Genomic DNA, 52173 nt, shown 5'->3' with positions numbered 1-52173 from the left:
GTGCTGGGCAGCGCCTGCACAGCCGTTGCACTTAGCGACACACAACAGCTCGTGGTGGACAGCTGGCGGCTTGTGAACCAGGGTTTTTGGAACCCAGAGCAACTCGATGCGGTGCGTTGGAGGCGTCAACGGCAGAAGGCCATGGAACGCAGCATCGAGAGCAGTGACGATGCCTATTCAGCCATCGAATCGATGCTGGCTCAGTTGGGCGACCCCTACACCCGGCTGCTTCGTCCAGAGGACTACACGGCGCTGAAGGACAGCACCAACGGAAGCCTCAGCGGTGTGGGCTTGCAACTGGGGCCGGATGAAAGCAGCAATGGAGTTGTAGTGATTTCGGCCCTCGAGGGCTCACCCGCCGGCGAGGCGGAGATCACCAGTGGGACTCAACTGCTGTCTGTTGATGGCCGGGCCGTTGTGGATCTTGGACTTGAGGGAACCGTGGCAGCGCTGCGGGGAGACGTGGGATCGCAGGTGGTGCTGACGCTGGACAACGGCAGCGGAGAAACAAACGAGCTGACCCTGGAACGCCGCAGCGTGGATCTGAGACCGGTGCGCACACGGCGCTTACGCAGCGGCAGTCACACCCTTGGCTATCTGCGGATCACCCAGTTCAGCGAAGGAGTCCCCGAACAGGTGAAAGAGGCACTCACAGAACTCCAGAACAAGGACATCGAAGGATTGGTGCTCGACCTTCGCAATAACTCAGGCGGTTTGGTGAGCGCTGGATTGGCGGTCGCCGACAACTTCCTTTCCGGTGGCCCCATCGTTGAAACCCGCAACCGCGAGGGGATCAATGACACCATCCAGGCCAGTCTCCAGACGGTCTACGACGGACCGATGGTCACCCTCGTGAATGGAGGAACGGCCAGTGCGAGTGAAATCCTTGCTGGAGCTCTTCAGGACAACGAACGCGCCACCCTGCTCGGAGGCCAAACGTTTGGGAAAGGGCTGATTCAAACGCTGACCAACCTCAGTGACGGCAGCGGCCTCGCCGTGACCGTTGCCGGGTATGTGACACCGAGTGGACGGGACATCCAAGGGGAAGGCATCGCACCCGATCGTGGCTTGTCAGATCCGGAACCCCTGAATCCCGGCGGTGATGGTGATCGCTGGCTCTCGGAAGCCGAACAATGGATGGAGGCCCTGCTGGAACAACCCGCTGACGACACCGAGGCATGAGCCAGCGGACTTATCACGACCCTCTGCACCGAGGCATTGGTCTTGACCGCCAAGCCCCAGCCGAGGGGATGGTGATGGACTTGGTGGACACGGCGCCGTTCCAACGCCTGCGTCGCATCCGCCAGCTGGGCCCGGCCTACCTCACCTTTCACAGCGCTGAATCCAGTCGATTCACCCACTCACTTGGTGTCTTTCATCTGGCGCGTCGTGCATTTGAGCGGATGCTGCCTTTGGCACCAGAGCTGGAGACGTACCGGGGGCTGCTCTACGGGGCCGCTTTGCTCCATGACATCGGCCATGGCCCCCTCAGTCACACCGGCGAAGAGATGTTTGGCCTGCGCCATGAAGCGTGGTCAGCACGGGTGATTCGGCATCACCCACAGATCCGTGACTGTCTGGAGAGCCATGGATCCGGCACGGCTGAGGCGGTGGCGGACCTGCTGGAGCATGGACGCAGCCCTCACCCGCTGATCAAACACCTGGTCAGCAGTCAGCTGGATTGCGACCGACTGGATTACCTCCTCCGCGACAGCTACAGCACCGGAACGCGCTACGGGCAGCTGGATCTCGACCGCATCCTGGGAGCACTGACCCTGGCCCCTGACGGGGACATGGCCATTCATCCCAAGGGTCTGATGGCTGTGGAGCACTACCTGGTGGTGAGGAACCTCATGTACAGGAGCGTCTACAACCACCGGCTGAATGTGGTGTGCAACTGGCTGCTGGAAAAACTGATCTTGACGGCACGACAACTGGGCCCTGAGCAGGTGTGGGCTGATGAGGTGATGGCCAACTGGCTCTGGCAACCGGACCAGATCCGATTGGAGGACTTCCTCGCCAACGACGACCAACGCACCGGCTACCACCTCCAGCGCTGGCAAGCCGAAGCGCCAGCGGCCCTGGCTGAACTGAGTGAGCGTTTTCTGGATCGACGCCTGCTTAAAGCAACGGCCGTCGAGCATCTTTCTCCGGCTGATCAACTTCAATTGCTCGCGACAGCCAGGCGGTTGGCCGATCGTCATGGCCACGACCCTGAACTCTGCTGCGGATTGCGTCATCAACAGCTGCGCGGATACCACCCCTATCGAGGCGGCTTACGCCTCTGGGACGGGCAGCAGCTCCAAGCCCTGGAGAAAGCCTCTCCTTTGGTCGCCAGTCTCGCGACCCCAGCGGCAACCTCCTGGTTGATTCACCCCCGTGACATCAGTATCGAGCTCAGGCAGGAGATGGACGTTGAATGGCCCCGAGCAGCAGCAGCGTGAAGCAGCCATGACATTGAGGCTTCCCGACCAGCGCCTTGATCACTGGAGGGATCGTTTGCCTGATCTGCTGAGCAGGTGGTCCCAACCGATCGTTGATCTCGATTGCGGGGACTGGAACCTGAATTGCAACGACCTCGCGGATTTGTGCTCCGCCGTCACCGAGGCAGGCCATCAACTCGGACGAATCACCGGCCGGATTCCCGAGACCGTTGTAAGTGCTTCAGCCTTGGGACTGGATGCGAGCCGTTCCAACACGCCTTCCAACCGTGAACTCCAGCCCAATCCTGTGAGGACGGCCCCTTCCGACCTGTTGTTTCACCACGGCACCCTGCGCTCCGGCGACCATCTCCAAAGCGAGCGCACCATCCTTCTCTACGGCGATGTGAATCCCGGAGCACGGATCAGTTCAACTGCTGATGTCTTGGTGTGGGGTCGCCTGCGGGGCGTTGCCCACGCCGGATGCGAGGGGTCAACGACCGCGAAAATCGTTGCTCTGCAGCTGCGGCCACTGCAACTGAGGATTGCTGACGCTGTAGCCCGAGGCCCAGAGGATCTGCCCCAGGCAGGTTTGGCCGAACAAGCCGAACTCAAAGATGGCGTGATCGCCATTGAACCCGCCGTCATCCAGAGCTTTCAAAAACGCTGAACTCGTTGTCAGAGCTAAAAGCCAGATTATTCTGGCCGCACCAAAGCAGAACCCTGGTGTCGACGACCCGAACCATTCTCATCTGTTCTGGCAAGGGCGGTGTCGGAAAAACAACGACCACGGCAAACCTTGGTATCGCCCTTGCCCGCCAGGGCGCCAAGACTGTGGTTCTTGACGCGGACTTCGGTCTTAGGAACCTCGATCTGCTGCTGGGCCTGGAGAACCGCATCGTCTACACCGCCCAGGAGGTGCTTGCGGAGACCTGCCGGCTTGAGCAAGCCCTGGTGAAACACAAGCAAGAGCCCAATCTGGCCCTGCTCCCTGCAGGCAACCCTCGGATGCTCGAGTGGCTCAAGCCCAAGGACATGCAGGCCATCGTTGCTCTGCTGGAACGCCAGTTCGATTACGTGTTGATCGACTGCCCTGCAGGCATCGAAGACGGATTCAAAAATGCCGCGGCCGCAGCCCGAGAAGCTGTGGTGATCACCACCCCGGAAGTGGCCGCCGTGCGGGACGCTGATCGGGTGATCGGGCTTCTGAACACCCAGGGCGTGCAGCCGGTGCAGCTTGTGCTCAACAGGGTGCGCCCAAAGATGATGTCGAACCAGGAAATGCTTTCGGTGGACGATGTCACCGACATTCTGGCGTTACCTCTTCTGGGGCTTGTTTTTGAAGACGAACAGGTAATCGTGAGCACCAACCGCGGTGAACCCTTGACCCTGAGTGATTCGTCTTCCCCAGCGGCCCAGGCCTACGGCAACATCGCTCAACGGCTTCAGGGCGAAGACATTCCTCTGATGGACCCCTCCCAGGCCCGCCGCGGCCTCCGCGCCAGGATGCGCAAGCTGATGCAAACCCGGATTTTCTGAGGCGATGACAGTCAAGGAATTCATCGACAAACTCCTGCGCCGTCAGCCCGCCAGTGCAGAAACAGCCAAAGAGCGGCTCCAGTTGGTGCTGGCCCACGACCGCAGCGACCTCAATCCGGAGCTGCTCGAACAAATGCGCCGCGAGATCCTCGAAGTGGTGGCCCGCTACGTGGAAATCGACCTCGCGGAAGGTGATGTGAGCCTCGAGACGGAAGACCGCGTCACCGCCCTGGTGGCCAACCTGCCGATCCGTCGCCCGATCGCCCAACCAGCGAAGGTGGAACCCTCTGAGCAGCAACCTGCTCAAGCTTGAAACCTCGGATCCTGAATCTCTTCACCCCCGCTGAACAGCGGGTGGTGCTGTTGTTGCTCGAAGGCCTCAACAACCGAGCCATTGCCAAGCGATTGGTGATCAGTCATCGCACCGTTGAGTGTCATATCAGCAGGGCACTCCGGAAGAGCGGTTGTCGCAATCGACTCGAGCTGGTGCTTGGGCTGATCAGGGATGGAGACCCTGCATTGAATCGCCAGGCAGCCGGTACGATGCAGCCCATGCCGGCTTAGCTCAGCGGTAGAGCAGCGCTTTTGTAAAGCGAAGGTCATCGGTTCAAATCCGTTAGCCGGCTTGATCTGGATCAGGGCGACGGGCTGCGGTCCGATTCACCCGCCAGCAGCCAGATGAAGAACAACCCCAACAGCCAGGGGAGAAGATTCAGTTGAAGGGTCCAGGTGAAGACAGCTTCCAGGGGCTCCAGCACCCAATGAAGCAAGGCCATCACCAGCAGGCAAAGCCCAACAAGCGAGATCACTCGAGCACCTCAACCCCTGCCGGAATCACAGCACCACGTCGCACCATGCGCCAGCGTCCGTCCTCGACCCAGACCAACACCGTGCTGGCCTGGCCCGAGGGTTGAGGCCAGGGCTGCGGACCCAGCTGAGCGACATCAGGGAAAACCAACGACGCCTCTGCTGCGGTCATGCTCGCAGGTTCTCCGGAACGATTGGCACTGGTCGTGGCCAATGGCCCGCTGATCTGAAGCAGAGCACGGGTCTGCTCACAGGCCGGAATGCGGCAGCCCAACGTTGTGCCACCTGGATTGAGATACCGGCCAGCTCCGCCATCACGGGCAGGCACCACCAGGGTGAGCGCTCCAGGCCAATTGCGATCAGCCAAGGCTTCAACCTCCCGATGGCACGGAACCGCAACCTCGTGGAGCAAGTCGTTCACTGATGCCCCCATCAAGATGAGGGGCTTGTCCGCCGGTCGGCGTTTCAGGCGCCAGAGAGTCTGGGCGTGATCGGGAAGCACCGCCAGTCCCGGCAGGGTGTCGGTGGGAATGACTGCCGCTTCGCCGGCACGAAGCCGCATGGCCAGATCAGTGGCGGCCAGAACCGGAACGGGCATGAATCCTTCCTTCATCGCAAGGGTTGCATCAGCTTGATGCGGCAGGTTTGCGAGCAAGCGCAAAGCGAAGGGTCCCCTCAAGATCAGCGGCCGCGCTGACCTCCACCAAGCCGGCATCCCGCAGCAGCTGGGTCACCTGAGCGCTCTGGTCGTGATGGTGTTCGAGCAGAAGCCAGCCACCAGGCGACAGCCCTGTTGGTGCTCCATTCACCACGGCCCGGATGGCATCCAAGCCATCCGGGCCACCACGCAACGCCATATGCGGTTCATGGTCACGAACCACAGACTCAAGACCGTCAACCACAGCACTGGGGATGTACGGAGGATTGCTGACCACAAGATCCAGGCTCCCCCACCAAACCTTTAGAGGAGTCCACCACGAACCGAGGTGCAACGAACAGTTGTGATGCGGGGCGCAACGTTCAAGGTTGCGTTCTGCCAGACGCAAGGCATCTGGACTGAGGTCGACGCCATGCCCCGGTGACGTCGGCCAGGCGCGGGCTAAACCCACAGCGATGGCCCCTGAGCCGGTGCCGAGGTCAGCCCAACAGGCAGGGGGAGTGGCGTTGAACTGGCCCAGGGCCAGATCCACCAGCAGTTCCGTTTCCTGCCGGGGAATCAATGCGGCAGGCGACGACTCAAGCAGCAAATCCCGCCAGGGACAGAGCCCCACCAAGTGCTGCAGGGGAACATCCCTGTGAAGGTGGCACTCCCACAGATCAGAAAGCGCCTCAAGGGACTGCTCCAGGGCGACGGTGCGCGTGGGATCCAACAACAGTCTTTGCAGGCTGGCCCAACGAACGCCACCGGCCAGATCAAGCAACCAATCGAGATCAGCCGCGGTGCCACCCCGGGCGAGTTGTTGACGCCGCCACTGCAACACATCAGTGCCGGCCACGGTTTTGCAGTCTGTCAAGGCCGAGGCTTGCGCCAATGCAATCCAGACTCACACAGCAGTTCGCCCTGACACTCAAGGGCCAAAAGCTGCGGGGCCAGCTCAGCAGGGGAGCACTGCAAACGCAGCAACAGCTGATCAAAGGTCGCCCCCGAGCCGATGGCCTCCATCACGCGTTGATGCTTACCGCGTGAATCCTCTGGCTTCAACGGGCCATCACCAAGAGAGGCAAACAACTCCTCGGGGTGGATCAAGGCAGTCGCACCATCCCGAAGCAGGGCATTGCTGCCCCGACAAGACCAACGGCGGGCATCACCAGGAACCACCCACACCGGGCACTGCATCCGGCTCGCCCAGCGGGCCGAAATCAGTGCTCCGCTGCGTTGCGGACACTCCACCACTACAAGCGCTTGGGCAAAGGCCACCAACCAACGATTCCGCGCCGCGAAGTGCCCTGGATGCACGCGACAGCCGGACCGGTTTGGGCTCACCAACAGTCCTTGCCTGCCGACCTGCTGTTGCAACGATCGGTGGTGGGCTGGATAGACACGATCCAAGGGTGTCCCCAACACCGCGATGGGTGCACCGTTTCTGGCCAAACAGCCGCGATGGGCTGCAGCATCAATCCCTTCCGCAAGACCACTAAGAACGGGCCAACCCGCCTCGGCCAAAGCGCGGCCCAGTTCTTCAGCCATCGCAAGGCCATGGTCCGAGGCGGAGCGGGTGCCCACCACCGCGATGGCGGTTCGGGCATTCAAATAACGAAGCAGCGATCGATCCCCTTCGACGTACAACCCGGAAGGGGGTGAGTTCACACCGTCCAAGCTGCATGGCCAGGCAGAGTCACCCGGCAGAAGAGCACAGGCAGGAACATCAAAGACGGGCTCAGTTCCCCGCTCCCGCCGGTAACGATCCACGGCGTCCAGACAGTGCGCCGGCCAAGCCAGCGCCTGGCCAAGGCGTTCGATCGGCCAACCCCAAAGCTGATCAGGGCCGATGGCTTGATCGCGGCAAAGCCCGCGCAGATCGGCCATGCGTGCGTTGCCCAAGCCAGGGCAACAGGTCCAGAGCCACCACCATCCGCGCACCAGCACCAAGTAAGTACGCTTGTACTAACACAGCGTCGACGCCTCGGAGGTTGATTCAAAGCGCTTGGCGCACCAGCTGATCCATCACCTCCTTCAGCTGCGCCGGCACGCGCCTGAGCACACGCCCCCCACGCACCATCACCAGATTCACCGACGCCTCCGCAACCACCGCGTCTCCGCAGACAAAGCGAGAGATCCATGGCCAGCGCACCCCCTGCTGACCAGGGCATCGGCTTTCAACACACACCTGGTCGCCGTGCCGAAGCGGCTGGCGGTAATCCAAGTGAAGGGACACCACTGGCATATCGACACCCATCGCAGTCATGGCGGCATAGCCCAGGCCAGCAGCCTGGAGGGCCTCCACCCTGGCTTCCTCCAGCCACTGCACATAGGCCCCATGCCACATCACACCGGCGTAATCGGTGTGCTGCGGGAGCACACGCTTGGTCAGGGTGTACATGATCCGCGTAACGCTGTGACATCAGCTTGTCTCCACGGAGGAAACCACCCATAGGCTTTCGCAAAGGCTGCTTCATCTCCCTGTGTTCAGGAACCTTCTGATTGCCGACTCGGGCAAGGGTCACGTCGAAGAAATGATCCGGATGCTCCAGGACATTCCCAGCCTGAAAGCAGCAAAGATCAATTTGCTGCACGTGGTCTCGGAACAGAGCAAGTCGCAATCCGACGGCCATCGCGACGAAGCAGAGAACCTCTTGAACAGTGCGATCACCCGCATGGGGATCAGCCCCTCAAGCGTGAGCACCTTGATTCGCGAGGGCGACACCAAGCAGACCGTTCTCAAGGTTGCCGATGAGGTTCAGGCTGACCTGATTGTGATGGGATCCCGCGGACTGGGACGCCTTCAGTCGATTCTTGCCAACAGCACCAGCCAGTACGTTTTTCAACTGTCCACGCGGCCGATGCTGCTGGTGCGGGACGACCTCTACGTCAAACACGTCAACCGCGTGATGGTGACGATCGACGGAACAGGCGTGGGGGACGACGCCTTGCGCACGGCTTGCGAACTGGTGCGTGAAATCCCCGGCGGAACCCTCACCGGCGTTCATGTCGTTCGCCAGGAATCAGCACCCTCTCGGGGAGGCCGGACAAAAGCGGACGAGGTTCTCGACGCCGCTGTTCAGCGAGCCAGGAGCTTCGGCGTTGAGATGAAAGCCATTCACACCGAAGGTAAAGACATCGGTCGCAGCGTTTGCCTGGCTGCATCTGAGTGCAACGCCGACCTTGTGGTCATCGCCTCCCAAGACCGACGGCCTCTTGTCGCCAGAGGGCTGGTGGATTTGGACAAGCTGCTTGGCGGATCAGTCAGCGACTACATCCGTGTACACGCACCAGCCCCTGTGCTGCTGGTGCGTGAGCCTGAACAAGGCTGAATCAAGCCTCGCTGTTCTGCGTGCCGATGTAGAGCACGATCAGGAAGATCGCCGGAACCAGAATGAACAGGAGACTGGCGACGAATCCGAGATCGTTGGTTTCCATGGCCGTTAGAGGGATCCAGGCGAAGGTATCACCGACAAGAGGTCTGAGGAGCGACTCCCCTAGGCCTCGTCACCGGCGGTAGCAGCCTTGGCACCCGGGGCATCCCCATCGGCCACATCCTGATCCTCCTCATCGAGCTCACTCACCGGGGGCGCTGGCCATGCCGTGGGCCCAGCCGGTAGCGGCGCCTGCCTGGCCGCAGCCAATCTCGAATCAGAATTAGCGAGCCTCACCTGAGGCCGGGTCAGCACCATGACGGACTTCTCCACAAGGGCCTGGCATGCCAAACGCCACTCCTGGGGTCGGCGGCGCAGCTTGTTGTCTTCGACAGCGGTACGTGCCGTCAGCGCATCCGTGTTGTCTTCATCGACCACGGAGACAAAACACGTGATGCATTGGCCACAGCCACCGCAGTTGCCCAACTGCCCCTTCAAGCCGTAGAGCTCGATGCCCTCGCGCCGGGCCACCTCACGCAAATTTTCGCCGGGATAACACTCCACATCACGCCCTTCGCGAACAAACCGGATAACGGGCATGAGCTCACAAGCAACCAATCCCCATCATGGGCCGAAGCGTTGCGTTTTGTGAACAGCACAGCCCTGACTTTCCTGTCACTGACCGTTGCGGGCAGGTCACTTTTTTCCCGCCGCATGGTCTGAAGCCCTTACGATCGCCCATGTCTGACTGCATATGCAGTCTTGTCCCCCGAACCTGACCCATGGGATTGCCCTGGTATCGGGTGCACACCGTCGTCATTAATGACCCGGGCCGCCTTTTGGCTGTGCACCTCATGCATACAGCCCTCGTAGCCGGCTGGGCCGGCTCCATGGCTCTCTACGAGCTGGCCATTTTCGATCCGTCCGACCCTGTCCTGAATCCCATGTGGCGTCAGGGCATGTTTGTGATGCCTTTCATGTCGCGCCTTGGCGTGACCGGCAGCTGGGGTGGATGGAGCATCACCGGCGAAACGGGTGTTGATCCCGGTTTCTGGAGTTTCGAGGGCGTCGCTGCCGCTCACATTGTTTTCTCCGGCCTGATGATGCTGGCCGCCATCTGGCATTGGACTTATTGGGACCTTGAGATCTGGCAGGACCCCCGCACGGGCGAGCCCGCCCTCGACCTGCCGAAGATCTTCGGCATTCACCTGCTGCTTGCTGGCCTCGGCTGTTTCGGCTTCGGCGCTTTCCATCTGACTGGCGTCTTCGGGCCTGGCATGTGGATCTCTGACCCCTATGCGCTGACTGGTCACCTAGAGGCCGTTCAACCGTCTTGGGGACCTGAAGGCTTCAACCCTTTCAACCCCGGTGGCATCGTTGCCCACCACATTGCTGCAGGCATCGTCGGCATCATTGCCGGCATTTTCCACATCACCACGCGTCCGCCCGAGCGTCTCTACAAAGCCCTTCGGATGGGCAACATCGAGACCGTTCTGGCAAGCGCAATCGCAGCCGTGTTCTTCGCCGCCTTCATCGTGGCCGGAACCATGTGGTATGGCTCTGCAGCAACCCCCGTGGAGCTGTTTGGCCCCACCCGTTATCAGTGGGATCAGAGCTACTTCAAAACTGAAATCAACCGTCGCGTGCAAACCGCGATGGACGATGGAGCAACCCAGGAAGAAGCCTTCGAGGCCATCCCTGAGAAGCTGGCCTTCTATGACTACGTCGGCAATAGCCCTGCCAAGGGCGGCCTGTTCCGCGTGGGTCCGATGGTGAATGGCGATGGTTTGGCAACCGCTTGGGTTGGCCACATCGCATTCAGCGATAAAGAAGGTCGCAATCTTGAAGTTCGTCGCCTGCCTAACTTCTTCGAGAACTTCCCCGTGGTTCTGCAAGATGAGCAGGGCATTGTTCGTGCCGACATTCCCTACCGTCGTGCGGAGGCCAAGTTCTCCTTCGAACAACAGGGCGTGACCGCCAAGGTGTTCGGTGGTGCACTCGATGGCCAGACCTTCACCGACCCTGCCGACGTGAAGCGTCTTGCACGCAAAGCTCAGCTTGGTGAAGCCTTCGACTTCGACCGTGAGACCTACAACTCTGACGGTACGTTCCGCAGCTCGCCGCGCGGCTGGTTCACCTTCGGCCATGCCACCTTCGCGCTGCTGTTCTTCTTCGGCCACATCTGGCACGGTGCCCGCACCCTGTATCGCGATGTGTTCGCTGGTATTGATCCCGACCTCGGAGATCAGGTGGAGTTTGGCCTCTTCGCCAAGCTCGGTGACAAATCCACCCGTCGCCTGCCCGAGGGCTACGTTCCCCCCGCTGGAACCCCCCTCAACTGATCGCCCTACAGGAACAACACGATGGAAAGCTTCGCTTACGTCCTCATCCTTACCCTCGCGATTGCCACTCTCTTCTTCGCAATCGCCTTCCGCGATCCGCCGAAAATCGGTAAGTGATTTGATCCCCCAAAACCCCGCCGAGGCGGGGTTTTTTCATGCTTTCCATCACCCACCGTCGCAAGCCGGTCTCGCCCGCACGAGCAGATCACAGCAGTCTCAAGTCAGCATCAGCCGTCGGCGGATTCCTCAAATGAGACTGATGTCCACGAGGCCCTTCTCAAGTCTCAAATCACTGTCTACAGTTGGTGCAACTTATTGATGCCCTCGGGGATGCAGTGCCCCTCCTGCCAAAACACAGATAGTCGCGTTCTCGAATCCAGGGCAGCGGACGGTGGACGCAGCGTGAGACGACGGCGTGAATGCCTCAACTGTGAATTCCGCTTCACCACCTACGAGCGGGTGGAAACCGTTCCGATCACGGTGATCAAACGCAACGGCAACCGAGAAATCTTCAGTCGCAGCAAGTTGCTGCATGGCTTGAATCGAGCTTGCGAAAAAACGGGATTGGACACCTCTCGGCTCGAATCCCTCGTGGAAGACCTCGAACTGCAACTCCAGCAACGCGCCGGCAAGGAAGTGAGCAGCACTGAGATCGGTGAATTCGTGCTGCGTGATCTCAAGCAGATCAGCGAAGTGGCCTACATCCGATTCGCATCCGTCTATCGACAGTTCCGTGGCATTGATGACTTCGTGTCGACCCTGGAAACACTGAACGCCGATCAGGAACAGAACCATTTGGCCACTGTGCGCTGAATCTGTGAGGTGAATCAGTGCTTTGAACCATTGCGCTGAATCGCTGCGCTGAAGCCGTCGGTCCGGTCTGTAAAGTCAGTAATTCTCCGTGAAACGTCGGCGGGCGTTCCATGCGATTTTCTCGAACTACCCACCTGAGGTAGACCGCCAGCCCCCCATGTCTGCGACTCCGACAGAAGAACAGATCCAGGATCAAGTTCAGGACGCGAACGCCACAGAAGCCTCTGTAGAAACCGCCGCCGCTGAACAGGCGTTTGAGGGTGAGGACCTGAGCATTCCTGAAGACGTCCCCACCGCGGATGATCCAAGCAGCCGCGCTGCCAGCCGCAACCTGGACGACGCCGGATTCACCCTGGATGAGTTCGCGGCTCTCCTCAGCAAGTACGACTACAACTTCAAGCCTGGCGACATCGTTAACGGCACGGTCTTCGCCCTGGAATCGAAGGGCGCCATGATCGACATCGGCGCCAAGACGGCTGCCTTCATGCCTCTGCAAGAGGTGTCGATCAACCGGGTCGAGGGTCTGAGCGACGTGCTTGCCCCCGGCGAGATCCGTGAGTTCTTCATCATGAGTGAGGAGAACGAGGATGGTCAGCTGGCGCTGTCGATCCGTCGGATCGAATACCAGCGGGCATGGGAGCGGGTCCGCCAGCTCCAGAAGGAAGACGCCACCATCTACTCCGAGGTGTTCGCCACCAACCGTGGTGGTGCCCTGGTGCGCGTGGAAGGTCTGCGGGGCTTCATCCCCGGATCCCACATCAGCACCCGCAAGCCGAAGGAAGAACTGGTTGCCGACTTCCTGCCTCTGAAATTCCTCGAGGTGGACGAAGAGCGCAACCGCCTGGTTCTCAGCCATCGCCGCGCCCTGGTGGAGCGGAAGATGAATCGCCTGGAAGTGGGCGAAGTTGTGGTGGGTACCGTCCGCGGCATCAAGCCCTACGGCGCCTTCATCGACATCGGTGGTGTCAGCGGTCTGCTGCACATTTCCGAGATCAGTCACGAGCACATCGAGACCCCCCACTCGGTGCTGAACGTGAATGATCAGATGAAAGTGATGATCATCGATCTAGATGCCGAGCGCGGCCGGATTTCCCTGTCCACGAAGGCTCTTGAGCCCGAACCCGGCGACATGCTCACCGACCCCCAGAAGGTGTTCGAGAAGGCCGAGGAAATGGCAGCTCGCTACAAGCAGATGCTGATGGAGCAGGCCGAAGAGGGCGAAGATCCGATCAACTCCATGATGATCTGAGCCTGATGGCCCAACTGCTGCTGAAGGGACATCCCATCGGCAATTTCCAAGGGGTGCTGTTCGATAAGGACGGCACCCTTTCCCATAGCGAGCCGCATCTGCTGGCCTTGGCAGACGCACGCATCAACAAAGCCATCGAGATTGCGCGGGAACAAGCCCCTGCGCTGCAGGCCTCTGAACTAAGAGAAACCCTGCGCAGAGCGACCGGTGTTGATAACGGCATGCTCGATCCGGGCGGAACCCTGGCGGTTGCCTCACGGCAAGACAACATCGCCTCGACCGCAACGGTGTTGTGTCTACTGGGCTGTTCATGGCCCCAGGCCCTGGCCCTGGCCCATGCCTGCTTCGACGCAGTTGATCAGGACGGCCTGATCGACACAACCCCAAGCCCGTTGATCAACGGTGCAGGACAGCTGCTGCGGGATCTGCACGAGCAGGGTGTGACCGCTGCTGTGATCAGCAACGACACCCGATCCGGCATTGAAGACTTCCTGACCCACCATCAGCTCAGCGCAGGCGTTGCCGGCATCTGGAGTGCTGACGACCATCCGCGCAAACCCGATCCACAAGCCGTCCTGGAGCTGTGCGACAGGCTTGGCCTGCCACCCCAACGATGTGCCTTGGTTGGTGATGCGGAGACCGACCTTCAGATGGCCCTGGAGGCCGGCATCGGCGGCGTGATCGGATTCACCGGTGGCTGGAGTCGTCCGCCGGAACTGCCATCAGCACAACATCTGCTCCACGGCTGGGACGACCTCGCCCTCAGGACAGCCACGTAAAGTCGCGCCATCTGGAGCGCCGAATGAGCCGTTACGTCTTTACGTCCGAGTCCGTCACTGAAGGGCATCCCGACAAGATCTGCGACCAGGTGAGCGACGCCGTTCTCGATGCTCTGCTTGCCCAGGATCCCGCCAGCCGCGTGGCCTGCGAGACCGTGGTGAACACAGGCCTCTGCATGATCACCGGTGAGGTGACCTCCAAAGCGCAGGTGGATTTCATCCACCTGGTGCGCAATGTGATCAAGGAGATCGGTTACAGCGGCGCCCGGGCCGGAGGCTTCGATGCCAACAGCTGTGCGGTGCTGGTGGCTCTCGACCAGCAGTCCCCCGACATCGCCCAGGGCGTTAACGAGGCCGACGACCACGCCGGTGATCCTTTGGATCTAGTGGGTGCCGGCGACCAAGGAATCATGTTCGGCTACGCCTGCAACGAGACGCCCGAGCTGATGCCGTTGCCGATCAGCCTGGCCCACCGGCTGTCGCGCCGACTGGCCGAAGTGCGCCACAACGGAACCCTGGGTTACCTGCTTCCCGATGGCAAAACCCAGGTGAGCGTCGTCTATGAAAACGACAAGCCCGTCTCGATCGACACGATCCTGATCTCAACCCAGCACACCGCGGAAGTGGATGGGATGAGTGATGAGCAGGGCATCCGCGAGCGCATCACCGAAGACCTCTGGACCCATGTGGTGGTGCCGGCGACTGCCGATCTGGCCCTCAAGCCCTCCCGCGAGGCCACCAAGTATCTGGTGAACCCAACCGGCAAGTTCGTGGTGGGCGGCCCCCAGGGCGATGCGGGCCTCACCGGCCGCAAGATCATCGTGGACACCTATGGCGGCTATGCCCGCCACGGCGGTGGTGCCTTCTCCGGCAAGGACCCCACCAAGGTGGACCGCTCGGCCGCCTATGCAGCGCGCTACGTGGCCAAGTGCCTCGTGGCCGCAGGGCTCGCCGAACGGGCTGAAGTGCAGCTGAGCTACGCCATCGGCGTGGCCAAGCCCGTGTCGATCCTGGTGGAATCCTTCGGCACCAGCGCACTGGCCAACGATGCCCTCACGGCCTTAGTGCAGGAGCACTTCGATCTGCGCCCCGGCGCCATCATCGAGACCTTCGGTTTGCGCAACCTGCCCCAGCAACGAGGTGGCCGTTTCTATCAGGACACTGCCGCTTACGGCCATTTCGGACGCAATGACCTCAACGCACCCTGGGAAGACGTGACAGAGAAAAGCCAGGAGCTGAAGCAGGTCGCCGCGGCCTGAAGCCATGACGGATTCGCCGCTGGTGCTCGGAATCGACCTGGGCACCAGCGGAATCCGCACAGCCGTTGTGGCCGGCAATGGCGTGCTGCTCGACAGCAGATCCCAGGCCTACGGCGGAGACTTCTCCAACTCCAACAGCTGGCGCGAAGGCTGTGGGGATCTGATCAAGGCAATCCCAGCCCAACTGCGATCCCAGCTGAGGGCGCTCGCCGTGGATGGCACCTCCGGCACGCTGCTGGCTTGTGATCGCGATGGTCGCCCACTGGGGGAGGCACTGCCCTATTCCCAGAGCTGCCCTGAGATGGAGTCAGCCCTGCAGCCTCTGGTGGATCCCAGGAGCCCGGCCGCCAGCTGCAGCGGCAGCCTGGCCAGGGCCTTGCAACTCCTCCAGCGCCATGGAGAGAAGGTCCTGCTGCGGCATCAGGCGGACTGGATAAGCGGATGGCTGCTGAACGATTGGCGCTGGGGGGAAGAAGGCAACAACCTGCGGCTGGGTTGGGAACTGATCACCAACAGCTGGCCAGCCCGCTTTGCCGAGCAGCCCTGGCGGCAGGCACTGCCCGAGATCTGTCCCAGCGGCAGCATTCTCGGGACGATCGCGCCGGAGAGGGCCGAGGCCTTGGGCCTGGCGGACGATCTGATCATCGTGGCCGGAACCACCGATTCCAATGCCGCCGTACTCGCCGCCGATCCCGGTCCAGGGGATGGGATCACCGTGCTGGGGACCACGCTTGTGATGAAGTGCTTCACCGAGACGCCCCTGCAAGCCCCTGGCGTCACCAGCCATCGCGTGGGTGGACGCTGGCTCTGTGGAGGCGCCTCCAATGCAGGGGCCGGGGTGCTGCGGCGTTTCTACAGCGACGACCAGCTCAGCGAACTGAGCCGCCAGATCAACCCGGATACCGACAGCGGACTCCGCCTGCGGCCGCTGCCCGCCCCGGGGGAACGTTTCCCTGTGGATGATCCAGAGCTGCTGCCGGTGCTGGAGCCACGCCCGGTGAGTGATGCCCTCTACCTGCATGGATTGCTCGAAGGCCTCGCCGAGATCGAAGCGCAGGGTTGGCAACGCCTGAACGAGCTGGGGGCTTCCAGTCCCCGGCGAATCATCAGCATCGGCGGTGGAGCGCGCAATCCCCAATGGAGACGGCTGCGAGAACGGCGTCTTGGCTGCCCTGTAACGAGTTGCCAATCACCCCCCGCTGCAGGGGTGGCGCGACTGGCCCAACAGGCCCTGGTCGGGTGAGAATTCCGGCATCACGCCCAACCCCCATGCCCACCAATCTCCGCGATGTTCTGGCCATTGGCCTTTTCGTCGTGCTGGCCGGGTATGTGGGCTTCAGTGGTATCCGCCTGGGTCTTTTGTTGATCGAACGATTCGCTTGAGCCGATCACTGCAAAGATTGCATTCACCCGTTTAATCCCGATGCCTGCAGACCCCCTCACTGATGCCGTCAGCACACGGATCTGCAAACACATGAACGACGACCATGCCGAGGCGGTGCTCGCCTACGCCAAGCACTATGGCGGCGTCAGCAATCCCGCTACAGCACGCATGGTGTCTGTGAAAGCGGAAACAATGGAACTGGAGGTGGATGGCGCGAGCGTCAGCATCGCCTTCGATCACACCCTCACCGACAGCGAAGACGCCCACCGCACCTTGGTGGCCATGCTCCGGGCGATGCCCAAAGAAGGAGCCTGATCTCGGACCGATTCGGCCCAGCAGTGGAACCCTCGTCGCAACGATCGACCTGCTGTGCATAGCGCGCTCCTGGCCTTTGCCCAAACACTGCTGATCGAGCCCCGCTGCCCGATCTGTGATGGACCCTGGGACAGCCCACTGCCGCCGACGGCTCCCTGCAGCACGTGCCTCGACAGACTGGCTCTCCAGGGGCTCAAGGGCTTGCTGCCATTGCCTTGGAGCGCCCTCGGGCCTTACGCAGGCCCGCTGCGCAAGCTGCTGCTCCAGGTGCGTCAGCCGCGCCAAGGCAAAGCGCTTGCGGCCTTGGTTCAGCTGCTATCGGAGCGTTTACCCCTGCCTGCAACAGCAGTGCTGGTGCCGATTCCAAGCTGGAAGCGGCAACGATCCAACCCCCTGCCGCAGCAGATCGCCCTGGGATTGGGCCGACCGACGGCAGCCCTGCTGCACCGCACTCGTGCAGGGCTAAGCCAACACCATCTCAACAAAACCCAACGCCAGACCAACCTGATTGGTGCGTTCCAAGCCAGCCCCCTCAACAAACAAAGAGCCCTCAGCTCGGTCTGGCTCGTGGACGACATCCTCACAACCGGGTCCACCGCATTGGCTGCCCGTCAGGCCCTTGAAGAGGCTGGTCATCGCGTGGCTGGATTGATCTGCCTGGGACGAACACCCGCCAGAGAGCGCAGGCGGTGATTTAAGATTCCAGAGTCGCTTCTGCGGCGCGCCGGGATAGCTCAGTTGGTAGAGCAGGCGACTGAAAATCGCCGTGTCCCCAGTTCAAATCTGGGTCCTGGCATCACATCGATGCCAAAACTGCCGTGTCATTCATCTCTCCAGATGCAGGCACAGATCGCCTTTTCGATAACGCAGACAGCTTCGCCATGGTGTTTGACCGCACCTGGAAGCAACTGCGAGGCATCAGCAAGCCTGAGCTCAGCCAGGAGGAGCATCTCGAAGCCGTGCTCGAGGCGATGGCCGATCACCCCTTTCTGATCAGTTCCCCCGACATGGCACGCCAGGTGGCCGCTTTCCGGATTCGGCTGCTGGAGCTGGCCTGATCAGGCGGAGAGCAGATCGATCTGGGGATCATCCACATATTCCGTGTCATCGCTGAGAGCCTCGTCACTGAAGGTCTCGTCCTCGACGCGGTCGTCGTCCATCTCCATCTCAGGGGCTGCTGAGATCTCTTGATCATCCGCTGCTGAAGCATCCTCAGCATGGGAATCAGCATGGAGCGCCACGACCTCGCCTGGGGTCAGACGGTCCCGAAGCATCCGCACCTTCTCTTCGCTGGCCAGGAGCAGTTCACCGGCGTCATCACTGACCGCCGCGATTTCTGCATCCACCAGCTGCTGGCCCTCAATGTCGGCCAACCGCATTTCCAGTTCCATCAAACGATCCGCCAGCGTTTCCACCACTTCGCTGAGGCTGAGCAGATGGGTGCACAGCTGTTGCTCGAACGCGGTGCGCGGGGAGGTGGTAGTCACCGGGCTGGCCTCGTGTTGAGAAATTTCGCTGATGGTATCGATGCTGTGCTTCTTGTCCACGGCCCTGGGAAAAACCACGACTGGCCTACATTCCCGAGGGCTTTCGAGCGATTGAAGAGATGTCCAGGCTGAAGACAGGGCTGAAGGTCAGCGCCTGGGTCGCCATCTTCATTGTTGCCGTCGTTTATTTGCAGCGATACGGCATTGCACCGCTGCAGAGTGCCGTGAATGACATGGGCATCTGGGCCCCACTCGGCCTGTTCCTGCTGCGGGGAGTGAGCATCATCCTGCCGGCGTTGCCGAGTTCGGTGTATTCCCTGCTGGCCGGCTCGCTGCTGGGCTTCAAAGCGGGATATCTCACGATCATCCTGTCGGACCTGGTGTTCTGCAGTGCGGCCTTCTTCATCGCGCGCCGCTGGGGACGCGAACCGGTGAGCCGTCTGGTGGGGGCCAGCGCAATGAAACGCATCGATGGCTTCAGCAAGAACCAGCTGGAAGGCAACTTCTTTTTGATGACTGGCCTGCTGATGACCGGGCTGTTTGATTTCCTCAGCTATGCCATCGGGATCAGCCGCACCCACTGGCGTCTCTTTGCTCCAGCCCTACTGATCAGCGTGCTGATCAGCGATTCGATCCTCGTGGCTGTCGGCGCAGGTGCCGCTCAAGGCGCCAGCCTCACCCTGGGAGTGGCACTGCTCGCCATGTTTGCTCTAGCCACCATCACAGGTCTGCTGAAAAAAAAATCCTCAGAGGTGCCCACCGACAACCACTCCTGACAGGATCCTTCGTGGGATGACAGCAGATCCATGTCGATTCCCACGAACCGCTGACTGGGCCGAGGAAATTCCTGGACACTGGTTACATTCGAGTTGATCGGCGTTTCTTGATGAGCGCACTAGCAGATCCGAGAATTGCGGTCCTGCAGAACCAGGCCGGCAGCAGCGGTGAGCTGGATTTACCGGTGGGAGACGGCTGTTTTCGGATCAACCTCCGTGACGAAAACATCTCGCTCTGGCAAGAGACATTTGATCAACACACCACGGCGGCCAATCTTCTGCTGGCTTGCGAAGAAAGCAATGGGGATCTGAAGGACACCCGCCTGACCTGGGTGGTTGGATCTGCCATCCGCACAGCGACCGCCTCCAGCCCAGATGCCGTCGGCCTGCTGTTGTCGCAATTGGGCATACCGGCAGAGCTCACTGAAGCAGCCATCACCCGCTGCCCTGGGCTGGGGGACGACCTTGTCTGGGCTTTTTACCTGGAACGCCACGGCTGGCTGATCGCCACACCGGTGGCCAGCATCACACCTTGAATCTTCAAAACACCGACTTCAAGACCCTGGTGCAGACCGCACAGGTTCAAGGACTGAGCATCAACAAAGATTTGCCGCAACCAACGCGCAGCATTCTTGAGCGTGCTGATCAAGCCCAACGGCAGCTCACGACCGATGAGCTGGCCACGATCTGCCAGGTCTCCGGCATGGATGAATCGCTCCCCGGCAGCCTGATCCATCGGTCGGATCAACTGGTGAACCAAGCTCGGGAACATCTGCTTAAAACCCAGCCGCATCTGGTTCAACCAGGCGGGGCTCTTCACCCGCAGGAGCGGGCAGAGGCCTGCTGGCGCGACTGCTGGAACTTTCTACGCGTGATCACCTACGCGGTGGCCTGCAACCACAGCTGCTTTACAAACCCGAGTGGTATGGCCGCCCTGCGGGAGCTGTACAAGCGAATGAGCGTGCCCATCGAGGGGATGAACATCGCCCTCTTCCAGCTCAAAGCTCTTGCCCTGGAGGAGGTCTCGCGATCGAACGACCGGCAGCTAATCCAAGACTGCTTCCAGCACCTGCAGGACGAACTCAACAAATCTGCAGTTAAGAGCTGATAAGAGGCTTGCCTGAAAACGGCTTGTTCAAGGGAAGATTTCCACCAAGTATTTCTACTCACGGCTCACGCCATGGCCATCCCGCTCCTTGGGTACCCGCTCAGCACGCAGAACGGTCGGGTGAGCAATCTCGCCGGCGACAACAGCACCGTTCAAAGCCAGCTCTATCCCTCCTCCGCTTCAGGGGACGACACGACCCGCAGCGACATGGATGCCGTCATCGAACAGGCCTACCGCCAGGTCTTCTTCCATGCGATGCGCAGTGATCGCGACCCGTTCCTGGAATCACAACTCCGCAGCGGCAACATCACGGTGCGGGATTTCATCCGTGGCCTGCTGCTGTCGGAACGCTTCCAGCAGGGCTACTACCAGTGCAGCTCGAATTACCGGATGGTGGATCAGGTGGTGGGACGCGTCCTCGGCCGGCCGACCCATGGCGACGCCGAACGCCGGACCTGGTCGATCGTGATCGGCGAAAAGGGTTTCACAGCCTTTGTGGATGCTGTGCTCGATAGTCCTGAATACATGGAGAGCTTCGGCTACGACCTGGTTCCTCAGCAACGTTCACGCGTTCTGCCGGGTCGATCCCTTGGTGAGACCCCGATCTACCAGCAATTCCCGCGCTATGGCGCCGACTGGCGCGACTCACTGCAGGATCGCGCTCCCAGCGAGCAGGCCGCTCAGATGCAGCAGCTTGAGATGTCGTCGGCCTGGGTCAATGGCCAACCTCCCACTTTCGCCCTCAAGCTCTGGCTGGGCCTGGCGGTTGTCGGCGGATTCGAGCTGGGCCGTGTGCTCCTTACCATCGCCTTCTCGATGCTTCGCAGCTGATTTCCTTGACGGCGCTCTCCAACCCCCTGAATCTGGACACTTGGCAGCCTCCGGAACAGACCCTGGCCTCAGGGTCCCGGGATGGCGGAGTTGATGCCCGGGGCGCCGACTGGAGTGGTGTGACTGTTGAAGGCGGCGACCTGCGGGGCGCCAATCTCTGTCGCGTTGATCTCAGGGGGACCGACCTCTCCAGCTGTCAGCTAGAGGGAGCCGACCTGCGCCTGGCCCGCTACGACGCGAGCACCCGTGTGCCCGATGGGTTTGATCTGTTCAGCAGCGGAGCCGTTGGCCCCAAAGCAAAGCTGAGTGGCGTGTTCTTGAACAGCACCGACCTACGCGGCATGGATCTTCGCGGCGCCGTGCTGATGGGGGCCTATCTCAGCGGAGCTGATCTGAGTGGCGCCCTGCTGGACAACGTTCGCCTGGTGGGATCGGATCTTCGCCACGCGATCCTGCGCGGCGCCATGTGCCGTGGGACCCGCTTTGGCACGTGTCAACTGGATTTCGCCGACTTTCGCGGCGCCCACCTCTCCGAGGCAGGCCTGGACAGCGCGGAATCGATTAAAGGAGCCGATTTCTCGCTCACCACAGGGCTGAACGAGCAGCGTGATGCGCTCTTGGCCCGCCCCTTCGAAGAACTCGACTGCTGGAACCCGCTGACGCGGAGCACGACCCGCGACAGCCTCGAATCCCTGTCATGACAAGCATTACACCGATCCTCCACCGGGACACCGGGAGCAGAATCGTCATGTCACGCAACATTCGGACACATTTGATTGAGCTTTATAAAGAACCCGCTCCAGGCCACCACTTCTGAATGACCATGGCGTGACGAACACGTCAGCTTGTCCATGCCATTCGGTCCTGCCTCTCTTCTCGGGGTCGAGCGTTTCTCGCAAGAGAGCGAAGCTCCTCTTGAACTCATTCCTGGTGATGACGACGCCAAGAAGGAACAAATCATCCGCGCCGTCTACAAGCAGGTGCTGGGCAATGCTTATGTGATGGAGAGCGAGCGGCAGCTCGTCGCTGAGTCCCAGTTCAAGCTTGGCGAAATCAGCGTGAGAGAGCTGGTGCGCCGCATCGCCAAGAGCGAGCTCTACCGCGATCGCTTCTTCGACGCCTGCTCCCGCTACCGCTACATCGAGCTGGCCTTCCGCCATCTGCTGGGACGCGCCCCCGTCGACTTCAACGAGATGCGCGCCCACGCCGAGCGGCTCGACAGCCACGGCTACGAAGCCGACATCGACAGCTTCTTGGATTGCGCCGACTACCAAGACACGTTCGGCGAATGGACCGTTCCCTTCCAGCGGGGCTGGAAGACCGAATCCTGCACCACCCTGCAGGAGTTCACCTGGAGCTTCCAACTCCTGCGGGGCAACAGCAGCAGCAGCCTGAAAGGCGATCTTTCCGGCATCAGCAGCAAGCTCGGTGGCAACGCCTACCAGAACCGTCCGATGGCGGTTGTTCCCCCCTCCTCCACCGAAGCCACCGGCTGGAGCTTCCGTCCCTCCAAGAACCTGCAGGACGCCCCCACCCGCCATGGTGTGGGTGCCGGCGAACAAGGCAAGACCTACCGGGTGGAAGTCACCGGGTACAGCGCTAACAACGTGCGCCGGATCTCCCGCTACACCCGCTCCAACCGGGTGTACTTCGTGCCCTTCGACAAGCTCTCTGAGCAGTTCAAGCGCATCCATGCCGAAGGAGGCAAGATCGCCAGCATCACGCCCGTGAACTGACGCTGCTTCCTGTTCAGCAGGCGGCTCCCAGGGCGTTCGCGCATGACGCCAGCACACCGCCTCTGAATTCGAACTCTTTCCGCAACACCTTTCCTCCCCTCACCTCCCCCCTCCCATGTCTGCCTCACAAGGCTTCGGCGCCGCTTCCCTCAACGATGCTCCCGTCTCCTTCAGCCGGACCCGCAACGCAGCGGCTAAAGCGGCCCTGAGCAACGGCGAATTCCTTCGCCAATCCTGCGCTTCGATGAAGATCGCCATTGGGCCCCGCAATCATGAGGATTGCCCCCATGGCGTGACCGCTCAGCGCTATGCACCGGACGACTCCGCAGCCCTGGCCACAGCCATCAGTGCTGCCTACCGCCAGGTGTTTGGCAACGCCCATGTGATGGACAACGAGCGTTCCGCTGAGCTGGAAGCCCGTTACGGCAATGGCGAGCTGACCACACGCGATTTTGTTCGCGGTCTAGCCAAAACCTCCTTCTACAAAGCACGCTTTTTCGAGGCTGTTGCGCCTCAGCGCGGCATCGAACTGAACCTCAAGCACCTGCTGGGCCGGCCGCCCGTTGATCACGCTGAGATGTCGGCGCACATTGCATTGCTGGCGAGCGGTGGCCACGATGCCGTGATCGATTTCATCGTCGATGGAGCTGAATACGCCGAAGTATTTGGTGACGACGTGGTGCCTTACACCCGCTCCTTCACGTCCGCCGCTGGAATCCCCAACAACAGCTTCGCCCGCATGGCGACGCTCGAACGCGGCTTCGCCATTAGCGACAGCGCCATCGGCAGCCGCAGCCAGCTGGCCAATGCTTTGGCACGCAACACCACGGCCTACATCCAGCTGCCCTCCGGAGCCAGCTTCACCGGCGGAGCTCAATCCAGCGGCCTCGGCACCACAGCCCAATTCGCTTCCAAGAAGCGCGCCAGCAGCGATGGTGGAGATTCCACCCCGATCCGCAACGACGCCTACGTAGGTTTCGGCCTGGGACAGCGGGAACAGGAAGTGTTCCAACGCTGCCCGGGAGACACTGCCGATCAGATCAATGGTCTGATTCGTGCCACCTACCGCCAAGTGATGGGCAACCCTCATCTGATGGAGTCGGAGCGGGCGATGTCGGCTGAAAGCCGTTACGCCGAGGGCTATCTGAGCACCAGAGAATTGGTGCGCGCCATCGCTCTCTCCCCCGAGTACAGCCGCCGTTTCTTTGAAACGAATGCCCCTTACCGCTTCGTTGAGCTCAACTTCAAGCACTTCCTGGGCCGGGCACCCAAGTCTCAGGCGGAACTGAGTGAGCACATCCAGATCCTGGCCAAGGACGGCTACGAAGCTGAGATCAACAGCTACCTCGACAGCGCTGAGTACCAGAACACCTTCGGTGAAGACACGGTGCCCTACATGCGCATCCTCAGCGAACAAGGCCGAGCTCAGGTGGCCTTCAACCGCCACCTCTCGCTGGCCGAAGGCTTCGCAGCCAGCGACTCCGTTCTCAACAGCGCATCCCTGGTCACTTCCGTGGCCACCAACTCCGTCCCCAGTGGCTGGAGAACCACCACGACCCGGACCAACCGGAACGGTGCTGTGGCCGGATCTCCTGCCGCCACCACGAAGCGCTTCCGCATCGTGGTTCAGGCTCAGCCGCGCGGCGGACGCCAGCGCACACCGAATGCGAGTTACCTCGTCTCCGGTAAGGACATGAGCAGCCAGATGAAGTACATCCACGCCCGCGGCGGCCGGATCGTCTCCATCACCGAAGTGATGTGATCGCGCGGGTCATCACGACCCGCTTCACACCACCCCTTCCCTCAAGGGGCCCATCACCCTCACTCCGGTGCCGGCCCCTTTCGACGCACCTCCCCTCAAACCATGACCACTGCCACCCTGGCCACACCCGCAAACCAAGATCGCAGCCACGCTGAAGACATCATTCGTGCCGTGTACCGGCAGGTCTTCGGCAATCGCCACCTGATGGAGCTGGACGTTCAGCCCTCCATCGAAGCTCTCTTCATCAACGGCGACCTCACTGTTCAGGGTCTGGTCACAGCACTGGCTCAGTCGGAGAGCTACCGCCGCCTGTTCCTCGAGACGAACAACCCCTACCGCTTCGTTGAACTCAACTTCAAGCACCTGCTGGGCCGTCCTCCCCGGGATCAGGCTGAAGTCAGCGAGCACGTGCGTCGCCTTGCCGACGAAGGTTTCGAAGCCGAAATCGCCAGCTACACCTACAGCGACGAGTATCTGAACAACTTCGGGATCGACAGCGTTCCCTACGCGCGCACCCAAACGAGCGTGGACGGCGAAAGCACCGTGGCTTACCAGCGAAACCAGGCCATGGATCCTGGCTTCGCTGGCTTCGATGCCGATCAAGGTTCTGTGCTGCAGGTAAGCCTGGCCTCCAATTCGAATCCCACGGCAGCTGGCACCAGAAAAGTGGTTGGCGGCGGCAACCGCTTCACGGTCCTGTGGACGTCCCGCGTTCAACTGGGTACCGTTCGTCGCTCCGCCCAGCGATCAGTGGTGAGCTACTCCTCTCTGTCCCGGACCATTCAGAGCATCCAGGCTCAGGGCGGGAACATTCTTTCTATTGCGAACGCTTAATCCTTGTGCTGATCCGGCCCTTGAGGCCGGATCAGTCAGTCATGATTGGTACCTGAAACTTTTGGACCCAATCGGTGAATCCAGGGAGGTTGTGTCTCCTGAAACCGCCAGCTTTTGAATCATGCCCATCCTTCGTCAACCCACCAACAGCCAGCCGGGATCGAATCAGGGCTTTCAGTCTTCTGTGTCCTCCGTTCCTGTTGCCATGTCGATGATGATCGACTCCATGGTGAACATGGTGCAGAACAGCCGACCTGATCTGAAGGCTGAGACCGACTCCGGTACCAAATGAACATCGAGCAATTTGTTGCTCAAAGCGAGGGAACGTGGCGATCGATGCGATCCGGCCACTCCCTCGCTTTTCAGCAATTTGAAGAGGTCCTCAGTGAAGTTCAAATATCACGTATCGACGCTTCCGATAGAGAGATCAACGACTTGATTCAATCGTCGAGCCTGAATGAAAGATCAGAGGTTTCGGCACCCTTTCGAATGACCTGGGCCGCCGAAAGTGATTGGGAACCTGATGATCCCAATGAGGTGTCATCAGGTGCATGTCTGATTGTGCCCATCCCAAGCGACGACACCAAAGGAGTTCTGCTTCGGAGCGTTGGTTATGCAGAAGCAGCGCCAGCTGAATCCAACTACAGCTTTCTCAACGACGGAACATTTCTGCTCACCACGCAATACGAGCAATCGATTGCCGAAGAACGCATCTGGTTTGTCTCGGAGCATGTTCGCTGCCGCTCCTCCGTGCTTCGCACATCGGCTGGATCAGGCGTGTTGCAAACATCCTTTGCCTCTGAAGTGCGGCGTCTGAGCAGCTGATCCCACGCCAATGTCAGACAACAACGAGGCTCTACTCCTCTTCGCCAAGACGCTCGCAGGGCATTACAGCAATCTCCAACAGTCTCAGGAGAATCCCAAGGATTTCGCTCACATCAATATCTTTTTTCGCCCGCTTCCCTGGGATGTTCTGAAAGCACCTGGATTTTATTCGGAGCAAAGTTATGACCATGATCCTTGGCGGCCCTACCGCCAAGGCATTCACCGCTTGCTCCCCGCCGAGGGTGATGTTTTTATCGTTGAAAACTACGGATTTGCGGATCCCATCCGGCTTGCGGGTGCAGGCCAACGCCCTGAACTCCTCAACAGCCTCAAGCCTGAGTCCCTGAAACCACGTTGTGGCTGTGGGATGCACTTCCGCGAGGTTGAATCCGGTCGATACCTTGGTGAAGTTGAGCCCGGCAAGAACTGCATGGTTCCCCGGGATGGCCAGCTGACGTATTTGGTCAGCGAAGTGGATGTCAACGCCACAGACTGGATCAGTCGCGATCGGGGCTTTGACCCCGACACTGATGAGCAGCGCTGGGGCTCCGAACACGGACCGCTGCGGTTCAAACGTGTGGCTCACCTCGGTAACGAGCTGGACCAGAACTGGCTCCAGTGGTGAGCGACCTCCTCGTCTGAGCAGCTAGACGATGTCTGCAATCGACGCCGAAAAACAACTGAAAACCTGGATCCGGTCGCAGCATCTGATTTGCGAAGGAACCGATTTCATCTTTGAAACGGTGGATCAAACCCACCTCGAAAAATTCGAGCGTTGCATTGAAGCCATCGGTGGACGCGTGCGGAAAATCGCTGCTGCAGGCAACTGGCCGATGGGGCCAAGGCGCACCTTCAAAATCCTTCGCGCCACAGCAGCAGTTCCCAGACCGGGGGGCGAGTCACTGGTGACCTATTGGGCCAAACGCGGCACCACACGCACCCGCTATGCAGAGATCAGCTGAAGCGATTAATCATCAAACCAGCCAAACCAGGTGGGTTTGCTGAAGTCAGACACCTGGCTCCAACTCCGCAACAGCGTGAGCGAATCAATGGCAAAACCTTGGGCTTGGGCCAAGCCAATCACCTCGTCTTGGTTCCGTGCTGATTTCACTTGATCCTTCAGATCAGGCCGCGTTTTCACGAGCTGGATGAACGACGCCAACGCCGCATCTTTCTCTGCATCCGTCAGGGTGGGTGCAGGGGTACTGGCCGGCTGAACAACGGACTCATTCCGGGCCACTGCAAAATCTGCGGAGCCAAGCATTCCCTCCGCTTCTGCACCATCCATCAACAGCGCACGCCAGCGGGACAATTGACGAAAGGCCCAACTCCAATGGGCTGGATCGGCCCGGTGAACAGAGGCCAGATCGGCATCGGAAGTCTGCAACCAATCCATGGCCAGATATCTTCCCCATTCCGCCAAGGTGATGGCGTAGCCGCGGATGTTGGCGTAGGCAACGATGTCGTAATGGGAGCCAAGTGTTTTGATTCCCGTCGCTAGCCCATGATCATCCGCAATCGCTTGTATGAAACGCTCAAGTTCTGTGTTGGCCATCATCAACATTTCTGAATCCAGAGGGCAAAATTCACTTTTTCACAGATCATCTGCAGCACCAAGGGACCACCCGGGCACTGGAGAATTCGCCAGGGAACCTTTGATTCTGTTAACCCCGAATCCACCAGAATCTTGGGAGAACGCGTCGCTTGTTCAAGGGGGATAAGAGAAGCAGACAAGGGGCTTTCAGCCTGCTTCAACAACGCATTGAGATCATCAAGCGTGGCAATTTGATTCAACGCCGATCCGGATTGATGCACTTCAACAAATCGTCGGATTTCTTGAGCTGCGCTTTCGGCAACGGCCATTCGGCTTAAGCTTTGGCTGGGATGGATCATAGGCCAAATGAACCATCCTCAGGTTTTTCAAATTCTTGATAGGCAATGAGCGAACGCTTCGACACTCTTTTCGCAGGAATGAGTGAGGAGACGGCGATGGAAACGTTGCTCAAGCCACCGGCCGAGCTCAAGAATCCTGGCCTTAAATATCTCGCTGCGACCCGTCTTGGGGCCTGCCAGTCCCCCGAGTCCCTTCAGAAACTCCTCACAGCAGGCGCTAACGACTCCGACGACCTCTACGAACGCATCACCCGGCGCAAAGCCCTCGAAGCCCTGGGCCGACGCAAAGACCGGTCGGCTCTTCCCGTGCTTCTTGCCGCCTTGCAGGCCGATGACGAACCCACCGTCGTCAATGCGGCTGATGCCATCGCCCGGCTGGGTACACCTATTAATAAGGAGGGGCAAGCAGAATTACTCCACGCCCTGGAAGGCCCCGACAATCAACGCCGGGCGGTGCTTCAGGCCTTCTGCCGGCTGGGCATGCACGATTCCAGCGGCCAGATCGATCGTTGCCGCAATGACATCAATCCCCTGGTAGCGGGGGCGGCCCATGCCTACTCCGTTCGGGTGCTAGGTGACCCGCAAGGCCTTCAACCCCTCGTGGAGCAGCTCCGAGATGACAATGCCGGACGACGACGGGCCGCCGTGATCGATCTGGGAGATGCGGGCCGAATCGAAGCCCTGGCGGAGTTGATTCGCTGCCCCGTGTCCATGCCCCTGCGCGCCAAGAGTGCGTTTCAGATGGCCACCAGCCAAGCTGGCGCCATTGATCCTGATGCGTCAGATCTGCTGAAGGAGCTGCTTCAGGACGATCCCAGACGGCTGAACCTGGACGGGATTCCCGAAACCGCTGCCGAACCCGAAGTGATTAAGGAGGGACTGCAGCATCGGGACGAAGCCCGCCAGTACGCCGCCGCCAAAGCCTTGATGACCTTGCCCAGATCAGCCCAACTGGATCAGATCGATGCATTGCGCTCCAGCCTCGGAAGCGACTACGGCGTCCACTACCTGCTGGCGAGCTGCACCGGGCTGCTGAAGCTGCATGAGCGCAGCGACCTGGTTCGTGAGGCTCTAGCGGAAACAGCACCGCAATATGCGAAGTCCCGCATTGCTGGCGCCTGGAGCTGCCTGCGGCTTGGGCTACGGGATCAAACAACAATCTTGGAGGAGGTCGGCCGCAGCCATCCCTGGCAGCCGCTGCAGTGGAGCTGCCGTGAAGTGGCAAGCCTGCTTGCCTAAATCAAAGTCATTTCGCATTTTTGTTTTTCTTTCTTTTTGCAGTGCAAATTTGTATTGAGAAGCCTGAAGCAATTACCCCCATGGCTTTGTGAGCGGCGTACGGTCCCGGGGTGATGCATCGCATCTACCCCCCTCTCCTTAGCATTTGATTATGCTCGACGCATTCTCTAGGCAGGCTGTTTCCGCTGATTCCAGCGGCAGCTTCATCGGTGGCGCTCAGCTGAACGACCTGAAGGCATTCATCGCCGCAGGCAACAAGCGTTTGGACGCCGTGAACGCCATCACCGCCAACGCTTCCTGCGTGGTGTCCGACTCCGTTGCAGGCATCTGCTGCGAAAACACCGGCCTGACCGCTCCCAACGGTGGTGTGTACACCAACCGCAAGATGGCTGCTTGCTTGCGTGATGCTGAGATCATCATGCGCTACGTCTCCTACGCCCTGCTGGCTGGTGACGCTTCTGTGCTGCAGGACCGCTGCCTGAACGGTCTGCGCGAGACCTATGCCGCTCTGGGCGTTCCTTCCGGTTCCGCTTCCCGCGCTGTGGCCATCATGAAGGCCTCCGCCTGTGCGCACATCACCAACACCAACAACACCACTGGTGAGAAGCGCAAGATGCCTGTGACCGAGGGCGACTGCAACGCACTCTCCGCTGAGGCTGCTTCCTACTTCGACATGGTGATCAGCGCCATCAGCTGAAGCGCCTGAGATTTTCAAGCACAACCTTCTTTTAAATCAATGAAGTCCGTTCTTACCACCGTCATCGGCGCCGCAGACAGCGGCTCCCGTTTCCCCACCAGCTCCGACCTGGAGTCTGTGCAGGGTTCCCTGCAGCGTGCAGCCGCCCGTCTCGAGGCTGCTGAGAAAATCGCTCAGAACTACGACGCCATCGCTCAGCGCGCTGTCGACGCCGTCTACACCCAGTACCCCAACGGTGCCACCGGCCGTCAGCCCCGCCAGTGCGCCACTGAAGGCAAGGAGAAGTGCAAGCGCGACTTCGTCCACTACCTGCGTCTGATCAACTACTCCCTGGTTGTTGGCGGCACCGGCCCTCTGGACGAACTGGCCATCAACGGTCAGCGTGAGGTCTACAAGGCCCTCAGCATCGACCCCGGCACCTACGTTGCTGGTTTCACCCAAATGCGTAACGACGGCTGCGCTCCTCGCGACCTGAGCCCCCAGGCTCTGACCGAGTACAACGCCGCTCTGGACTACGTGATCAACTCCCTCGCCTGATTCTCAGCCGAGAGATTCGATTCGAACTCCACTTCAGGGGGCGGTTCATCCGCCCCCTTTTTTTATGCTCATCCAGCTGCAGCATTGCAAGCGGCACGGGCACGCATCGCCACGAAGGGCTCAGGATCATCGAAGGCTGAGGCCAGCTGGGCGGGAGAGGCCACCATCGCAGCGGCATAGCGGGCTTCCCAGAACGGCGTCACTTGGGGATCAAGCCAGGACGCAACCGTTGTGCCTGGATCCTTCACAAGCTTCAAACCGTCCATGGCCAACACTGCGGCCGGCTTGGATTTCATGAATTGTGGCCGGCGTGTGGTGATGGCCTCCGCCAGGATGGCTTCGATCATGCCAAGGGCCTTGTCAGGCCAGGGCCCGGTCCTTGAAAACAGCCGGATGAAAAAGTAATGAGCCCCATAGTCGTTGTGGGCTTCGGCATGCCAGCGCTGCTCCAGACGTGGCCAGAGCTGCTCCGCTGCATGGTCCTGCAAGGTCTGCAGCGCCAGATAACTGCGACTGAAATCAGTGCCGAAAAATTCCTGAATCAGGAAATCCGCTGAGGGCGGCTGGTCGTAGGCATGCACCAGCTCCAAGGCTTCCGGCCGATCGACGATCAAGGCATCAAGCACCTCGAGCAGTTCCAGGCCATCGCTCTCTCGCTGACCGTCAGGCCAGAGCGCACGCAACGCCCGCATCCGAAACACCGGCGACACAGGTGCACGCAGAATCTGAGGCAACAGCTCCGTTGCCCCTGCATTGATCGCATCCTGAATCGCCGACTGGCGATCCATCTGATTCGGCAACAGCGTCTGCTCGCCCAGAACAGAGAGCTGGTCACGGCTGCCGCCAAGACGGATGCTTGCACTAATGGCCGCGCCGCGGACCCCGGGTTGATCCGACGTCTGGAAGCTCGCAATCAACGGCTCGGCTTCGGAGACATTTAGCGCGGCAAGGCTCTGAATCAACACCCGTCGGTTCTGGGCTGGATCAGACAACAGCTGCCGCAACGACTGATGAACGGCGGCGTCTTGGCAGTTCAGCTGTTGAAGCGCAAAAGCGGCATTTTCAACGAGATAGGGATCGTCGCTGTTGAGGCAATTGGCGATGGCAGCCATGGCCTCCTGGCAGCCCAGCCGTCCCAGCACTTCCACAGCCTTCCGCCGCGCCAATTTGCGTGGTTGCGCTTGATCCGCATCCATCACCAAGGCGATCAACGCCGTTTCCGTTTCGCGGCCAGGGAAATTGATCAGATGGGCCGCCGCCATGTAGGGATCACTCTGTGACTCCAGCTCGGCCAGAGGAGCACTCAGCAGGCGTATCGCATCGCCTTGGGACAGCCCCGGATGGATGTTGTCAAAAGCTCCGGTCAAGGCAGCACGCTCTTGGGGCCTCAATTCTGCAGGACCCCTCCTGCGGGAGAGCGTGGATCTGCTCTCGTAAGGAAGATTGCGAAAGGCTCGAAAATCTCAGCAGCTACGGCATCTTCAACACAGTCACATCGTCTGCCATGGGACCCACCCTCGCCACATCAATTGCTGTACGAACAGGGATTGAGCCCGGATCGCGCCCTTGGACGGCACGCTCGGTGCGAGTGCCGTTTGCGCAGCTCTGCCGCAGCATGCAGTCCATTCACAACCGTGGACTCGCGATTGATTCGGTTGCCTTCACTTATGGCTCCGGTGAAGCCAGCGCACCAGCACCCGTTGCAACCGCCGCCGACGCCCCCAAGGTTGAAGCCAAGAAGCCAGCCAGACGCGCCGGACGTCGCAAGCGCGGCTGAATTCAAAGCGGGTGATCGATCACCTGGAAGATGCCATCAGCCGGTCGTCCGGCGGTGAGTCCACTCCAGTTGATCACCTGCAAAAACCCGTCTGGATCGCGGGTTTCCACCACATCCACACCCCAGCCGCCCTGCTGAAGCGGGGCCCCTGGGGTGCCCTCGGAATCCTTGCGACCACCAAGAGCCATCACGGCATGGTCGGTGGAGTGCCCCTGATTAGCGCGGATCTTTCGCCAGGCCTGACTGATCTCTTCAGCCAAATGGCCAGGAGTCGCCGTGGACTCGAGGCTGATCTTCCAATGCGGGTGGCTGAGTGCTTCGGCCGATGTCACCGAATCGCACTGCTCGGCCAACGCCTTGGCCAAGGCATCAAAGGCGAATGGAGGCACCGCAGAATCCTGGATCTGCAGGTTGTGGGAAAGGACGAATCGGGTCACAACAAACAGTGCAGTCTGGTGACCTTAGCGATGGGAGAAACGGATAATGAATGGCTGCTTCAGCCTTGCCGTGACCGAATCGATGTCTCCCGTAAGCAGCCCTGAAACGATTCAGCTGAGCGAAGAGGAAGCCGATCAACTGGCTCAGGAGCTGAAGCAACAACTGCGTCAGGGTGAGCGTCTCGCTGGTGACACCCAGGCGATCGAGCGCATGGTGGCCGGCCTGGGGGACCGACGTGGACTGCTGCGCCTCACCTTCGCCGAAAGCCTCGGCACCGTTGGCGGTGCTGCCGTTCCAGCCCTTTGCACAGCAATGTGCGACCACGAGAACGTGACGGTTCGCCGCGCAGCCGCCAAAACGCTGACGTTGATTTCTGATCAGCGCGCCCTTCCATTTCTGCTGAAGGCCCTGCTCAACGATGCTGATCCGGTCGTCCAGGGATCGGCCGTCGGCGCCATGGCAGCCATTGGCCCAGCTGCCGTCGACGGATTGCTCGACATCCTGGTGGACCCTGGCAGCACCCCCATGCAGACAGGCCTGGCCAGCTGGGGCTTGGCCTTCGTCGGCGCACGGGCCCCGGAGGCCTTGCGCAAGGCTGCCCAATCACCCCATGCCCAGATCCGCACAGCAGCCATCGCCGCCCTCGGGGATCAAATCCAGAACCTTGGTGATGGGGATGCCCGTCAGCTACTCACCAATGCGCTTCAGGATCCGGATGAAGACGTGCGCGCTGAAGCAACAACCCTGATGGGCAAGCTCAACGAAAGCGAATGGGCGACCCCACTACTGCTTCCGAACCTGCGGGACGAAGCAGCACTCGTTCGCAAAAATGCTGCGTTGTCGCTGATGAAACTGGAGGACCCTTCCGTGATCGGACAACTCCAGAAGTGCATGGAGACGGAAAGCGACCCGTCAGTCGCTGTGGTGCTCAAGCTTGCTGTGAATCAGCTCAGCAGAGACGACTGACCACAGACAGTCGCGTCGTTCACGTAGTGTCACAAACGTGGTGTTCGCGTCGAGCACTGCATGCGCACTTACGGGACGAAGGCTGAGGGGCCTTGGTCCCGTATTTTTTGCTTAACGGCTGCTTTCAAGACGGCCGAGAGAGGCTTCCACCATCTGCCGGCACAGCGGGTCGGTGGACGAATCGGCCAGCACCTCTCTGAGACAGGCTTCAGCACTGGGATCAGGGATTTCGGCCAAAGCCATGGCAGCTGACTGCACATGAGCGATGTTGTCTCCCTTGCAGATCTGAATCAGCAACGGAAGCGCTTGAACACCCACCTGACCAAGGGCCATCACCGCTGACTGCGACACCACGGGGGAGTCGTCCGACAGTGCCTTCTCGAGCACCGCCATCGAAGCAGGGGAGAAGGTCTGATCCGGGTAGTTGGATGCAATCTGGGCATAGGCCTTGACGCAGCTGGCACGCACGGTGCCGTCCGTGCTTGCTTCAAACAGCTCCGCCAGGGGTTGCAGCGCCGTCGCACCAAAGGCTCCGAGCCCTCGCACAGCAGCGCGACGCAAGGACACATCGGGTTGATCCAACAGCGAGATCAGGCGCGGCATCGACTCGTTTGGCCAATGGTCAACCATCGCCAAATAGGCCTGGGTCTGCAGATGGGGGTTGGGATGGGCCAGATCAGCAAACAACGCATCCAGATCCGGACGTTCAACCTGCTGCTGCGAAGTCATCAGAACTCAAAAACTGCAAAGCCCCCTGAACAACAGGGTTCTTTGCAGCCTAAGTGAAACACTGCCGCCAATGAACGTCATCCAAGTTGAACGACATCCGTCGACATGAGCATTAAAAAGGAGGCCTTTCGGCCTCCTGATTCCTATGAATGAGTGACGCGAAACTGGCGCTCAGGAGAGAGCGTTGATCACGTAGTCGAGGTAGGACTTGAACTCGTTCAGAGCCTGAGGGCTCATGTCGCGAGGAGCGCAAGCGCGGTCGCGGGTGTAGGTCAGAGCTTCGACGTAAGGACCGGTGGGCAGACCCAAGGTGCGGTACACCTCACGAGCGCCGGCGATGCCCCACTCGTCCAGAGGGCCGGTACCGCCAACAACCAGGCAGTAGTTGATCAGGCGCAGGTAGTGGCCCAGATCGCGGTAGCACTTGTCCACCTTGGTCTGGTTCTCACCAGCCTCACCGGGCTGCTTGAGGTAGGGGTACTTGTTGAAGCAGGCATCGCCAGCTTCCTTGGTCACGGCGTCGAGGCCAGCAGCCAGCTTTTCAGCGGCTTCGAGGCGAGCGGCGGCACGTTGGATGTTGCCCTGGACGGCCTCAAGGTCGTTCTGGGAGGGGAAGCGACCGGCTGCGTCAGCAGCGGTCACAACGGTGGTGACGACGGATTTCATCGTGGAGATCCTTTAGATGGAGGTTGGTGTTGAGGAAATGGGAAAACCCGATTGACTCAGGCGACTGCGCTGATCACGCGATCGAAATAAGAGGCAGCCTCAGCAACAAGAGCGGAGCAATCGCCTTGGATGGTCTCCATCTTGCGGAACTTGGTGCCACCCAGTGCAGGGGTGTTGGTCTCGCCGATGTGAGCGGTGGCGGAGGCCTTCATGATGGACACTGCGCGGGCAGCAGACTGGGTGGGAACGCCCAGAGCGATGTAGGTCTCCTTGAGGCCGTTCAGGCAGCGGTCATCCAACACGGATGCATCGCCAGCAAGGAGGGCGTAGGAGATGTAACGAAGAACGATTTCACCGTCACGCAGGCAAGCAGCCATGCGGCGGTTGGGGTAGCAGTTGCCACCAGCCTGGATCAGGCCAGTGTTCTCACAGATCATGCCGGTGACTGCATCGGAAACGATGCAGGAGGCATTAGAGGTGATGGCGTTGACAGCGTCCAGACGCTTGTTGCCTGCGGCAACGTACTGACGGAGAGCGGCGATATCGCCAGCACCCACAGCAGCAGTTTTGGCGTCAGCGCTGACGACGGAACGGGAGAATGCGTCGAGCATTGGAAAGCCAGACAAGGGGGAGGGAATGCTTCTCGACTACCAGGGATGAAACGACGACTCTTTTCTCAGACGAGAATCGAATTGAACGTTTCAGGCTTGGCCTGCGAAGCGCCCTAAAAAAGTAACCGGGTCAACGGGGCACCCCTGCAGAAGGGGGGTGTTCACGCAACGGTTCGTCACTTAGCCGACAAATATTGCGAGTTGATGCAGAACTCTCCAGCCCCGATAGGGGCCAGCTGACGAAAAATCAGGCCGCATTTCCAGCTTGTATTCAGGTTTTTCAACCCAGACCTATTAATAAGTGGGCCGCCAAAAAGGCATCACCAGCAGATCCCTGATGCGGCTTACCCTCGTGCCACCGCCGAGCACCGATGGCAGAACCCACGCTGCAAGAACTGAACGACTCGATTGCCGAACTCCAGGCATACCGCAATCGTCTGCGCGAAGACGTGATCGCCATGGGGAAAAAACTGAAACTGCCGCAAAAGCGAATCGACGCCACTGTTGCTGAGCATGCGGAGCTGCAACGGCTGGAAGAGGTGCTGGAGCAACTGCTCAAGCAGCAAGAGATCATGACCAACGCCTGAGCGATGACGTCGTTTGTGCCGCCAATGACCATGGCGGACTTCCTAGAGGCCAGCCGCGGCACCTGGTTGAACCGCCGCTCCATTCATCACTTCGACCATCAAGACGATGAAGCGGCTGATTCCAATCTGGTGATCGAGCCATTCGATGCCTCCGACCCCGTTGTGCAGCGCGTCTGCGACGCACTGCGGGTGGGGACTGACCGCGCCGCCGGTGGAGGTCGGTTCTGGTGGGAGAGCAACCTCAAAAAAGCGGTCCGAAACGACGACTACGCCGCCGTCATCGTGGATGTGCCTGAACAGGGCAACCCCCGCAAGGGCTTTCTGCTTCGAGACGTCGGTTACGTCGAGAAGAAATCGGTGGTGAGCACTTACGCCTTTGCCGACGACGGCGTTCTCACCATCACGACGCGCTACGACACGAACGTGGGAACAGAACGTTGCTGGTTCGTGACCGATCAGGTGCGCATGCGCGTGAGTTCGGTGCAATGCCTTGATGGGGTTTCGATGACGACGTACTGCACTGAACTGCGCTGCCCCAGCGACGACGACATCAAGGCCATGGCCGACAAGGCCCACCAGGTCGCTGACTCACCCGTGCTGGAGACCACAGACTGATGTTCGATTCCTTTCTCAACCAACTGCATCAGGGCATTCAGGAGCGGGGGGGGCAACCTGCTGCTGTGCCCGAGGGATTGCAACACTGCCAATCCAGCAAAAGCGGCGGCAAGATCGAAAGCTGGCTCTGGAATGTTCCAGGCTTCCGCCGTTGGCGCGTCACCCGGCTCGATGCCGGCGACAGCCTGCAGGTTCTCAACTCAGTGGCCTATCCCGAGCACGGCCTTGACCACCCGCTCATGGGGGTGGACCTGCTCTGGTTCGGCGCCCGTCAGAAATTGGTGGCTGTTCTCGACTTTCAGCCGCTGATCCAGGACAAGGATTACCTGGAGCGGCACTTCACGGGACTCAGGGCTCTGCATGAGCAGTACCCCGAGCTGAACGGTGAGGAAACCATGCGCTCCTTCGATCCCAACCAATACTTCTCCCCTTGGTTGCTGTTCTGCCGCGGCGGTGCCGACGAAGCTGAGGGATCGCTTCCCCAAGCTTTCGATGCCTTTCTCTCGGCCTATTGGTCGATGCATGACCAGGCCAAAGGGCAGTCAGCACTGGCGGCATCCGAGGTGGAACGACTCCAGAACGCCTACGACGTCTACAGCGCTGAACGCGATCCAGCCCACGGCTTGTTCACCAGTCATTTCGGCAAGGACTGGTCCGACCGATTCCTGCACGAATTCCTCTTCCCCGCCAGTCAGCCCGCATGAGCCTCCCCCTCCGCACGTCGAGTCTTGATCCTGTCCAGATCCCTGGATGGCGCTGGCAACCTTTTCTCGACACCGCCATCGCAGCCCTGGCCCCTCTGCAGCCGAACCCTTATCCAGTTGCAGAACGATTCCTGCAGAAAGAGGGCAGCACGGGATCCAAGGCGAAACCCGTTCCCGTCAGCACGGCCACCTGGGCTTGCTCCACCGAGAAGCTGCGCCAGGTGCGCTGTGCCTGCGTTGAAGCAGGTGCCGCTGCATCGGTGCTCAATTTCGTGATCAACCCCAGCAGCCGTTTTGATCTTCCGTTCTTTGGAGCCGATCTGGTGACGCTGCCCAACGGGCACCTGCTCGCTCTTGACCTGCAACCTGTCGACAAGACAGATCCCGATCACACGGGTCCGGTTTGGCAGCGACTGATGCCCTTGTTCGAGCGCTGGCGCGCAGAACTGCCCGACGGGGGCCCCATTCCTGAAGAGGCACAGCCGTATTTCTCACCTGCCTTTCTCTGGACCCGGATTCCACTTGGTGAGGAAGGCGATGCGCTGATTGACCGCGTGATCCGTCCGGCTTTTGCCGACTACCTCCAGCTCTACCTGGCGTTGGTGGAGGAGGCGAAGGCTGTTGACGATGAGCGTGCGGCACTCCTGCTCTCGGGCCAGAAGCGCTATACGGCCTATCGCGCCGATAAAGATCCGGCCCGCGGCATGTTGACCCGCTTTTACGGCAGCGAATGGACGGAGTCATACATCCACGGCGTGCTGTTTGACCTCGAATTAGCCGCCGCCACTTCCTTGTCGCCGCAAGGGAGTTAAGCATTATGAACAGCTTTCGGGAGGCTCCCGAGCAGTTGGTCAGAATCGCGGACGTCGGGATCGAGGCAATAGCCTTCTGTCATCCCTCCAAGTCTGAAATTCCCTTCCAGACGTAGTTCACAGGAACAACAACCATGTTCGACGCCTTCACCAAGGTTGTCGCCCAGGCCGATGCCCGGGGACAATTCATCAGCACCAGCGAGATCGACGCCCTCGCTGCCATGGTTTCTGACAGCAACAAGCGTCTGGATGCCGTCAACCGCATCTCCAGCAACGCTTCCACCATCGTTGCTTCCGCTGCCCGCCAGCTGTTCGCTCAGCAGCCTGCACTGATCGCACCCGGCGGCAACGCTTACACCTCCCGCCGCATGGCTGCATGCCTGCGCGACATGGAGATCATCCTCCGCTACGTCACCTATTCCGCTTTCACCGGCGACGCTTCCGTGATGGAAGACCGCTGCCTGAATGGCCTGCGTGAGACCTACCTGGCTCTCGGCACCCCCGGTGCTTCCGTTGCCGCCGGCGTGAACCTGATGAAGGATGCCGCTCTGGCCATCGTCAACGACAAAGCTGGCATCGCCGCTGGTGACTGCGCCTCCCTGAGCAGCGAAATCGGCACCTACTTCGACCGCGCCGCCGCCTCCGTCGCCTGATCGGCGCCTGGATTCGACGTCTTTCATTCACATAACGATCAATGAAAACTCCCCTCACCGAAGCTGTTGCAGCAGCTGATTCCCAGGGCCGCTTCCTGAGCAACACCGAAGTTCAAGCTGCCTCCGGTCGCTTCAACCGCGCCAAGGCCAGCCTCGAGGCTGCCAAGGCTCTCACCAGCAAGGCTGATTCCCTCGTGAACGGCGCTGCCCAGGCCGTGTACACCAAGTTCCCCTACACCACCCAGATGGAGGGGTCCAACTACTCCACCACTGCGGAAGGGAAGGCCAAGTGCTCCCGTGACGTGGGCTACTACCTGCGCATGATCACCTACTGCCTGGTGGCAGGCGGCACCGGCCCCATGGACGACTACTTGATCGCCGGTCTCGACGAGATCAACCGCACCTTCGAGCTCTCCCCCTCCTGGTACGTGGAAGCTCTGAAGCACATCAAGGCCAACCACGGCCTCAGCGGCGACGCAGCCACCGAAGCCAACAGCTACATCGATTACGCCATCAACGCCCTGATCTGATCAGCTGACGTTGCGTTCCAAGCCCCCCTCGGGGGGCTTTTTTTATTGTTCTTTTTCGGCTCCATCAGAGCGCTGTGATGACCCCCAACGTTCGGCGTTTTCTCGACCTGCTCTGCGGCGAATACAGCAACCAGCAACAAGCCTTCGACAACCCTCCCCTGTATGCCCACATCTTTCTGAGGTATCGCCCGCTCATACAGCTACGTCCGGGATCGATCCTGCTCGAGCAGACCTATGCCGTTGATCCCAAGCATCCTTACCGGTTGCGCATGATCCGCGCTGAAGAGCAGGCCTCCGGCGCCATCAAGCTTTGGAATCACATCTTCCGAGACCCGGAACGCTTCGCCGGAGCCACGTTTGATCGGCAACTACGCCTTGCCATTCAGGACAGTGACCTGATCAGCTTGGATCAGTGCCACTACCAAGTGCTCGAACAGCCAGACGGCTACCACGGCGCCATGGAACCCGGCTGCAAGTGCATCGTGCAACGGAATGGCCAAGACACCGTGCTGGTGAGCAGCTTTCACTTGGAGGGAGACTCCCTCTCGACCCTCGATCGCGGCCATGACCCAGAAACGAATGAGCGCTGCTGGGGCTCGGTGGCAGGACCGTTCCGGTTCAAGCGAACCCAAAGCTGGACGGCCGACATGGCATCAGCCTGGGTGTGATGGAACCGCTGAGTGAAACGCAGGTGATCAAGGACCTCCGCCAGACGGAGGACCCTTCGGCGCAGTACTACGCCGCATGGTGGCTGGGGAAGATGCGCAGCCAGCACCCTGATGCCATCCCTCTTCTGCTCAGAGCTCTTGAGGCACTGGATGCCACGCCGATTGATCCAGAGCAACGCGGTGTCGCACTCAACGCGATCCGTGCTCTAGGTCTGCTCAGGGATACGAGAGCAGAAAAACCTCTTCTGGCGCTGCTGCACTCCAACGACTACACCGTGCGGGAGGAGGTGGTCCGCACGCTTGGTGCCATGGGCAGCTGTGAGGCTGTTGAAGACATCCGCGCTTTGCTAGCCAGTGGATTGGTGGGAGCAGGAGCTGAGCAGCCCTCATCCCCCTTGCTCAACGAACCCTGTGAAGCGCTGCTAGAAGCCCTCGGTGACATTGGTGATGGCAGCAGCAGCAACCTCGCCGTGATTCAGCCGTTCACAGAACACCCTCGGCCGTTGATCCGTTCAGCGGCCTGCCGAGCGCTGCTGCAGCTGACTGGTCGTGAGCACTGGGGTATGGAACTGAAAAAGCTGCTGAACCATCCAGAACCCCTAGTGCGCCGTGGCGCGCTGCTCGACCTCGGCGCTACCGGCTGGCTCGCCGCCGTTCCCTCGATCCGCTCGGCTGCCGTGGAACCCAGCCTCAAGCTGGTTGCACTCCGGGCATTGGCGGAACGCAACGACGACCCCAATGACGTCCTCGATGCAATGGATGGGCTGCTCTGATGACAACCACAGCATTGGACCAGGCGCTTCAGATGCTCGAGCGGGCCACCAGCACCCCTGAACTGGTCAAAGCAACGCAAGCCCTTTGTGCACTCAACGACCTTGAAGCCGCCAAGCCGCTCGTGAAGGTGCTGGGGTTCAACAATCCAGCGGTGGCAGCCGTGGCAACACAGGGGCTGATTCAACTGGGACGGGACATCGTTCCAACGCTGTTGGTGAGCCTGGATGCCCGCAATTACGGCGCACGGGCCTGGGTGGTGAAGGTAATTGCTGCCTTGCGGGATCCACGGGGTCTTGACCTCCTGGAGCATGCCCTTCAGGCCGACATCGCTCCAAGCGTGCGGCGCTCCGCAACCCGCGGCCTGGCGGACTTAGAGCTCAGTGAAGACGCAGCGCACGATCAGCTTGAGCGCTGTTTCGAGGGGCTGCTCAAAGCCGTGGGAGACGACGAATGGGTGGTGCGTTACGCGGCGGCTTACGGACTCGAGCAACGCTTGAACAGCGCGGCTGTGGTGTCGCACCTGGGCGCACAGGGCCGGGCGGCACTCAACCAGCTCGCGTCCGATGCGGAGGGTGTCAGGGTGGTTCAGCTGCGGGCCCTGAAAGCCCTCCAACGCCTCAACGCCGGATGACCCAGAAACTGTTGTTCGTCTGCCTCGGCAACATCTGCCGCTCACCAGCGGCCGAAGGCGTCTTCCTGCATCTGCTCGAAGAGCGTGGCCTCAGTGATCAGTTCGTGGTGGATTCCGCCGGAACGGGCGGATGGCATGTGGGCAATCCGGCGGACCGACGCATGCAGGCTGCAGCCAACCGTCGCGGCATTCAGCTGCCCAGCCGCGCACGACAGATCAGCCTCGACGATTTCTCGAGTTTCGATCTGGTGCTGACCATGGACGACGACAATCTCACGGCCGTCCAAGGACTGGCTCGCGAAGCCGGGCCTCGAGCAACGGCCAGCATCAAGCCAATGCTCAGCTACGCCCAGGGATTCTCCGAAACGGAGGTGCCTGATCCCTATTACGGGGGCGAGGCGGGCTTCGAGCATGTGCTCGACCTGCTCGAGGACGCCTGCGCCAACCTGCTCGACGAACTCAGCCCGCCGGCGTAGGCCAGGCTTCTTCGGCAACCCGAGAGCGGAACTGCCCCACCAAGGCATCGATCACAGCCTCAATGCTCATTCCATCGGTCACGAGCTCCACCGCATCCTCCGCCTGCACCAGGGGGGCCTCCTCGCGCGTGCTGTCGAGGTGATCCCGTTCGGCGATCTGTGCCTCGAGCTCAGATCGCTCAGGCACCGGGAAGCCCCGCTGCTCCAGATCCAGAGCACGGCGCCGGGCCCGCTCGCTCACTGTGGCCGTGAGGAACACCTTCAGATCCGCATCCGGAAAAACAGCGGTGCCGATGTCGCGACCTTCCGCCACCAAGCCACCCTTGGCACCCATCGCTTTCTGTTGAGCGGTCAGCGCTTGCCTGACGCAGCGGTGCGCGGCCACAGCCGAAACCGAGGCTGTGACATCCGGCGAGCGGATCGCTTCACTCACGTCCTGCCCATTCACCAACACCTGCTGGCCGCCACCGGGCAACGACCGCAGCTGAAGGTCGAGGTCGTTCAACAGCGGTGCAATGGACGCAGCATCCTGGGGGTCCACACCGTTCTGTTGCACCAACCAGGTCACCGACCGGTACATCGCGCCGGTATCGAGGTAGACCAGCCCCATCTGCTCAGCAAAGGCCCGGGTGACGGTGCTTTTGCCAGCACCGGCAGGGCCATCAATGGCAACAAGTGGCTGGCGGGTCATCAGGAAGACGTGATCGATCAAACGGGTCGTCCCGCAACGCACCGCCGCGGCCAACAGTGAGATGGCCGTTTCAGAGCCACAGGGCTGAAGGGTGAAGGGGGCGACCCTCTCTACATACTCCACCTCAAGCCCTGCTTCACCAAGGCGCTGGCGCACTGAGGTCTCGGGATCGTTTGGATCGGCACAACGCAACGCCGACGGCAGAGCAGCGGCTCGAGCCCGATCAGCACAGGAGAGGTACTGGTTGCGGGAGCTCAAGGCCAAACCATCGGGTTCACGAACGGTGGGAACGGCCCGCACTGCCACGTCCACATCGAGATCGGCCACCAGCCGGCGCAAGATCACCAGCTGTTGCCAATCCTTTTCACCCAGCCAAAGGCAGGACGGCTCCACCAGCTGCAGCAGCCGTGCCACGACCGTGACCACACCATCAAAGTGACCGGGACGGGAGGCGCCACAAAGATGGGTCTGCAGGGCTGCCTGTGCTGAGCGCGACACCGCTGACTGGAGCCCACTTGGATAGATGGCGTCGACACTCGGAGCCCAAAGGGCATGGGCACCAGAGCGTTCGGCTAAACCCCGATCCGCGTCGAGCGTTCGCGGGTAGCGATCAAAATCTTCAGCTGGCCCGAATTGGAGTGGGTTGACGAACACACTCACCAGCACAGGACCCCGAGCCGCAGCAAGGCGAATCAGTTCACCGTGGCCCTGATGCAACCCCCCCATGGTGGGCACGAATTGCAGGGGTCCACTGAGGTTGACCCGGAAGCTCTCCAGCTCGGCCTGGGTGGAGAGAACAACGCAGCTCAGCGCAGCACCTCAAGCTTGACCTGGGCGATTCCAGAGGCAGTCAAACCCAGATCAGAGGCAGCGCCATGGCCAAGGTCGATCACCCGGTGATCAATAAAAGGTCCGCGGTCGTTGATGCGAATCACGGCCGTGCGCCCATTCCAGAGGTTGGTCACGCGCACTTTGGTTCCAAAAGGAAGCGTGCGGTGAGCCGCCGTCATCGTGCCGGGCTTGTAGACCTCACCATTGGCGGTGCGGTTGCCGTAAAAACCGGGGCCGTACCAACTGGCCTCGCCGGTGATGACCTTCACGACTTCAGGTACGACCTTCAACTTCGGCTTGGGAAGTTCAGCAGCTGGAGGCGCAACGACCGGTCTGACCTCAGCAGGGGAGAGCGTTGCCTGGAGCTCGGAAGCCTGTGGCTCAGCGACCAGATCAAGGAAGTCAATGGACTCTGTTCCGTTGACCGAGAGGAAATCGCTGGCCACCACCGGCAGGAGTGCCGCACTCCCTGTAATCGCTCCGGAGAGCGTGGCCATCGTCAAAAGGACTCGCATGCAGAGCGGCGTAACCGAGAAATGGAGCAGAACTCGCAACTCCAAAGACGAGGCGTGCCTTCCTCAAAAGTTGCTGACGAACTTAAAAAAACTGCTCTTGAAAGAAAACTGGGCTCCATTGACCTGACCGGCACAGCCACCCAAGCCCGCCGCCACCCGCAATCCGCGTACCGACTGGCAGATCAACACAAGAACGCAAGTCCCCGCACATAAGCCACTAGCAATCAGCGGATAAGCACAGCCAATCAGATGCTGTGACGACAAGCCAAGCAGCACAAGATCCGCGGCATTGCAGGATCAGTGCATCGGATTCGTTCCATGGATTACAAGAGCGCTGGAGTTGATGTCGAAGCCGGGCGCGCTTTCGTGCAGCGCATCAAGGCGTCTGTGGAAGCCACCCACCGTCCAGAGGTCATCGGTGGCCTTGGCGGTTTTGGCGGACTGATGCGTCTTCCAGCCGGATTGCGCAAGCCCTTGCTGGTGTCGGGCACCGATGGCGTCGGGACCAAACTGGAGCTGGCCCAGGAGCATGGCAGCCATCACGGCGTGGGCATCGACCTGGTGGCGATGTGCGTCAACGACGTGATCACGTCGGGAGCAGCGCCGCTCTTTTTTCTGGATTACATGGCCACCGGCGCCTTAGCGCCATCGGCAATGGCCGAGGTTGTTGAAGGCATCGCCGATGGCTGCAGGCAAAGCGGCTGTGCCCTGCTCGGCGGCGAAACGGCCGAGATGCCAGGGTTCTACCCCCAGGGGCGCTACGACCTCGCCGGTTTTTGCGTGGCCGTCGTCGAAGAAGACAATCTCATTGACGGCCAACGCATCCAACCTGGCGACAGCGTGATCGGTGTGGCCAGCAGCGGCGTACACAGCAACGGCTTCAGCTTGGTGCGCAAGGTGCTGGAACAGGCCAACGCAAATGCGAACACTCTGTATGGCACCGACCAGCGCCCCCTGATCGGCGACTTGCTGGCGCCAACAACCCTGTATGCCGACCTGGTGCAGCACCTGCTGCAGAGCGGATGCGAGCTCCATGGCATGGCCCACATCACCGGCGGAGGGCTACCGGAAAACCTTCCGCGCTGCCTGCCAGAGGGCTGCTCTGCGCGCGTCGATGCCTCTAGCTGGACGAGGCCAACCCTCTTCCGTTGGCTGCAGGAGGCCGGAGACATTCCCGAACGGGACCTTTGGCACACGTTCAACCTCGGCATCGGCTTCTGCCTGGTGGTACCGGCGGGGAGCGAAGCCGCTGTGATCGAGCACTGCCGAAGCAAGAACCATCAGGCCTGGGTGATTGGCAACGTGACCTCCAACACCCCAGGCAGCACCGCAGTTCTCGAAGGTGTGCCCGCCTGATTGCGTCAGTTTCAGACGGGTTTACTGCAGCGGACCACCGGCCCAGAAGGGATCGAATAAGCTGAAACCATGCACATCGGAACTTTTTCCGATAGCGGCGTCAATACATCTTTTTTCAATGCCTTTTGATAAGCCCCAGCGCATTACGCGCCGTCGATCCTCTGCAGGTCCTGTTCCACCTCGGCGTCCTTTGCCTTCAGGACAGGACAGGCAGCAGGGCTACAGGCAGGGCGCACGACCAACATTTCTCACGCTCCGTGATCACGGCAAGGTCTTCGTGGCCGACATGCCCCACCTGTCGGATGGGCAGCTGGCTCACATCTGCAAGGAAGCCCAGGAGGTTTTGGAAAGCCTCGAACGGCGGATTCAAGACATGGAGCAGGAGCTCAGTCATGGTCCTCAGGAGCGCGACACCCTGATCAAGGCGTCCACCAAACGTGACGTCACACGCCGGTTCATCCGAGCCATTCAGGACGAACAGGAGCATCGGCAGAACAACCCTGCTCTGAGGAGCGCTGCAGGCGAATCGCTTCCGCGCACCTTTCTGGAGGTCGCCCGGCATCGACTGCCCGGAGCAACCTTTGATTCCTTGCTGCAGGAAGCTCTCGCCGCCTGCGCCAAGCAACAGGACACTCCCCCTGCCCCCACTCGCTTGGAACCCTCACAGGACAAGGTCATCCCGATTCGCAATGACGGGGACAGCCTCCCGGTGGTGGTGAGCCCAGCCCCTGAATCCGCCTCGGAGGCCTGAGCACAACACTCAGCGACTCTGAAAGGGATTGGCGGGCATCCGCTCGCTGCAACGGATCCGGGCCGCATCCAACCGCTGACGCTCCTCAGGTGACATCGACCATTGCAGTGCAGCGGCGACATCCCTGGCCTGCTCTGGAGTTCGCAGTCCCGGGATCGGCGTTGTGCCAAGAGCTCTGCACCAGTTCAAAGCAACTTGAACCATCGATGTCCCGTGTTCGATCGCGATGGCCTGGATCTCACTGCGCAACTCAAGACTGGCCGGAAGCAGGCGCCGGAACAAACGGCCTCTCAACCAGGTAGAAGGACGTCTCTCCTCAGCCCCGGGCGCACAACCCAGCACGCCGAAAGCCAGAGGGCTGTAGGCCAACACCTCCACATCAAGATCCCTGCTGACAGCGATTAACTCGCGCAGCTGATCATCCGCAGGCGCCAAGAGTGAACACTGCACCTGAATGCTGCACAGGGAAACGCCGCGTTCCAACAAACGGCGATGGATCAACACCAGGCGTTGAGGGCCAAGGTTGGACAGCCCCAACTCGTCCACACGGCCAGCCAGGACAAGCTCAGCCAAACCATCGAGAAGGCCTGTCTCCTGCCAGGGCGCGTAACGCGCCGTACTCCAGTGCAATTGCACGCGCCGCAGCTGCCCCTTGAGCCGCGTTCGACTGGCCTCGAAGGCAGCATCAAAGCCCCGACGCCCCCAGCGCCAGGGGAATGGGGCCAACTTCGTGGCCACCGTCAACTGGGATCGGCGCAGGGCTGGCAACTCGGCCATGAAGTCGCCCAGCAGCGCTTCGCTGCGTCCACTCAGGCTCCCCGTTCCATAGGAATCCGCGGTGTCGATCAAGTTGAGCCCAGAGCTGAGGGCCTGTCGAAACGTGGCGCGAAGTCGAGCGTCGTCCCGCTGGGGGTCATATCCCCAAACCGTCTTGTTGCCCCAGGCCCAGGTGCCGAAACCGATGCCGTTCAACGGAGCGATGCTGCTTCCAGCCATGATCGCCGTCGACCCATCCCGCTGCGTGATGACCGCATCCCCCACACAGGACCCTGCGAGATCGACCGATCAGGCCGTGGAGGGATCGACCGCAGACGAAGAACGCATCCTCTGCAACCACTGCCGCAGAACCGCCAGCAACGGCATTCGCTGCCTGGGCATGTGCGTCGCCGACAGCGATTACTAATGATCCACCTGTGGATGGCGTCACTGCTCTTCGCCGTTCCGGCGACGGGCAATCCATCGCAGGCCTTTGGCCGTCTGGAGTACAGGCCTGCCCGTTGCCGCATCGCCGTCGGGGGGCGTCCTTTGGCCTGCGAACGCCTGCAGATCAACGCAAACGGAAGCCGTGGCCTGCGGCTTCGTTTCATCGGAGACGATCAAGCAACGGGCGGCAGCTACCAGTTGAGCTTCGTCAGCCTTGATGGAGACCAAGGCAGTCCGCTCAGCTGCAACAACTCCGGCTGCCGCTTGGATTCACGCCGCTGGAGTGGGACCCTGCTCAGCACGTCATGGGTCCGCTTTGATGCCAGGGGACTCCCCACGGGCCTACCTGCAACCCGCACCGCCCAAGGGCGCTGCTGGATTGATGCCAACACCATCAGCTGCGAGAGTCACTCACGAAACGTTGCCGGCATGAGCGCGGAGGCTCAATTGTGATGAGGGTTCAAAGGCGGCACCCAGATTCGAACTGGGGATAAAGGATTTGCAATCCTCTGCCTTACCACTTGGCCATGCCGCCGCCCGGGAACAGCCGTCCCCATCAGGGGATCGTATCAGCCATGCCCCTTGCTCCCTGCTGTTTCTCTGCAACGGCCATGGGGAAGATCTGATCACCCTGCGGATCATCCAGGCCGTCCATCGGCGCGCACCGCGATGCCCCCTGACCGTGCTTCCTCTGGTGGGCGCCGGCCGGGTGTTTGATGCAGCAGTTCAGCAGGGATGGTTGACACGCTTGGGGCCGAAAGCGGCCCTGCCCAGCGGTGGCTTCAGCAACCAAAGCCTGAAAGGTCTGCTGGCAGACGTCAGGGCTGGGCTCCCCAGCCTGAGCTGGAGCCAATGGCGGTTGGTGCGCCGCCTGGGGCATGAGCGCCAATCCATCGTTGCCGTCGGCGATTTGCTGCCACTGCTGATGGCCTGGAGCAGTGGCGCTCCCTTCGGCTTCATCGGCACTCCCAAAAGCGACTACACGTGGCTCAGCGGTCCCGGACGGGCCAAAAGCGACTGTTACCACCGGCTCAAAGGCAGTGAGTGGGATCCCTGGGAATGGCGCTTGATGCGCTCGCGCCGCTGTCAACTGGTGGCCATGCGTGATCGGCTCACGGCCCGTGGCTTGCAACGCAAGGGCGTGGACGCTCTGGCGCCGGGCAATCCGATGATGGATGGCCTTCAAATCCAACCGCTGCCATCGGCCCTGGAACGCTGCCGCCGCGTGCTCTTGCTCTGCGGAAGTCGCATGCCGGAGGCCCAGCGCAACCTGCGGCGGTTGGTGCGCAGCGCTATGGCGCTGCCCGGACGTGTACCGATGGCACTGCTCATGGCCGTGGGCGCCCAACCCGATGCAGAGGCCCTGAGCGACAGTCTTGAACAACTGGGTTTTCGACGCAGCCTTCCGCCTTCGGATCAACTGGGTGCCGAAGCCTGCTGGGTGAAAGGAGCCTGCTTGGTGCTGATCGGGCGAGGTTGCTTTGACCGATGGGCCGGCTGGGCCGAAGCCGGCATCGCCACCGCCGGAACGGCGACGGAACAACTTGTGGGCCTGGGCATTCCGGCTCTGTCCCTGCCGGGACCAGGGCCGCAGTTCAAGCCGGGCTTCGCCCGCCGTCAGAGCCGCCTGCTGGGGGGAGCGGTTCGTCCTTGCTCTGACGAATCCGAGCTCACCAAACGGCTCGAAGTCCTCCTGGCTGACGCGGCACTCCGCTCCCACCTGGGAAGGATCGGTACGCAGCGGATGGGGCCAGCAGGGGGAAGCGATCAGCTGGCACGACTGATCCTGGATCGCTTCAACGGATACTGAAGGTCCCCGGTTGGTTGCGATGGCCGCGATTCAGGACCCCACCCTCGTCAAACTTTGTGCCCAGTTGGCCAGTCGACTGAGCATCAGTCTTGCCAGTGCCCGACGCCAGGTGGAACAGGCCGCGGCCCGTGAAGGTCACCGCGATGTTGAAGGACGGCGAGCGATGGCTGAATCCATGCTGGCCGCCCTCGACAAGGACAACGGTGTCCACGCCCGTCAGCTGGACGCATTGCTCGAGAACAGCGAAGGCGACGGCAACTTCATGCTGGAAGACTGAGCTCCAGGCTCAGTGCTCAAAGATCTGGTGAAAACGCAGCCGATCCAACTCGGCAACCACCGGAACGCATTGAAAGCAGCGCTGCGCCAGATCCCAACGTCCTTCCCGCCGCAACATATGCTCCAAGCGCTCTCGGGCTGGCAGCAGGTAGCGGACGTCGTTGGCGGCATAGGCCAGCTGGACATCCGTGAGTTCGTCAACCCTGCCCCAGTCACTGCTCTGGGCGCCCTTGTCCAGCTCAACACCGACCAATTCCATGACCAGATCCTTAAGGCCATGGCGGGGGGTGTATGTGCGGCCGAGCCGACTGCCGACCTTGGTGCAGAACACTGGATTCACTGCAATTCCCAAACCAGCGGCCAGCGCGGCCACATCGAAACGGGCGAAGTGAAACACCTTCTCAACCGTGGACGCCTCAAACAGACGCTTGAGGTTGGGTGCCTCGGTCTGGCCCAGGCCAATGCGGACGCAGACCACACGGTCCTCGGCGTCGGCGATCTGAACCAGGCAAAGCCGATCACGGCCATGGATCAGCCCCATCGCTTCGGTGTCAACGGCAAGCCGCGGGGACTGCAGGTAGCGCTCCGTCCAAGCTGCATCGAGATCGCGATCAAAGACGGCGAATTCCGCTGGGGATGACGACTTCTCAGCCATGACTTCAGGAAGGGATGGGGCCAGTGTGGCCAACCGCCTCCACAGCAAGTCTCAAGACTCTCCTCTTGAATCTCGAAATTAGATCGTTTTTGATTAGAGAAGTTGTCCCGCCCCTGTGTTCTCTCGCAGAAAGCCTTCGCGCACCTGTCTGGCAGACATCGAGCAGTACTTCCATCAGCCGCCGCCGCAATTCCTCGACCTGGAACTGGCTGTCTGCTGGATCCTCGAGTGCTTGCTCAAAGACGACAACTACCCATCCGCACTCCTGCAGAAACTGATCCGGGAGGAGCCACAACTGCGGCTTTCTGAAACCGTCCTGCAACAGGCCCTGGAGTTCCTTGAGCAACAGGGCTCGATCAGCAGTTACACCCAACGCTGCCCGAGTCGCGGGCGGCCCCGGCGCATGCTCCACCTTGAATCTGATGCACGGAGCGAAGCAGAGCGGCTGATGCAGCCCTGGCGCAGCTGGCTGAACTCCCACCGGTTCGCTTTGAACTAGGCGATTCAGCCTGCTCAAGGCTTAAAAAGGGTTATCACCACCGGGATGCCATGCCTGCAGGATTCCAATCCACCCTCCTGCTGACTGTTCTGCTGGCGATTGGTCTGGTGTTCTTTCTGCGTGCAGCCAGCAAAGATCGAACCACAGTGGTGGATGTGATATCCCCCCAACCCCCGATCACCGTGCTCGATGGGCTCAGCACCTGGCTGGAAGACCGCGGTTGGAGCCGAGATGGCGGCGATGCAGAGCGTCAGGTGCTCCGCTTCAAGGGGAAAGTGGCCTCCAGCCAACCCCTGGCCGTGTTGCTGTCGGGACTGGCGGCGATTGGCTCCGCCTGCTTCGGCTTGGTCCTGCGTCAGCTGGCACCTCAACTGCACTGGTGGCCTCTTCTGCTGATCGGCTTGGGCCCTTTGGCAGGCGCCCTCTACACGCGACGAGCCGCTCGCACAGAAGCCCTGGAACTGCAATTGCTACCGGCCCCCGAGGGAGAGGGCAGCGCCATTCGTCTACGGGCCCATCGGGACGAACTGATCGCCATCGAACTGGAACTGGCTGAGACCCTGCAACTCGCCAGTGATGGGTCCCTGCTCTCCTCCCCGATCTGAACCATGCGTCTGCCGGCCTGGATGCAACGCCGTCGCTTTGCCTCAGGGCTTGCCATCACAGGCCTGTCGCTGGCAACCCTCGCGATGACCAAGGCTGCGGAACAACACAACTGGCTTGGCACAGCCGAGCCCAGCAACGAACCAGCGGAGCAACCCGCACCGGAACAGCCAGACCCCTGTCCCTCGCCCACCACGCCAGACCCCCTGCTAGGCCCACGCACCAAGAAACCCGGGAGCTGGGTCGGCCGAAGCCCTGTTCAATCCAACCTGCCGATCGTCGTTATGGCAGGGCACGCCGACTCCCAGGGCACCGTCAGTCCCGGAACCCCGGGATATGCCGTGGATCAGCAAAACCGTCCGCCGATGCAACCGGGCATTCGCGATGAGCTGTTCTGGAACCGCCAGGTTCAGGCCGCTGTGGTGAGCCAAGGCCAAGCCCATGGCTTGAACATCCGCGCCTACACCCCTCCTTCCATCAGCATCGCGAACGACAACGACCCCAGCACCAACTGGTCGAAGGCCAAAGTGTTTTCGGAGCGTGGTGAATACGTTCTGGAGATCCATTTCGATGCCTATCGGCCCCATGGCTTCGGCTCCGGTCTGATTCCTGTGCTCGCGAATGTGCGTGAACTGAACGTCGTCGATGAAAGCCTGGCCCAGGCGTTTGGGCGCTACCCACGACTTTTCCGCGGAGGCCT

72 protein-coding genes and 3 tRNA genes (2 of these 75 only partly in view) are annotated in these 52173 nt (G+C 60.8%); 55 read left to right on the top strand and 20 right to left on the bottom strand.

The genetic code is table 11. The features are described 5' to 3' along the window. The 7 genes from ctpZ to FZZ90_RS11145 all read left to right on the top strand — a co-directional run. Positions 1-1182: the 3' portion of a carboxyl-terminal processing protease CtpZ gene (gene ctpZ / locus FZZ90_RS11175; RefSeq protein WP_226425860.1), read on the top strand. It extends 96 nt beyond the left edge of the window; 1182 of the gene's 1278 nt are visible here — the last part of the coding sequence; its start codon lies off the left edge, out of view; the stop codon is at positions 1180-1182. Beyond that, on the top strand, positions 1179-2444 hold the full coding sequence (locus FZZ90_RS11170) for an HD domain-containing protein (protein ID WP_226425859.1): 1266 nt from the start codon (positions 1179-1181) through the stop codon (positions 2442-2444). The genes ctpZ and FZZ90_RS11170 overlap by 4 nt, the downstream gene beginning before the upstream one ends. A 7-nt stretch (positions 2445-2451) precedes the next feature. Further along, the gene (gene minC / locus FZZ90_RS11165; RefSeq protein WP_226425870.1) at positions 2452-3090 is read left to right on the top strand and encodes a septum site-determining protein MinC; all 639 of its coding nucleotides are present in this window, start codon (positions 2452-2454) and stop codon (positions 3088-3090) included. 56 nt (positions 3091-3146) lie between these two features. Beyond that, positions 3147-3959, top strand: coding sequence for a septum site-determining protein MinD (gene minD, locus FZZ90_RS11160; RefSeq protein ID WP_006849989.1), 813 nt, complete (start codon positions 3147-3149; stop codon positions 3957-3959). Between the two features lie 4 nt (positions 3960-3963). Then, positions 3964-4272: a cell division topological specificity factor MinE gene (gene minE / locus FZZ90_RS11155; protein WP_226401990.1), complete on the top strand. Its 309-nt coding sequence runs from the start codon at positions 3964-3966 to the stop codon at positions 4270-4272. Then, complete coding sequence (locus tag FZZ90_RS11150) at positions 4269-4523, top strand: helix-turn-helix transcriptional regulator (RefSeq protein ID WP_370631059.1); 255 nt, start codon at positions 4269-4271, stop codon at positions 4521-4523. The genes minE and FZZ90_RS11150 overlap by 4 nt, the downstream gene beginning before the upstream one ends. Further along, a tRNA-Thr gene (locus tag FZZ90_RS11145) sits at positions 4514-4585 on the top strand. Before FZZ90_RS11150 ends, FZZ90_RS11145 begins: the two co-directional genes overlap by 10 nt. Positions 4586-4594: 9 nt before the next feature. Here the strand turns inward: FZZ90_RS11145 and FZZ90_RS11140 are convergent. From FZZ90_RS11140 to FZZ90_RS11120, 5 genes are read right to left on the bottom strand one after another with little or no spacing between them, the layout of a single operon-like run. Continuing rightward, on the bottom strand, positions 4595-4768 hold the full coding sequence (locus FZZ90_RS11140) for a hypothetical protein (RefSeq protein WP_226425858.1): 174 nt from the start codon (positions 4766-4768) through the stop codon (positions 4595-4597). Next, positions 4765-5364, bottom strand: coding sequence for an L-threonylcarbamoyladenylate synthase (locus tag FZZ90_RS11135; protein WP_226425857.1), 600 nt, complete (start codon positions 5362-5364; stop codon positions 4765-4767). The genes FZZ90_RS11140 and FZZ90_RS11135 overlap by 4 nt, the downstream gene beginning before the upstream one ends. Before the next feature lie 28 nt (positions 5365-5392). Then, the gene (gene prmC / locus FZZ90_RS11130; RefSeq protein WP_226425856.1) at positions 5393-6298 is read right to left on the bottom strand and encodes a peptide chain release factor N(5)-glutamine methyltransferase; all 906 of its coding nucleotides are present in this window, start codon (positions 6296-6298) and stop codon (positions 5393-5395) included. After that, positions 6277-7353 (bottom strand): DNA-processing protein DprA, encoded by a 1077-nt coding sequence (locus FZZ90_RS11125; protein WP_370631058.1) that lies wholly within the window; start codon positions 7351-7353, stop codon positions 6277-6279. Before FZZ90_RS11125 ends, prmC begins: the two co-directional genes overlap by 22 nt. A 49-nt stretch (positions 7354-7402) precedes the next feature. Next, the gene (locus FZZ90_RS11120) at positions 7403-7807 is read right to left on the bottom strand and encodes a thioesterase family protein (protein WP_226425855.1); all 405 of its coding nucleotides are present in this window, start codon (positions 7805-7807) and stop codon (positions 7403-7405) included. A gap of 82 nt (positions 7808-7889) precedes the next feature. Here FZZ90_RS11120 and FZZ90_RS11115 point away from each other — a divergent pair, with 82 nt between their 5' ends. After that, positions 7890-8738, top strand: coding sequence for a universal stress protein (locus FZZ90_RS11115; protein WP_226425854.1), 849 nt, complete (start codon positions 7890-7892; stop codon positions 8736-8738). Position 8739: 1 nt separating this feature from the next. Here FZZ90_RS11115 and psbM read toward each other — a convergent pair whose 3' ends face one another. Both psbM and FZZ90_RS11105 read right to left on the bottom strand, forming a co-directional pair. Further along, positions 8740-8844: a photosystem II reaction center protein PsbM gene (gene psbM, locus FZZ90_RS11110; RefSeq protein WP_226401997.1), complete on the bottom strand. Its 105-nt coding sequence runs from the start codon at positions 8842-8844 to the stop codon at positions 8740-8742. 59 nt (positions 8845-8903) lie between these two features. After that, on the bottom strand, positions 8904-9380 hold the full coding sequence (locus tag FZZ90_RS11105) for a 2Fe-2S iron-sulfur cluster-binding protein (protein WP_226425853.1): 477 nt from the start codon (positions 9378-9380) through the stop codon (positions 8904-8906). A 182-nt stretch (positions 9381-9562) separates the two neighbouring features. Between FZZ90_RS11105 and psbB the strand changes: the two genes are divergently transcribed. The 11 genes from psbB to FZZ90_RS11050 all read left to right on the top strand — a co-directional run bounded on the left by psbB (position 9563) and on the right by FZZ90_RS11050 (position 17979). Continuing rightward, the gene (gene psbB, locus FZZ90_RS11100; RefSeq protein ID WP_226425852.1) at positions 9563-11122 is read left to right on the top strand and encodes a photosystem II chlorophyll-binding protein CP47; all 1560 of its coding nucleotides are present in this window, start codon (positions 9563-9565) and stop codon (positions 11120-11122) included. 21 nt (positions 11123-11143) lie between these two features. Then, a complete protein-coding gene (locus tag FZZ90_RS11095) occupies positions 11144-11239 on the top strand; it encodes a photosystem II reaction center protein T (RefSeq protein ID WP_011128841.1) in 96 nt (31 codons plus the stop codon). 213 nt (positions 11240-11452) lie between these two features. After that, complete coding sequence (nrdR, locus tag FZZ90_RS11090; RefSeq protein WP_226425851.1) at positions 11453-11935, top strand: transcriptional regulator NrdR; 483 nt, start codon at positions 11453-11455, stop codon at positions 11933-11935. A 157-nt stretch (positions 11936-12092) separates the two neighbouring features. Continuing rightward, on the top strand, positions 12093-13184 hold the full coding sequence (locus FZZ90_RS11085; protein ID WP_226425850.1) for a 30S ribosomal protein S1: 1092 nt from the start codon (positions 12093-12095) through the stop codon (positions 13182-13184). Between the two features lie 5 nt (positions 13185-13189). Further along, positions 13190-13963: an HAD family hydrolase gene (locus FZZ90_RS11080; RefSeq protein WP_226425849.1), complete on the top strand. Its 774-nt coding sequence runs from the start codon at positions 13190-13192 to the stop codon at positions 13961-13963. Positions 13964-13986: 23 nt separating this feature from the next. Then, positions 13987-15222, top strand: a complete 1236-nt coding sequence (gene metK / locus FZZ90_RS11075; RefSeq protein WP_226425848.1) for a methionine adenosyltransferase — start codon at positions 13987-13989, stop codon at positions 15220-15222. Positions 15223-15226: 4 nt separating this feature from the next. Further along, a complete protein-coding gene (locus tag FZZ90_RS11070) occupies positions 15227-16465 on the top strand; it encodes an FGGY-family carbohydrate kinase (protein ID WP_226425847.1) in 1239 nt (412 codons plus the stop codon). Between the two features lie 180 nt (positions 16466-16645). Further along, on the top strand, positions 16646-16921 hold the full coding sequence (locus FZZ90_RS11065) for a DUF2470 domain-containing protein (protein ID WP_226425846.1): 276 nt from the start codon (positions 16646-16648) through the stop codon (positions 16919-16921). A gap of 54 nt (positions 16922-16975) precedes the next feature. Then, a complete protein-coding gene (locus FZZ90_RS11060) occupies positions 16976-17614 on the top strand; it encodes a ComF family protein (RefSeq protein ID WP_226425845.1) in 639 nt (212 codons plus the stop codon). A gap of 30 nt (positions 17615-17644) precedes the next feature. After that, positions 17645-17717 (top strand) — tRNA-Phe (locus FZZ90_RS11055). A gap of 22 nt (positions 17718-17739) precedes the next feature. Further along, positions 17740-17979 carry a hypothetical protein gene (locus tag FZZ90_RS11050; protein ID WP_226425844.1) on the top strand — a complete coding sequence of 80 codons (240 nt, stop codon included), beginning with the start codon at positions 17740-17742 and terminating at the stop codon, positions 17977-17979. On the opposite strand, the gene FZZ90_RS11045 is transcribed toward FZZ90_RS11050, so the two are convergent. Then, complete coding sequence (locus FZZ90_RS11045) at positions 17980-18408, bottom strand: hypothetical protein (protein ID WP_226425843.1); 429 nt, start codon at positions 18406-18408, stop codon at positions 17980-17982. Positions 18409-18527: 119 nt separating this feature from the next. On the opposite strand from FZZ90_RS11045, the gene FZZ90_RS11040 reads away from it, so the two are divergent. The 12 genes from FZZ90_RS11040 (at position 18528) to FZZ90_RS10985 (ending at position 27242) form a co-directional block, all read left to right on the top strand. Next, positions 18528-19184, top strand: coding sequence for a TVP38/TMEM64 family protein (locus FZZ90_RS11040; RefSeq protein WP_226425842.1), 657 nt, complete (start codon positions 18528-18530; stop codon positions 19182-19184). A gap of 110 nt (positions 19185-19294) precedes the next feature. Then, on the top strand, positions 19295-19720 hold the full coding sequence (locus tag FZZ90_RS11035) for a hypothetical protein (protein WP_226425841.1): 426 nt from the start codon (positions 19295-19297) through the stop codon (positions 19718-19720). Further along, positions 19717-20292 carry a phycobilisome polypeptide gene (locus FZZ90_RS11030; protein ID WP_226425840.1) on the top strand — a complete coding sequence of 192 codons (576 nt, stop codon included), beginning with the start codon at positions 19717-19719 and terminating at the stop codon, positions 20290-20292. Before FZZ90_RS11035 ends, FZZ90_RS11030 begins: the two co-directional genes overlap by 4 nt. Before the next feature lie 72 nt (positions 20293-20364). Next, positions 20365-21123 (top strand): phycobilisome rod-core linker polypeptide, encoded by a 759-nt coding sequence (locus FZZ90_RS11025; RefSeq protein WP_226425839.1) that lies wholly within the window; start codon positions 20365-20367, stop codon positions 21121-21123. Positions 21124-21128: 5 nt separating this feature from the next. Continuing rightward, positions 21129-21824: a pentapeptide repeat-containing protein gene (locus FZZ90_RS11020; RefSeq protein WP_370631056.1), complete on the top strand. Its 696-nt coding sequence runs from the start codon at positions 21129-21131 to the stop codon at positions 21822-21824. 150 nt (positions 21825-21974) lie between these two features. Then, the gene (locus tag FZZ90_RS11015; RefSeq protein WP_226425838.1) at positions 21975-22859 is read left to right on the top strand and encodes a phycobilisome linker polypeptide; all 885 of its coding nucleotides are present in this window, start codon (positions 21975-21977) and stop codon (positions 22857-22859) included. Positions 22860-22974: 115 nt separating this feature from the next. After that, on the top strand, positions 22975-24621 hold the full coding sequence (locus FZZ90_RS11010; RefSeq protein WP_226425837.1) for a phycobilisome rod-core linker polypeptide: 1647 nt from the start codon (positions 22975-22977) through the stop codon (positions 24619-24621). Positions 24622-24723: 102 nt separating this feature from the next. Continuing rightward, positions 24724-25455 carry a phycobilisome rod-core linker polypeptide gene (locus tag FZZ90_RS11005; protein ID WP_226425836.1) on the top strand — a complete coding sequence of 244 codons (732 nt, stop codon included), beginning with the start codon at positions 24724-24726 and terminating at the stop codon, positions 25453-25455. Between the two features lie 121 nt (positions 25456-25576). Next, a complete protein-coding gene (locus FZZ90_RS11000) occupies positions 25577-25747 on the top strand; it encodes a hypothetical protein (protein ID WP_226425835.1) in 171 nt (56 codons plus the stop codon). Continuing rightward, complete coding sequence (locus FZZ90_RS10995; RefSeq protein WP_226425834.1) at positions 25744-26280, top strand: phycobiliprotein lyase; 537 nt, start codon at positions 25744-25746, stop codon at positions 26278-26280. The genes FZZ90_RS11000 and FZZ90_RS10995 overlap by 4 nt, the downstream gene beginning before the upstream one ends. A gap of 10 nt (positions 26281-26290) precedes the next feature. Further along, positions 26291-26905: a chromophore lyase CpcT/CpeT gene (locus FZZ90_RS10990; protein ID WP_226425833.1), complete on the top strand. Its 615-nt coding sequence runs from the start codon at positions 26291-26293 to the stop codon at positions 26903-26905. 28 nt (positions 26906-26933) lie between these two features. Continuing rightward, complete coding sequence (locus tag FZZ90_RS10985; RefSeq protein WP_226425832.1) at positions 26934-27242, top strand: CpeR family transcriptional regulator; 309 nt, start codon at positions 26934-26936, stop codon at positions 27240-27242. 5 nt (positions 27243-27247) lie between these two features. Here FZZ90_RS10985 and FZZ90_RS10980 read toward each other — a convergent pair whose 3' ends face one another. Both FZZ90_RS10980 and FZZ90_RS10975 read right to left on the bottom strand, forming a co-directional pair. Continuing rightward, complete coding sequence (locus FZZ90_RS10980; protein ID WP_226425831.1) at positions 27248-27835, bottom strand: Nif11-like leader peptide family natural product precursor; 588 nt, start codon at positions 27833-27835, stop codon at positions 27248-27250. A gap of 2 nt (positions 27836-27837) precedes the next feature. Further along, positions 27838-28143, bottom strand: a complete 306-nt coding sequence (locus FZZ90_RS10975) for a hypothetical protein (RefSeq protein WP_226425830.1) — start codon at positions 28141-28143, stop codon at positions 27838-27840. A gap of 75 nt (positions 28144-28218) precedes the next feature. Between FZZ90_RS10975 and FZZ90_RS10970 the strand changes: the two genes are divergently transcribed. The 3 genes from FZZ90_RS10970 (at position 28219) to mpeA (ending at position 30646) form a co-directional block, all read left to right on the top strand. Next, complete coding sequence (locus FZZ90_RS10970; RefSeq protein ID WP_226425829.1) at positions 28219-29412, top strand: HEAT repeat domain-containing protein; 1194 nt, start codon at positions 28219-28221, stop codon at positions 29410-29412. Positions 29413-29563: 151 nt separating this feature from the next. Further along, entirely contained in the window at positions 29564-30109 is a 546-nt protein-coding gene (locus tag FZZ90_RS10965) for a bleomycin hydrolase (protein WP_115132306.1), read from the top strand. 39 nt (positions 30110-30148) lie between these two features. Beyond that, a complete protein-coding gene (mpeA, locus tag FZZ90_RS10960) occupies positions 30149-30646 on the top strand; it encodes a class 2 C-phycoerythrin subunit alpha (RefSeq protein WP_043695066.1) in 498 nt (165 codons plus the stop codon). Between the two features lie 68 nt (positions 30647-30714). Here the strand turns inward: mpeA and FZZ90_RS10955 are convergent, their stop codons facing one another. Beyond that, positions 30715-32013, bottom strand: coding sequence for a HEAT repeat domain-containing protein (locus FZZ90_RS10955; RefSeq protein WP_226425828.1), 1299 nt, complete (start codon positions 32011-32013; stop codon positions 30715-30717). 137 nt (positions 32014-32150) lie between these two features. Between FZZ90_RS10955 and FZZ90_RS10950 the strand changes: the two genes are divergently transcribed. Then, positions 32151-32423, top strand: coding sequence for a hypothetical protein (locus tag FZZ90_RS10950; protein ID WP_226425827.1), 273 nt, complete (start codon positions 32151-32153; stop codon positions 32421-32423). Between the two features lie 2 nt (positions 32424-32425). Here the strand turns inward: FZZ90_RS10950 and FZZ90_RS10945 are convergent, their stop codons facing one another. Beyond that, a complete protein-coding gene (locus FZZ90_RS10945) occupies positions 32426-32860 on the bottom strand; it encodes a DUF2656 family protein (protein ID WP_226425826.1) in 435 nt (144 codons plus the stop codon). Between the two features lie 46 nt (positions 32861-32906). On the opposite strand from FZZ90_RS10945, the gene FZZ90_RS10940 reads away from it, so the two are divergent. Further along, positions 32907-33827 (top strand): HEAT repeat domain-containing protein, encoded by a 921-nt coding sequence (locus FZZ90_RS10940; RefSeq protein WP_226425825.1) that lies wholly within the window; start codon positions 32907-32909, stop codon positions 33825-33827. Between the two features lie 111 nt (positions 33828-33938). Here FZZ90_RS10940 and FZZ90_RS10935 read toward each other — a convergent pair whose 3' ends face one another. The 3 genes from FZZ90_RS10935 to cpeB all read right to left on the bottom strand — a co-directional run bounded on the left by FZZ90_RS10935 (position 33939) and on the right by cpeB (position 35833). Then, on the bottom strand, positions 33939-34556 hold the full coding sequence (locus FZZ90_RS10935) for a HEAT repeat domain-containing protein (protein WP_226425824.1): 618 nt from the start codon (positions 34554-34556) through the stop codon (positions 33939-33941). A gap of 171 nt (positions 34557-34727) precedes the next feature. Further along, positions 34728-35222 (bottom strand): class 1 C-phycoerythrin subunit alpha, encoded by a 495-nt coding sequence (gene cpeA, locus FZZ90_RS10930; RefSeq protein WP_011932400.1) that lies wholly within the window; start codon positions 35220-35222, stop codon positions 34728-34730. Positions 35223-35278: 56 nt separating this feature from the next. Then, positions 35279-35833 carry a class 1 C-phycoerythrin subunit beta gene (cpeB, locus tag FZZ90_RS10925; protein ID WP_226425823.1) on the bottom strand — a complete coding sequence of 185 codons (555 nt, stop codon included), beginning with the start codon at positions 35831-35833 and terminating at the stop codon, positions 35279-35281. A gap of 371 nt (positions 35834-36204) precedes the next feature. Here cpeB and FZZ90_RS10920 point away from each other — a divergent pair, with 371 nt between their 5' ends. The 10 genes from FZZ90_RS10920 to FZZ90_RS10875 all read left to right on the top strand — a co-directional run bounded on the left by FZZ90_RS10920 (position 36205) and on the right by FZZ90_RS10875 (position 42283). Further along, the gene (locus FZZ90_RS10920; RefSeq protein WP_226425822.1) at positions 36205-36420 is read left to right on the top strand and encodes a hypothetical protein; all 216 of its coding nucleotides are present in this window, start codon (positions 36205-36207) and stop codon (positions 36418-36420) included. A 3-nt stretch (positions 36421-36423) separates the two neighbouring features. Further along, positions 36424-37035, top strand: a complete 612-nt coding sequence (locus FZZ90_RS10915) for a phycobiliprotein lyase (protein WP_226425821.1) — start codon at positions 36424-36426, stop codon at positions 37033-37035. Beyond that, a complete protein-coding gene (locus tag FZZ90_RS10910; RefSeq protein ID WP_226425820.1) occupies positions 37035-37739 on the top strand; it encodes a 15,16-dihydrobiliverdin:ferredoxin oxidoreductase in 705 nt (234 codons plus the stop codon). Before FZZ90_RS10915 ends, FZZ90_RS10910 begins: the two co-directional genes overlap by 1 nt. Next, a complete protein-coding gene (locus FZZ90_RS10905) occupies positions 37736-38551 on the top strand; it encodes a phycoerythrobilin:ferredoxin oxidoreductase (protein ID WP_226425819.1) in 816 nt (271 codons plus the stop codon). The genes FZZ90_RS10910 and FZZ90_RS10905 overlap by 4 nt, the downstream gene beginning before the upstream one ends. A gap of 134 nt (positions 38552-38685) precedes the next feature. Then, entirely contained in the window at positions 38686-39204 is a 519-nt protein-coding gene (locus tag FZZ90_RS10900; RefSeq protein ID WP_114987333.1) for a phycocyanin subunit beta, read from the top strand. Positions 39205-39245: 41 nt separating this feature from the next. Continuing rightward, positions 39246-39734, top strand: coding sequence for a phycocyanin subunit alpha (cpcA, locus tag FZZ90_RS10895; RefSeq protein WP_226425818.1), 489 nt, complete (start codon positions 39246-39248; stop codon positions 39732-39734). Between the two features lie 77 nt (positions 39735-39811). Next, positions 39812-40402, top strand: a complete 591-nt coding sequence (locus tag FZZ90_RS10890) for a chromophore lyase CpcT/CpeT (protein WP_226425817.1) — start codon at positions 39812-39814, stop codon at positions 40400-40402. After that, the gene (locus FZZ90_RS10885; protein ID WP_226425816.1) at positions 40402-41175 is read left to right on the top strand and encodes a HEAT repeat domain-containing protein; all 774 of its coding nucleotides are present in this window, start codon (positions 40402-40404) and stop codon (positions 41173-41175) included. Before FZZ90_RS10890 ends, FZZ90_RS10885 begins: the two co-directional genes overlap by 1 nt. Then, a complete protein-coding gene (locus FZZ90_RS10880) occupies positions 41175-41807 on the top strand; it encodes a HEAT repeat domain-containing protein (RefSeq protein WP_226425815.1) in 633 nt (210 codons plus the stop codon). Before FZZ90_RS10885 ends, FZZ90_RS10880 begins: the two co-directional genes overlap by 1 nt. Next, complete coding sequence (locus tag FZZ90_RS10875) at positions 41804-42283, top strand: low molecular weight protein-tyrosine-phosphatase (protein ID WP_226425814.1); 480 nt, start codon at positions 41804-41806, stop codon at positions 42281-42283. Before FZZ90_RS10880 ends, FZZ90_RS10875 begins: the two co-directional genes overlap by 4 nt. Here FZZ90_RS10875 and FZZ90_RS10870 read toward each other — a convergent pair. Beyond that, a complete protein-coding gene (locus FZZ90_RS10870; RefSeq protein WP_226425866.1) occupies positions 42267-43784 on the bottom strand; it encodes a bifunctional pantoate--beta-alanine ligase/(d)CMP kinase in 1518 nt (505 codons plus the stop codon). The genes FZZ90_RS10875 and FZZ90_RS10870 overlap by 17 nt on opposite strands. Further along, positions 43781-44302: a septal ring lytic transglycosylase RlpA family protein gene (locus FZZ90_RS10865; protein ID WP_226425813.1), complete on the bottom strand. Its 522-nt coding sequence runs from the start codon at positions 44300-44302 to the stop codon at positions 43781-43783. The genes FZZ90_RS10870 and FZZ90_RS10865 overlap by 4 nt, the downstream gene beginning before the upstream one ends. 336 nt (positions 44303-44638) lie before the next feature. Between FZZ90_RS10865 and purM the strand changes: the two genes are divergently transcribed. Both purM and FZZ90_RS10855 read left to right on the top strand, forming a co-directional pair. After that, positions 44639-45676, top strand: coding sequence for a phosphoribosylformylglycinamidine cyclo-ligase (gene purM / locus FZZ90_RS10860; RefSeq protein ID WP_226425812.1), 1038 nt, complete (start codon positions 44639-44641; stop codon positions 45674-45676). A 118-nt stretch (positions 45677-45794) separates the two neighbouring features. After that, positions 45795-46427 carry a histidine phosphotransferase gene (locus FZZ90_RS10855; RefSeq protein WP_226425811.1) on the top strand — a complete coding sequence of 211 codons (633 nt, stop codon included), beginning with the start codon at positions 45795-45797 and terminating at the stop codon, positions 46425-46427. A gap of 9 nt (positions 46428-46436) precedes the next feature. Here the strand turns inward: FZZ90_RS10855 and FZZ90_RS10850 are convergent, their stop codons facing one another. Continuing rightward, on the bottom strand, positions 46437-47423 hold the full coding sequence (locus FZZ90_RS10850) for an aldo/keto reductase (protein ID WP_226425810.1): 987 nt from the start codon (positions 47421-47423) through the stop codon (positions 46437-46439). Here FZZ90_RS10850 and FZZ90_RS10845 point away from each other — a divergent pair. Both FZZ90_RS10845 and FZZ90_RS10840 read left to right on the top strand, forming a co-directional pair. Continuing rightward, positions 47407-47610 (top strand): hypothetical protein, encoded by a 204-nt coding sequence (locus FZZ90_RS10845; protein WP_226425873.1) that lies wholly within the window; start codon positions 47407-47409, stop codon positions 47608-47610. The genes FZZ90_RS10850 and FZZ90_RS10845 overlap by 17 nt on opposite strands. A 14-nt stretch (positions 47611-47624) precedes the next feature. Then, on the top strand, positions 47625-48083 hold the full coding sequence (locus FZZ90_RS10840; protein WP_226425809.1) for a hypothetical protein: 459 nt from the start codon (positions 47625-47627) through the stop codon (positions 48081-48083). An 11-nt stretch (positions 48084-48094) separates the two neighbouring features. Here FZZ90_RS10840 and FZZ90_RS10835 read toward each other — a convergent pair. Then, a tRNA-Cys gene (locus FZZ90_RS10835) sits at positions 48095-48165 on the bottom strand. Positions 48166-48219: 54 nt separating this feature from the next. Between FZZ90_RS10835 and FZZ90_RS10830 the strand changes: the two genes are divergently transcribed. Continuing rightward, complete coding sequence (locus FZZ90_RS10830; RefSeq protein WP_226425865.1) at positions 48220-49440, top strand: lipid-A-disaccharide synthase-related protein; 1221 nt, start codon at positions 48220-48222, stop codon at positions 49438-49440. A gap of 19 nt (positions 49441-49459) precedes the next feature. Continuing rightward, a complete protein-coding gene (locus tag FZZ90_RS10825; protein ID WP_226414311.1) occupies positions 49460-49717 on the top strand; it encodes a hypothetical protein in 258 nt (85 codons plus the stop codon). Between the two features lie 9 nt (positions 49718-49726). Here the strand turns inward: FZZ90_RS10825 and FZZ90_RS10820 are convergent, their stop codons facing one another. Then, positions 49727-50371: a ribonuclease D gene (locus tag FZZ90_RS10820; protein WP_226425864.1), complete on the bottom strand. Its 645-nt coding sequence runs from the start codon at positions 50369-50371 to the stop codon at positions 49727-49729. Between the two features lie 115 nt (positions 50372-50486). On the opposite strand from FZZ90_RS10820, the gene FZZ90_RS10815 reads away from it, so the two are divergent. The 3 genes in view from FZZ90_RS10815 to FZZ90_RS10805 are tightly spaced (at most 50 nt apart) and all read left to right on the top strand, a layout consistent with a single transcriptional unit that may run on beyond the window. Further along, positions 50487-50870, top strand: a complete 384-nt coding sequence (locus tag FZZ90_RS10815; RefSeq protein ID WP_226425808.1) for a helix-turn-helix transcriptional regulator — start codon at positions 50487-50489, stop codon at positions 50868-50870. A 50-nt stretch (positions 50871-50920) separates the two neighbouring features. Further along, complete coding sequence (locus FZZ90_RS10810) at positions 50921-51475, top strand: cofactor assembly of complex C subunit B (RefSeq protein WP_226425807.1); 555 nt, start codon at positions 50921-50923, stop codon at positions 51473-51475. Positions 51476-51478: 3 nt separating this feature from the next. Next, positions 51479-52173 carry the 5' portion of an N-acetylmuramoyl-L-alanine amidase gene (locus FZZ90_RS10805; protein ID WP_226425806.1) on the top strand. Its footprint extends 151 nt past the window's final position, so 695 of the gene's 846 nt are visible here — the first part of the coding sequence; the start codon lies at positions 51479-51481; its stop codon lies off the right edge, out of view.

This window comes from Synechococcus sp. MU1617 (assembly GCF_020514235.1).
In the GTDB taxonomy this organism is placed as follows: Bacteria; Cyanobacteriota; Cyanobacteriia; order PCC-6307; family Cyanobiaceae; genus Parasynechococcus.
This window is presented reverse-complemented; position numbering and strand designations above follow the sequence as displayed.

Excerpts from the sequence above, each read along its gene's own strand:
- FZZ90_RS10850 (WP_226425810.1), bottom strand. The coding sequence starts at position 47,423 with ATGGCTGGAAGCAGCATCGCTCCGTTGAACGGCATCGGTTTCGGCACC.
- FZZ90_RS11040 (WP_226425842.1), top strand. The coding sequence starts at position 18,528 with ATGTCCAGGCTGAAGACAGGGCTGAAGGTCAGCGCCTGGGTCGCCATC.
- FZZ90_RS10820 (WP_226425864.1), bottom strand. The coding sequence starts at position 50,371 with ATGGCTGAGAAGTCGTCATCCCCAGCGGAATTCGCCGTCTTTGATCGC.
- cpcA (WP_226425818.1), top strand. The coding sequence starts at position 39,246 with ATGAAAACTCCCCTCACCGAAGCTGTTGCAGCAGCTGATTCCCAGGGC.
- FZZ90_RS11015 (WP_226425838.1), top strand. The coding sequence starts at position 21,975 with ATGCCATTCGGTCCTGCCTCTCTTCTCGGGGTCGAGCGTTTCTCGCAA.
- FZZ90_RS10985 (WP_226425832.1), top strand. The coding sequence starts at position 26,934 with ATGTCTGCAATCGACGCCGAAAAACAACTGAAAACCTGGATCCGGTCG.
- FZZ90_RS11095 (WP_011128841.1), top strand. The coding sequence starts at position 11,144 with ATGGAAAGCTTCGCTTACGTCCTCATCCTTACCCTCGCGATTGCCACT.
- FZZ90_RS11170 (WP_226425859.1), top strand. The coding sequence starts at position 1,179 with ATGAGCCAGCGGACTTATCACGACCCTCTGCACCGAGGCATTGGTCTT.
- FZZ90_RS10885 (WP_226425816.1), top strand. The coding sequence starts at position 40,402 with ATGGAACCGCTGAGTGAAACGCAGGTGATCAAGGACCTCCGCCAGACG.
- FZZ90_RS10880 (WP_226425815.1), top strand. The coding sequence starts at position 41,175 with ATGACAACCACAGCATTGGACCAGGCGCTTCAGATGCTCGAGCGGGCC.
- FZZ90_RS10920 (WP_226425822.1), top strand. The coding sequence starts at position 36,205 with ATGGCAGAACCCACGCTGCAAGAACTGAACGACTCGATTGCCGAACTC.
- purM (WP_226425812.1), top strand. The coding sequence starts at position 44,639 with ATGGATTACAAGAGCGCTGGAGTTGATGTCGAAGCCGGGCGCGCTTTC.
- FZZ90_RS10940 (WP_226425825.1), top strand. The coding sequence starts at position 32,907 with ATGAATGGCTGCTTCAGCCTTGCCGTGACCGAATCGATGTCTCCCGTA.
- FZZ90_RS11025 (WP_226425839.1), top strand. The coding sequence starts at position 20,365 with ATGGCCATCCCGCTCCTTGGGTACCCGCTCAGCACGCAGAACGGTCGG.
- FZZ90_RS11085 (WP_226425850.1), top strand. The coding sequence starts at position 12,093 with ATGTCTGCGACTCCGACAGAAGAACAGATCCAGGATCAAGTTCAGGAC.
- minC (WP_226425870.1), top strand. The coding sequence starts at position 2,452 with ATGACATTGAGGCTTCCCGACCAGCGCCTTGATCACTGGAGGGATCGT.
- FZZ90_RS10900 (WP_114987333.1), top strand. The coding sequence starts at position 38,686 with ATGTTCGACGCCTTCACCAAGGTTGTCGCCCAGGCCGATGCCCGGGGA.
- FZZ90_RS11080 (WP_226425849.1), top strand. The coding sequence starts at position 13,190 with ATGGCCCAACTGCTGCTGAAGGGACATCCCATCGGCAATTTCCAAGGG.
- FZZ90_RS10810 (WP_226425807.1), top strand. The coding sequence starts at position 50,921 with ATGCCTGCAGGATTCCAATCCACCCTCCTGCTGACTGTTCTGCTGGCG.
- FZZ90_RS11005 (WP_226425836.1), top strand. The coding sequence starts at position 24,724 with ATGACCACTGCCACCCTGGCCACACCCGCAAACCAAGATCGCAGCCAC.
- nrdR (WP_226425851.1), top strand. The coding sequence starts at position 11,453 with ATGCAGTGCCCCTCCTGCCAAAACACAGATAGTCGCGTTCTCGAATCC.
- FZZ90_RS10995 (WP_226425834.1), top strand. The coding sequence starts at position 25,744 with ATGAACATCGAGCAATTTGTTGCTCAAAGCGAGGGAACGTGGCGATCG.
- FZZ90_RS11065 (WP_226425846.1), top strand. The coding sequence starts at position 16,646 with ATGCCTGCAGACCCCCTCACTGATGCCGTCAGCACACGGATCTGCAAA.
- FZZ90_RS10855 (WP_226425811.1), top strand. The coding sequence starts at position 45,795 with ATGCCTTTTGATAAGCCCCAGCGCATTACGCGCCGTCGATCCTCTGCA.
- FZZ90_RS11070 (WP_226425847.1), top strand. The coding sequence starts at position 15,227 with ATGACGGATTCGCCGCTGGTGCTCGGAATCGACCTGGGCACCAGCGGA.
- psbM (WP_226401997.1), bottom strand. The coding sequence starts at position 8,844 with ATGGAAACCAACGATCTCGGATTCGTCGCCAGTCTCCTGTTCATTCTG.
- FZZ90_RS10970 (WP_226425829.1), top strand. The coding sequence starts at position 28,219 with ATGAGCGAACGCTTCGACACTCTTTTCGCAGGAATGAGTGAGGAGACG.
- FZZ90_RS10825 (WP_226414311.1), top strand. The coding sequence starts at position 49,460 with ATGGCCGCGATTCAGGACCCCACCCTCGTCAAACTTTGTGCCCAGTTG.
- cpeA (WP_011932400.1), bottom strand. The coding sequence starts at position 35,222 with ATGAAATCCGTCGTCACCACCGTTGTGACCGCTGCTGACGCAGCCGGT.
- minE (WP_226401990.1), top strand. The coding sequence starts at position 3,964 with ATGACAGTCAAGGAATTCATCGACAAACTCCTGCGCCGTCAGCCCGCC.
- FZZ90_RS10905 (WP_226425819.1), top strand. The coding sequence starts at position 37,736 with ATGAGCCTCCCCCTCCGCACGTCGAGTCTTGATCCTGTCCAGATCCCT.
- FZZ90_RS10980 (WP_226425831.1), bottom strand. The coding sequence starts at position 27,835 with ATGGCCAACACAGAACTTGAGCGTTTCATACAAGCGATTGCGGATGAT.
- psbB (WP_226425852.1), top strand. The coding sequence starts at position 9,563 with ATGGGATTGCCCTGGTATCGGGTGCACACCGTCGTCATTAATGACCCG.
- cpeB (WP_226425823.1), bottom strand. The coding sequence starts at position 35,833 with ATGCTCGACGCATTCTCCCGTTCCGTCGTCAGCGCTGACGCCAAAACT.
- FZZ90_RS11120 (WP_226425855.1), bottom strand. The coding sequence starts at position 7,807 with ATGTACACCCTGACCAAGCGTGTGCTCCCGCAGCACACCGATTACGCC.
- FZZ90_RS10975 (WP_226425830.1), bottom strand. The coding sequence starts at position 28,143 with ATGGCCGTTGCCGAAAGCGCAGCTCAAGAAATCCGACGATTTGTTGAA.
- FZZ90_RS10910 (WP_226425820.1), top strand. The coding sequence starts at position 37,035 with ATGTTCGATTCCTTTCTCAACCAACTGCATCAGGGCATTCAGGAGCGG.
- FZZ90_RS10875 (WP_226425814.1), top strand. The coding sequence starts at position 41,804 with ATGACCCAGAAACTGTTGTTCGTCTGCCTCGGCAACATCTGCCGCTCA.
- FZZ90_RS10965 (WP_115132306.1), top strand. The coding sequence starts at position 29,564 with ATGCTCGACGCATTCTCTAGGCAGGCTGTTTCCGCTGATTCCAGCGGC.
- FZZ90_RS10865 (WP_226425813.1), bottom strand. The coding sequence starts at position 44,302 with ATGGCCACGCTCTCCGGAGCGATTACAGGGAGTGCGGCACTCCTGCCG.
- FZZ90_RS10915 (WP_226425821.1), top strand. The coding sequence starts at position 36,424 with ATGACGTCGTTTGTGCCGCCAATGACCATGGCGGACTTCCTAGAGGCC.
- FZZ90_RS11000 (WP_226425835.1), top strand. The coding sequence starts at position 25,577 with ATGCCCATCCTTCGTCAACCCACCAACAGCCAGCCGGGATCGAATCAG.
- mpeA (WP_043695066.1), top strand. The coding sequence starts at position 30,149 with ATGAAGTCCGTTCTTACCACCGTCATCGGCGCCGCAGACAGCGGCTCC.
- FZZ90_RS10890 (WP_226425817.1), top strand. The coding sequence starts at position 39,812 with ATGACCCCCAACGTTCGGCGTTTTCTCGACCTGCTCTGCGGCGAATAC.
- FZZ90_RS10840 (WP_226425809.1), top strand. The coding sequence starts at position 47,625 with ATGGCGTCACTGCTCTTCGCCGTTCCGGCGACGGGCAATCCATCGCAG.
- FZZ90_RS11135 (WP_226425857.1), bottom strand. The coding sequence starts at position 5,364 with ATGCCCGTTCCGGTTCTGGCCGCCACTGATCTGGCCATGCGGCTTCGT.
- FZZ90_RS11035 (WP_226425841.1), top strand. The coding sequence starts at position 19,295 with ATGAGCGCACTAGCAGATCCGAGAATTGCGGTCCTGCAGAACCAGGCC.
- FZZ90_RS11105 (WP_226425853.1), bottom strand. The coding sequence starts at position 9,380 with ATGCCCGTTATCCGGTTTGTTCGCGAAGGGCGTGATGTGGAGTGTTAT.
- FZZ90_RS10950 (WP_226425827.1), top strand. The coding sequence starts at position 32,151 with ATGGGACCCACCCTCGCCACATCAATTGCTGTACGAACAGGGATTGAG.
- metK (WP_226425848.1), top strand. The coding sequence starts at position 13,987 with ATGAGCCGTTACGTCTTTACGTCCGAGTCCGTCACTGAAGGGCATCCC.
- FZZ90_RS11010 (WP_226425837.1), top strand. The coding sequence starts at position 22,975 with ATGTCTGCCTCACAAGGCTTCGGCGCCGCTTCCCTCAACGATGCTCCC.
- FZZ90_RS10845 (WP_226425873.1), top strand. The coding sequence starts at position 47,407 with ATGCTGCTTCCAGCCATGATCGCCGTCGACCCATCCCGCTGCGTGATG.
- FZZ90_RS10935 (WP_226425824.1), bottom strand. The coding sequence starts at position 34,556 with ATGACTTCGCAGCAGCAGGTTGAACGTCCGGATCTGGATGCGTTGTTT.
- FZZ90_RS10990 (WP_226425833.1), top strand. The coding sequence starts at position 26,291 with ATGTCAGACAACAACGAGGCTCTACTCCTCTTCGCCAAGACGCTCGCA.